This window comes from Drancourtella sp. An57 (assembly GCF_002161525.1).
In the GTDB taxonomy this organism is placed as follows: Bacteria; Bacillota; Clostridia; order Lachnospirales; family Lachnospiraceae; genus Sellimonas; species Sellimonas catena.
In genome coordinates this window covers 1-57671 of record NZ_NFHY01000017.1, presented here as the reverse complement: position 1 = coordinate 57671, position 57671 = coordinate 1, and the positions used below count along the sequence as shown (strand labels likewise).

Genomic DNA, 57671 nt, shown 5'->3' with positions numbered 1-57671 from the left:
CCACTGCGTCTCTGATTACAAGAAGCACCAATGATATTCAGCAGATTCAGATGGTGATTGTCATGATGCTCCGCATGGTGCTCTATGCGCCGATTATCGCAGTCGGCGGTATTTACAAGGTAATTAATACCAATGTATCCATGACCTGGATCATCGCTCTTGGAGTAGTATTGATACTTGGAGTTGTGCTGCTTCTATTTCTCTGTGTGATGCCAAAATTCCGGATCCTTCAGAAAATGGTGGACCGTGTCAATCTGGTGACAAGAGAAATTCTGACAGGACTTTCTGTAATTCGCGCGTTCCATACAGAAAAACATGAGGAAGAACGCTTTGACAAGGCCAATACGGATCTGACAAAAACGAACCTGTTTGTCAACCGTGCCATGACCTTGATGATGCCGGCGATGATGTTGATCATGAACGGAATCAGCATTTTGATTATGTGGGTAGGAGCACACGGCGTGGACAACGGACAAATGCAGGTTGGAGATATGATGGCATTTATCCAGTACACGATGCAGATTATTATGGCCTTCCTGATGATCTGTATGATTTCAATTATGCTTCCAAGAGCAGCGGTGGCGGCAGGACGTGTCGATGAAATCCTGACAAGCGAGACAGCAATCAAAGATAAGGAAGAACCGGAACATATTCCGGAAGCAGGAAAAGGGCTTGTGGAATTTGATCATGTATCTTTCCGTTATCCGGGAGCCGGAAAAGATGTACTTCATGATATTCATTTTACCGCAAAACCGGGTGAAACAACCGCAATCATTGGAAGTACAGGAAGCGGTAAGTCGACCCTGGTCAATCTGATTCCACGTTTCTACGATGTGACAGAAGGCGCGATCCGGATAGACGGCAGGGATATCCGGAATGTGACACAGCATGAACTCCGGGAGAAACTAGGATATGTGCCGCAGAAAGGAATGTTGTTTTCAGGAACGATCGCGTCCAATATTGCATACAGTGATGAGAATATGCCGATGGAACGCATAGAAGAAGCAGCTGAGATTGCGCAGGCGAAAGATTTTATCGAAGAGAAACCGGACGATTATAACAGCCCGATTTCCCAGGGAGGCGGCAATGTCTCCGGAGGACAGAAACAGCGTCTTTCTATTGCGAGAGCTGTAGCCAAACATCCGGATATCTTTATCTTTGACGACAGCTTTTCAGCTCTGGACTATAAAACAGATACGGTTCTGCGTCAGGCATTAAAAGAAAAGACGAAGGACAGCACCGTGATTATCGTGGCTCAGAGAATCAGTACCATTCTTCACGCGGAACAGATTATTGTTCTGGATGAAGGAGAGATCGCCGGCATTGGAACCCATGAGGAGCTTCTGAAAAACTGTGAAGCTTACTATCAGATTGCTTCGTCCCAGCTTTCCAGGGAGGAACTGGAACAGGCGGTAAAAGGAAACGGAAAGGGGGAGGCAGCATATGAGTAATCAAAGAAGAGGTCCGATGGGCGGACATGGACATATGGGAGCCGGTGAAAAGGCAAAAGACTTTAAAGGGACATTGAAAAGAGTGCTGAAATACATTGGCCCGTATAAGATCCCGATTCTATTCGTCATGCTGTTTGCCATCGGAAGTACCATATTTAATATTATCGGTCCGAAAGTACTTGGAAAAGCGACGACGGAGATCTTCACCGGACTGGTCAGCAAAGTAACAGGAGGAGAGGGAATAGATTTTGGTAAAATCGGAAGAATTCTGGTTACCCTTCTCTGCCTGTATGTAATCAGTGCGCTTTTCTCCTTTATTCAGGGATATATCATGACGGGAGTTACACAGAAACTGACATATCGAATGAGAAAAGAAATCTCCGAAAAGATCAATCGTCTCCCGATGAATTATTTTGATACTAAGACACACGGAGAGGTGCTCTCCCGTGTCACAAACGATGTAGATACATTCAGTCAGAGCCTGAACCAGACGGCAACGCAGATGATTACATCCGTGACAACACTGATCGGAGTGCTTATCATGATGCTCAGTATCAGTCCGCTGATGACGGTGGTGGCACTTTTGATCCTGCCGATTTCTCTGATTCTTATATCATTTATTGTGAAGCATTCACAGAAATACTTCAAAAACCAGCAGGAATATCTGGGCCATGTTAATGGACAGGTGGAAGAGATTTACGGCGGACACAGTATTGTGAAAGCATTTAATAAGGAAGAGGATGTCCTGAAAGAATTCAACGAGATGAATGATGTGCTGTATCAAACCGCATGGAAATCTCAGTTCTTTTCCGGCATGATGATGCCGATCATGCAGTTTGTCGGCAATCTGGGATATGTCGGCGTTACTATTCTTGGAGGATATCTGGCAATTAAACAGACGATTGAAGTCGGTGACATCCAGTCTTTCATCCAGTATGTAAGAAACTTTACTCAGCCGATTCAGCAGGTGGCACAGGTGGCAAACATGCTGCAGTCCATGGCGGCTGCCTCCGAGCGAGTATTTGAATTTCTGGAGGAAAAAGAAGAGGATCAGTTTGCAAAAGATCCGGTATCGACAGAGGGGCTTCAGGGCAATGTGGAGTTTGACCATGTAAAATTCGGATATAATCCGAACAATATCATCATCAAAGATTTCTCCACACAAGTAAAAGAAGGACAAAAGATCGCGATAGTCGGTCCGACCGGAGCCGGAAAGACAACGCTGATTAAACTTCTGATGCGCTTTTACGATGTCAATGAGGGTGCGATTCTTGTTGACGGGCACAATGTCAAAGACTTCAACCGTGGAGAACTGCGGCAGATGTTCGGCATGGTGCTTCAGGACACATGGCTTTTCAACGGTTCTATTCGCGATAATATCCGTTACGGAAAACTGGATGCGACTGATGAGGAAATTGTGGAAGCTGCAAAGGCGGCACATGCACATCACTTCATCCAGACTCTTCCGGACGGCTATGACATGGAGCTGAATGAGGAGGCAAGCAATGTTTCACAGGGTCAGAAGCAGCTCCTGACGATTGCAAGAGCCATTCTGGCAGATCCGAAGATTCTTATTCTTGACGAAGCGACAAGTTCTGTTGATACAAGGACAGAAATTCAGATCCAGAAAGCGATGGATAATCTGATGAAAGGAAGAACAAGTTTTATCATTGCCCACCGGCTTTCCACGATCCGTGATGCGGACCGGATTCTCGTTCTGAAGGACGGAGATATTGTTGAACAGGGAAAACACGAGGAACTCCTTGCGAAAGGCGGATTCTACGCAGAACTTTACAATTCTCAGTTTGAGGACGGAAGCGGAGCAATGGCTTCCTGAAAAAGTAAAAAGCAGATACAGAAAAACCCGGACCAGATGTCCGGGTTTTGTATATTTCTGAAACTAATAGATCGGATCGTGTTCATATTTTGGCTCGCATGTCAGTTGAATGCCAAGCTTTTTGAAAAGCTTAATATCTACAGAAGAAAGCATGACAGAGGTGTGTACCTGACATCCTTTCAGTTTCGGGAGCTGCTCCATCGCATGCTGTGCAGCCGGATTGGCAGCAGACGAAATGGAAAGGGCGATCAGAATCTCGTCAATGTGAAGACGAGGGTTCTTGCTTCCAAGATACTGTGTTTTCACTTTCTGAATCGGTTCAATGGCAGTCGGAGAGATCACATGGAGGTCGTGATCAATACCGGCAAGCTCCTTGAGGGCATTCAGGATCAGTGCCGCGGAAGGTCCGAGCAGGTTGGAAGTCTTTCCTGTCATGATCTTTCCGTCCGGAAGCTCGATAGCAGCAGCGGCAGCTCCGGTGCTCTCGGCACGGGAAAGTGCTGCGTCAACAACACGGCGATCATGGATGGTGACATGTGCCTGTTTCATCAGAAGCTCCAGTTTGAAGACCTCGGAGTCCGGGATATCTCCCTGCAGAAGATCACATTTTGCCTGATAGTATCGGCGGATGATTTCCTGGCGGGATGCTTCCTGGCAGACTTCGTCATCACAGATACAGTTTCCAGCCATATTGACACCCATGTCGGTCGGTGACTTGTACGGGCTCTCTCCAAAGATCTGCTCGAACATGGCATTCAGAACCGGGAAGATCTCCACGTCACGGTTATAGTTGACAGTAGTCTTTCCGTATGCTTCCAGATGGAACGGGTCAATCATATTGACATCATTTAAGTCAGCTGTAGCTGCTTCATACGCGAGGTTCACCGGATGTTTCAGCGGAATGTTCCAGATCGGGAATGTCTCGAATTTTGCGTAGCCGGCCCGGATTCCGCGTTTGTTCTCGTGATAGAGCTGGGAAAGGCAGGTCGCCATTTTTCCGCTTCCAGGTCCAGGGGCAGTGATGACTACCAGCGGTCTGGATGTCTCAATATAATCATTTCTTCCATATCCCTCATCGCTCACGATCAAAGGAATATTGGACGGATATCCTTCAATAATATAATGAGTGTAGACACGGATTCCCATGTTTTCAAGACGGTGGCGGAAGAGATCCGCGCTCTTCTGGCCGCTGTACTGCGTGATGACAACGCTGCCGACATAGAGACCGTTTTCTTCAAAGGCGCTTTTCAGGCGGAGTACATCATCATCGTAGGTGATACCAAGATCTCCGCGGACCTTGTTTTTTTCAATGTCACCGGCACTGATGACGATGACGATCTCAGCCGTATCGGAAAGCTGTTTTAAGAGCCTTAACTTGCTGTCCGGCTGAAATCCCGGAAGAACACGGGAAGCATGGAAATCATCAAAGAGTTTTCCACCAAACTCCAGATACAGCTTGTTGTCAAAATGACTGATCCGTTCACGGATATGCTCAGACTGCATATGGAGATATTTGTCATTATCAAATCCTATTTTCATACACAAACCATTCCTTCGCAAAAATTTATTTCTTGTCCTATATTTTGAAAATACTACCTGAATAGTATACTACAATTTACGGGAATTTTACAATATTTAATATGTAGAAAAGGAAGCTGGATCCTCACTAAAATTTCACAATGTTTTTATTGATTTGTATGAAGATCAAACTTATAATAAAATAGATAGCATGTAGGAGGAAAAGAATGGACAATCAGAATAATAAAAAGAACGATAACAATAATCGGCAGAATTATGGGATTATTATTATAACCACAATAATTGCTGCTGTTTTTGTCATGTTTCTCTATCAGCTCATGCAGGACACGCCATCTCAGGAGATTTCCTATACGAAATTTATGGATATGGTGGAACAGGGCGAAGTCAGGGAAGTCACTATTGACTCGGAAAAGATTACGATCATACCGAAAACGGAAGCGGAAAAGCAGCAGGAATCCCAGTCGGGAAGCAGTGACGGACAGGATACACTCACTCAGGGCAGTAACTGGTTTACACAGTTTAATACCGGATCTCAGGTAGAGTATTATACCGGGATTGTAGATGATCCGGAAATGTACAATAAGCTGGAGGAAGCGGGAGTTGAGGTCAGCAGGACGATTCCGGATTCGACATCCATGATGATTTTAAATCTTGTATTCAGTGTCATTCTTCCGTTTGCGCTAGTATTTATTCTGCTCAGTTTCCTGATGCGGCGAGTATCCAAAAGCAGCGGGGGCATGATGGGGATTGGAAAGAGCAATGCCAAGATGTATGTGGAAAAGACCACGGGCGTAACATTTCGTGATGTAGCCGGTCAGGATGAGGCGAAAGAGTCTCTGCAGGAAGTGGTAGATTTCCTTCACAATCCGGGCAAATACACGGGAGTCGGAGCGAAGCTTCCGAAAGGAGCGCTTCTGGTAGGCCCTCCGGGAACAGGTAAGACGCTGCTTGCAAAGGCAGTGGCAGGAGAGGCGAATGTGCCGTTTTTCTCTCTGTCGGGTTCTGCGTTTGTGGAAATGTATGTCGGAGTCGGAGCATCCCGTGTAAGGGATCTGTTTAAACAGGCACAGCAGATGGCGCCGTGTATTATTTTTATCGATGAGATCGATGCCATCGGAAAAAGCAGGGATTCGCAGCTCGGGGGAAACGATGAGCGTGAACAGACACTGAATCAGCTGCTGGCGGAGATGGATGGATTTGATACAAACAAAGGTCTTCTTCTACTGGCAGCAACGAACCGTCCGGAGATTCTGGACCCGGCTCTGTTAAGACCGGGACGGTTTGACCGCCGGATTATTGTGGAAAGACCGGATCTGAAAGGCCGTGTTGATATCCTGAAAGTACATGCAAAGGATGTGCGGATGGACGAGAGCGTTAATCTGGAGGAGATCGCACTTGCGACGAGCGGCGCGGTAGGATCAGATCTTGCGAATATGATCAATGAAGCGGCGATTAATGCAGTAAAGCATGGACGTCACGCGGTGAGTCAGTCCGACCTTTTTGAGGCCGTGGAAGTGGTTCTTGTAGGAAAGGAAAAGAAAGACCGGATCATGAGCCAGGAAGAGCGCAGGATTGTTTCCTACCATGAGGTGGGACATGCACTTGTGAGTGCGCTTCAGAAGGATTCCGAGCCGGTTCAGAAGATCACGATTGTTCCGCGTACGATGGGTGCGCTTGGATATGTCATGCAGACACCGGAGGAAGAGAAATTCCTCAACACCAAGAAGGAACTTGAGGCGATGCTGGTAGGGCTTCTTGCCGGACGTGCTGCGGAGGAGATCGTATTTGATACGGTTACGACAGGAGCTTCCAATGATATCGAGAAGGCGACCAAGGTTGCCAGAGCGATGATTACCCAGTATGGTATGTCCGAGAAGTTCGGCCTGATCGGACTGGAATCCATCCAGAACCGGTACCTTGACGGAAGGGCAGTCATGAACTGCGGTGAGGCGACAGCGGCTGAGATTGACTCTGAGGTCATGCAGATGCTGAAGGTTGCCTACGATGAAGCAAAACGTCTTCTGATGGAGAACAGGGAAGCACTTGACAAGATTGCAGCGTTCCTGATCGAGAAAGAGACGATTACCGGAAAAGAGTTTATGAAGATCTTCCACGAGGTCAAAGGAGTGTCCGAAGGGGAAGTCAAAAAAGAGGAACGGATCGCAATGAAGCCGGTAGAATTTCCGGATCATCCGGAGATCGAAGAAGCTGTTCAGGCACCGGAGGAGACTGCAAACGAGGAAGAAAGCACAGGCTTTGGACCGACAGAAGAATAAAGACAGGAATTCAGCGTATGGGGATTGTCCATACGCTGTTCTTTTGCTAAAATAGATGGGGTTAAAGAGGTGAAGCGATGTTTGTAATTGAAGAAGAACTGAAAAAACTGCCGGCAAAGCCTGGAGTTTATCTGATGCATGATGAGAAGGACGAGATCATCTACGTGGGAAAAGCCATCAGCCTGAAAAACCGGGTGAGGCAGTATTTTCAGAGCAGCAGAAATAAGGGCGTCAAGATCGAGCAGATGGTCACGCACATCCGGCGGTTTGAATACATTGTCACAGATTCGGAACTGGAAGCTCTGGTACTGGAATGTAATCTGATCAAGGAACACAGGCCGAAGTACAATACCATGCTGATGGACGATAAGACATATCCCTTTATCAAGGTGACCGTCCAGGAACCGTTCCCGCGGATTATGATGGTGCGCAGGCAGGCAAAGGATAAGGCAAAGTATTTTGGACCGTTTACGAGTTCTCAGGCGGTGAAGGATATCATTGATATGGTAAGAAAGCTGTATCATTTAAGAAGCTGCAGCAGAAATCTGCCGAGAGATATCGGGAAAGAACGTCCGTGTCTGTACTACCACATCAAACAGTGTGATGCTCCGTGCCAGGGATATATTTCCAGCGAACAGTACAGGGAGTCCATTGACGAGGTCGTGAAATTTTTATCCGGGCATTATGACGGGATTCTGAAAGAACTGGAAGAAAAGATGATGGAAGCATCCGGGCAGATGGAATTTGAAAAGGCAATCGAGTACCGGGAGCTGATCGGAAGTGTCAAGAAGATTTCGGAAAAGCAGAAGATCACCGATGCGGGAAAACCGGGAGAAGACCGGGATGTTCTGGCGGTTGCAAGGGAAGAGGGGGATGCTGTGGTACAGGTCTTCTTCATACGTGGAGGCCGCCTGATCGGACGGGATCATTTTTATCTGCGGACCGATCCGGACGAAACAAAGGCGGAGATCCTGACGAGCTTTATCAAGCAGTTTTATGCCGGGACACCGTATATTCCAAGAGAACTGCTGCTTCCGTACGAACTGGATGAAGCAGATATACTGATGGAATGGATGACTCGCAGAAGAGGACACAAAGTAACCTTTACAGTGCCGAAAAAGGGCGAGAAGGAAAAACTTTGTGAACTGGCGCAGAAAAATGCGGCGATGGTACTTGCAAAAGATAAAGAACACCTGATCCGGGAAGCCAACAGAACTACAGGAGCAGTCCGGGAACTGGAGGGAATTATCGGTGTTACAGGAATCCGCAGGATGGAGGCGTTTGACATCTCCAATACGAACGGGTTTGCATCGGTTGGTTCCATGGTAGTCTACGAGGATGGAAAACCGAAGAGAAGCGACTACCGGAAGTTCCGTATCAAGGGCGTAGTGGGAGCGGACGATTACGCAAGTATGCGGGAAGTGCTGACAAGGCGGTTCACACATGGACTGCAGGAAAAAGAAGAAGGAAAAGAGTTCGGAAGTTTTACTGTCTTTCCTGATCTGATTCTGATGGACGGCGGCAAGGGACAGGTGCATATCGCGGAGGAAGTGCTGGAGGAGCTGCATATCAGCATACCGGTCTGCGGCATGGTGAAGGATGACAGGCACCGCACGAGAGGACTTTATTACCACGATGAAGAACTCCCAATCCGGGCAGATTCAGAGGCGTTTAAACTGATTACACGTGTACAGGATGAGGCTCACCGGTTTGCCATCGAATTTCACCGGAAACTGCGGGGACAGGGGCAGGTTCACTCGATTCTGGATGATATTCCGGGAGTGGGACCGAAGCGGAGAAAAGATCTGATGAAACATTTTCAGAGTCTGGATGCGATCCGGCAGGCGGAAATCGAAGATCTGAAAAAACTTCCTACCATGAATGAAAAATCTGCCAGAGACGTGTACAATTTTTTCCACTGATATGATATACTATTCACAAAATGATTTTAACTGAGAAAATAAAGGAGAACAAATATGGGTGTGAAGCTTGAAAAACTAATTGAGAAGATGAACCTGAAGAATCTGACTCCGGATCTGGACCTGACCCAGTCGGAAATTCAGGTTCCGGATATCAACCGTCCGGCATTGCAGCTGACGGGATATTTTGACCATTTTGATTCTGAGCGTGTCCAGATTATCGGATATGTGGAGTATACGTATCTGGAAACACTGTCAGATGAGAAGAAGAAAGAGATGTATGCGCAGCTTCTCTCCTATGGAATTCCATGTATTGTATACTGCCGGAATATGGAGCCGGATGCGATGTTTCTTGAGATGGCCAATGAAATGAAAGTGCCGATTTTTCAGTCCTGTAAACAGACCTCTGCCTTTACTGCGGAAGTGATCCGTTGGCTGAATGTGGAACTGGCTCCATGCATTTCTATTCACGGGGTACTGGTTGATGTATATGGAGTTGGTGTTCTGATGATGGGTGAGAGCGGTATCGGAAAGAGTGAAGCAGCACTGGAACTGATTAACCGCGGCCATCGTCTTGTGACAGACGATGTTGTTGAAATCCGGAAAGTCAGCGATGATACTCTGGTTGGAAAAGCTCCCGATATCACCAGACATTTTATCGAGCTTCGCGGAATCGGTATTGTCGATGTCAAGAGTCTGTTTGGTGTACAGAGCGTCAGAGAGACACAGACGATCGATCTCGTGATCAATATGGAAGAGTGGGACAAGAACCGGGAGTACGACCGTCTTGGACTGAAAGAGGAATATACAGAATTTCTCGGAAATAAAGTCGTATGCCATTCGATTCCGATCCGTCCGGGAAGAAATCTGGCGATCATTGTGGAATCAGCGGCTGTCAACCACAGACAGAAACAGATGGGGTATAATGCGGCAGAAGAGTTATACAGACGTGTACAGGAAAGTCTGGCAAAATAAGAGGAAGGAAAGAACAGAGATGAATTATTGTTTTGGAGTTGATATAGGAGGTACCACCGTCAAGATCGGATTATTTCAGGAAGACGGAAACATTCGGGAAAAATGGGAGATAAAAACCAGAACGGAAGAGAAAGGCTGCAGGATTCTTCCGGATATTGCCAAATCTCTTTTGAACAGTCTGGAAAAGAATGGAATTCCGAAAGAGAATGTGGCCGGAATCGGAATCGGGGTCCCGGCTCCGATTACAGAAGACGGAGTTGTAAAGGCAACGGCAAATCTTGGATGGGAATATAAAAATGTGAAAGAAGAGATGGAGGAGCTGACAGGAATCCGTACTGCTACAGGCAATGACGCCAATGTGGCAGCACTTGGAGAAATGTGGCTCGGCGGCGGACGAGGCTGTAAAAATATGATTATGGTCACGCTGGGAACCGGTGTCGGAGGAGGAATCCTGATTAATGGAAAGATCCTGACAGGGGAACATGGAGCCGGCGGTGAGATCGGTCATCTCTGTGTCAACTACGAGGAAACGGACAGCTGTGGATGCGGAAATCATGGATGTCTGGAGCAGTACGCATCTGCGACAGGAATTACACGTCTTGCAAAGAAAAAGCTGGATTCCACTGACAGGGAGACTTTGTTGAGAAAAGGACCGGTCAACGCAAAGACCGTCTTTGATGCGGTAAAAGCAGGAGATGAAGTTGCCGATGAGATTGCTGTGGAGTTTGGAACATATCTGGGATATGCGCTCGCAAATCTTGCGGCTGCAGTAGATCCGGCTGCCATCGTGATCGGAGGCGGGGTATCCAAGGCAGGAGAAGTGCTTCTCCCGTACATCAAAAAGCCATATCAGGAGAGAGCGTTTTTTGCTGACCGCGACGTGAAATTTACACTTGCGGAGCTTGAAAATGATGCGGGGATCTGCGGAGCGGCAAAACTCGTTTTAGATTAATCATCTGAATAACAGAACATAAAGAAGGCCTCTGCGGCAGATCATATCTGCTGCAGGGGCCTTAATGCTGCGTTTTTTGTCCGGAACTATCTACTCGGAAGCGCTGTCTCCGCTGTCGGAAGAGGATTCACTGTCCGAAGAATTACTGCTGTCGGAACTTTCGGAAGACTGGCTGTCTTCTGACTGATCAGAACTGTCTGAGCTTTCAGAATTACTGCTCGTAGAACGCCGTGTGGTTCTGTGTCCGGAACAGCTTTCGGTAGGTGCGGTATCTTTGTCAAAATATTCTGTCACAGAAGGACATCCGGATACAGCAAGTTTACCGGTGCTTGTGCAGACAGTCCGCTCAACAACAGAGTCCGGTGTTTCGAAGTCTGTGTAGGAAAGACCTTTTGTTGTATTGATCTGATCCATGATCTTTTTCCACATTCTTAGATGGTAATTCCACTCCTGATCTGCGAGCGGTGTATTGTCATCATAACCGGTCCAGATCGTACAGGTATAATATGGAGTGTAACCTGCAAACCAGAGATCAACGTTGTTGGATGTTGTACCGGTCTTACCGGCAGCTGCCATATTGGAAAGACGGGCCGGAGTACCGGTTCCTTCTGTCAGAACGCCTTCCATTGCGCTTGTCAGAAGATATGCGGTGGATTCTTTCAGGACAGTACGCTTTTCCTGTGTTTGAGTACGGTCGAGCAGGACATTGCCGTCATGATCCAGAATCTTGGTGTACATGATCGGCTCCTGGTAAACACCGCCGTTTGCGATTGCGGCGTATGCCGCACACATTTCGTAGTTATACACACCGTCTGTGATACCGCCAAGGGCAAGAGACTGGTGAATATCTGTAAATACCTGACCCTCATCTGTAGTCCGGCTTTCAACCAGAGTGGAGAGTCCAAAGTTCTGACAGTAGGTAAAGCCAAGCTGCGGCGTAATCTCTGTCAGTGTCTTGACAGCGCAGATATTGGCGGACTGCTCAATCGCCTCCCGCATGGTCATATCACCGCGGTAATAATCGCCCCACCAGTTGGATACCGGAGTACCATCCGCGTATTCATAAGGTTCATCCTTGATGATTGTTGCCAGTGTTTCACCGGCGCTGTCAAGGGCAGGAGCGTAGGTAGACAGAATCTTAAAGCAGGAACCAGGCTGTCTTGTAGATCCGGTGTATGCACGGTTCAGACTCATGCTGGAGGACTTGGTTCCACGGCCGCCGACCATGGCCTTGATCTGTCCGGTAGCCTGATCAATGACGGTCACTGATGCCTGAGGCTGCGGTGACAGATCGATTACTTCATCATATGTGTCCCCCTCCTGAGCAATAGAAGCCTTAAATTCTTCGATCACCTGGTACGCTTCTTCCTCCGAATCAAAAGTCAGTCCGTATTTCATATTCCGGAACTGCTTGATATGTCCGGAACTGTAGTTTTCCTGTGTCCCATCGGCACGGGTAACAGTCAGAGCATAGGACAGTCCATACTCTATGTTGGAAGGATAATTGCTGTCATCGTTGACGATCTGGTCACAGATTCCCTGGATTTCCAGATCCTGTGTGGAATAAATACTCAATCCGCCTTTATATAATGTATTGTAGGCCTGAGTTTCGCTGTAGCCAAGTCCGATATCCGGATCTTCCAGATCATTCAGAATCTGTTCTGTCAAAGCGTCCACAAAATAGCTCTGCGGAGTGGTGCTCTGTGTGATGTTCGTATTGACATTCTGAATACGGGAATATACATCATCCGCCAGTGCTTCATCATGCGCCTCCTGGGAAATATATCCCTGATCAAGCATGTTGTCGAGAACCTGCTCGCGGCGTTTCGCATTGTTGTCAGGATGTGTAATAGGATTGTAATAACTTGGACTCTGGGTAATCGCAGCGATGACCGCGCATTCCGAAAGAGTCAGCTGAGACACATCCTTGTTAAAGTACCGCTGGGAAGCAGCCTGTACCCCGAGTGTATTCTGGCCAAGGTTGATGGTATTCAGATAGTTTTCCATGATTTCGCTTTTTGACATCTGCTTTTCAAGCTTGAGTGCAAGATACTGTTCCTGAATTTTACGTTCCAGTCTGTCAAAGAACGTATCTTCCGACATGAAGTCAAAAATATTATTTTTGATCAGCTGCTGTGTCAGGGTCGATGCGCCTTGAGAAAAATCTCCGGTGGTGATACCGATGATTCCTGCACGGATGATACCTTTTGGATCGATACCGTTATGCTCATAAAAACGCTCGTCCTCGATTGCAACAAAAGCATGCTGAAGATCCTTTGGAATCTCGTCGATTGTCTTATAAACACGGTTGGAACCGGCTGAGGTCAGCCGCTCGGTTTCGGTCTTATTATCCGACGCGTAAATAACGGAAGTATATCCTGTCGGCTTTACGTCTTCCGGGGTGACATCCGGGGCATCATTGATGACTTTTTTGATAAAAATTCCGCCGCCCACACATCCGGCTACGACAAGAAGCAGGAGCGTCAGAAGAACTCCTTTGAAGATCCGTACGCCGAGACGTTTCTTTTTCAGTTTTGATTTTGAGGTAATGTCTTTTCGTTTCTTAGCAGCCTTTTTTCTACCATAGTTCATGAGCATATGCCTCCTTTTATACCAAACCATTATAGCAAATTTCAATATTGAAATAAAGAAAAAAATGCAATCTTCAGTATTCGCTGATAAAAATTTAAGAAAAAGTTTTGAAAATGTTGAAATTCCTGTTATAGTAGAAAAGAAGATACAGGAGGAACGAACATGGTCGAAGAATACAGGACAGTGCTTGAAAACGGGGAAGCGGAAATTGTTGAAAAGAGATCTCGTTTTTTGGCGGCGGTTTCCCATATTGACACGGAGGAAGAGGCACTGGAATTTATAGAGAGCATCCGGAAAAAGCATTACAATGCTACGCACAACTGCTATGCCTATGTTCTGGGAGAGCGGTTTGAACTGCAGCGTTTCAGTGATGATGGAGAGCCGGGAGGAACCGCCGGGAAGCCGATTCTCGATGTATTGACAGGAGAGGACATCCATGACTCCGTGATTGTCGTGACCCGTTATTTTGGAGGAACGCTTCTTGGAACCGGCGGGCTTGTCAGGGCCTACTCCGGAGCAGCAAAAGAGGGACTTCTTGCAAGTGCTATTATTACCAGAAAACGAGGGATTAAACTGAAAATCCGGACTGAATATACCGGACTGGGGAAGATCCAGTACATCCTTGCCCAGAATGGGATTCATGTTCTGGACACCCGGTATACGGAAGCTGTCAGCATGGAGTGTCTGATTCCTTACAGAGAAAAGGGAAAAATGGAAAAAGAGCTGACAGAAGGGACAAACGGACAGGCGAAACTGGAGTGGGGCGAAGAGTGCTTTTTCGCAGTGCATAAGGGAGAAACGATGCTGTTTGAGAAATAGGGAAGGGGCTGTGTTTTACAGCCCCTTGCTTTTATAATACTACTGGAATTCCGGTTCGATCAAACCGTAAGTATTATTCTTTCTCTTGTATACAACATTGACTTCATCTGTCTCAGCGTTGGTAAATACATAGAAATTATGACCGAGAAGTTCCATCTGAATGCATGCGTCTTCCGGAAACATTGGTTTGATACCAAAGCGTTTTGTACGGATAATCTGAATAGAATCGTCTTCCACGCTGTCGTGATCATGATCTTCCACAAATGATTTGCTGAAATCCACACCAGCCTGATGTTTTTCAACCAGCTTGTTTTTATATTTGCGGAGCTGACGTTCGATGATCTCTTCGACAAGGTCGATAGAAACATACATATCGTTGCTGGACTGTTCGGAGCGGATAATATTTCCCTTGAGAGGGATAGTGACTTCAATTTTCTGCTCTTCCCTTTCCACACTGAGTGTAACGTGTATCTCGGTTTCAGGAGTGAAATATCTTTCCAACTTTCCAAGTTTGTGTTCGATTGTTTCCTTTAAAGCAGGCGTCACATCGATATTTTTTCCTCTGATAATAAATTTCATAAGCCCAACTCCTTTTTCCTGTATTTTCTGCCCGGCTGCGAAAGCAGTTCAATCTGGCAGAAGATCTGTTTTCAAATCATAGATTTGAATTCCTGCCCTTATTATACTACGAAGACTTTGGACATGCAATTATAAATAACTAAAAAAAATATTAAAAGTAATAAGTTTACTGACAAAATCTGAGAAGCACAAACAATAGAATGAAAAAACTATGCTTTTTTCTGGACGAATACAAAGAGGGCAGGATATAAAAACAGAATCCAGAAAACGAGGAAAGCGTAAACAAATGCTTTCCAGAGCAGGGCGGAGCCAAGGCCCGAGAGGAACAGCTTGAACAGGAGTGTGGAAAAAAGACCTGCAAGCAGTTTTATGGCCTGTGCGGTACGGGTGCGTGCCGCGGTGGAAAACCGGAGTCGTGTCTGTTCCAGATAAAGTCCTGCGGCGAAACCAAGTCCGGCTCCGGCGGCTTTGATACAGTCTGCGGCATATCTGACAGCCAGCCGGTCAAGGTGCATTAGAAGACAGGCGTAAAGAAGCACTGCAAAAGCACAGATGGCCAGGACGATACACAGTGTCCGGATATGGTCAAAAAGCCTGGAAGAAAATCTGGAGAAAAACCAGGAAAAGGCAAGGGAAACTGTCAGGGCAGCAAGCACATCCTTGGGTGTATGGACGCCCAGGTACATTCTTGAAAAACCGATCAGAAGAAATGCTGCGGTAAATAACACTTTCAGAATCCTGTTTCCGGCTTTCATTGCAAGGGGAGCAAACAGACAGGTGCCGCCTTGCGTGTGACCGCTTGGAAACGAATAACCGGTGGCATGGGAAACGGCACTCTTTACCGGCGGAAAATCCGGGTCCAAAACCCAGGGACGCGGAATCCGAAACGTAATCTTCATACTCTGTACGAAAAGCCCGGATGAAAAATAGGTCAGGCCCAGCTGACAGGCGAATGTTTTATTAACGCACCAGTAAAAGCAGCAGATCAATGCAAGAAGAAAGGTTTCCTGACCAAAACAGGTAACGAACTGAAAGAATTCGTTACCTGCAGGAGTCCGGATGCCTTCTAAAAACCATAAAAAATCCATATAGACACCTCAGAATAATTCACTTTTATTTTTTCGCGCTGTCACGTCTGCGCATTCTGGAATCCAGAATCTTTTTACGGATCCGGAGACTCTTCGGAGTCACTTCCAGAAGTTCATCTGTATCAATGAAATCCAGCGCCTCCTCCAGACTCAGGATACGCGGAGGAGAGAGTTTTAATGCGTCATCAGAACCGGAAGCACGAGTGTTGGTCAGGTGCTTCGCCCGGCAGACATTGATTTCGATATCATCGGTCTTTGCATTCTGGCCGACTACCATTCCGGCATAGACACGTTCCCCCGGAGTGATAAATAATGTTCCGCGTTCCTGGGCATTGAAAAGACCGTAGGTCAGAGCCTCGCCTGTCTCGAAAGCGATCAGAGAACCGTTTTTACGATACTGAATTTCGCCTTTGTACGGAGCGTAGCCGTCAAAGGCAGTGTTCATGATTCCGTTCCCCTTTGTATCGGTCAGAAAGTCGCCGCGGTATCCGATCAGGCCCCGGGACGGGATGGAAAATTCCAGTCTGGTGTAGGCACCGTTTGACATTCCCATATTCCGGAGTTCGCCCTTTCTCTGGCTCAGCTTGTCAATGACGGTTCCGGTAAACTCGTCCGGAACATCGATGTAGACAAGCTCCATCGGCTCTAACAGTTTTCCGTTTTCGTCTTCTTTATAAAGAACCTCTGCCTTGCTGACAGCAAATTCGTAGCCTTCGCGTCGCATGTTCTCGATCAGGACGGAAAGATGGAGCTCGCCTCGTCCGGACACTTTGAAGCTGTCCATGTCATCGGTATCTTCCACGCGGAGACTGACATCCGTATTCAGTTCACGGAACAGACGGTCGCGGAGATGACGGGAAGTTACGAATTTTCCTTCCTGCCCTGCAAACGGGCTGTCGTTAACCTTGAACTGCATGGAGATCGTAGGCTCGGAAATTTTCTGGAACGGGATCGGATCCGGATGTTCCGGGGAGCAGATCGTATCTCCGATGGAAATATCAGCGATACCGGAAATGGCAACAATAGAACCGATTCCGGCCTCTTTGACCTCGATTTTGTTCAAACCGTCAAACTCATAGAGCTTGCTGATTTTTACCCGTTTCTGCTTGTCCGGCTCGTGATGGTTGACAACGATGACATCCTGATTTACCCGGATTGTTCCATTGTCAACTTTTCCTACACCGATACGTCCCACATATTCATTATAATCGATTGTACTGATGAGCACCTGGGTGGCGGCGTCCGGATCTCCTTCCGGGGCAGGGATGTATTCCAGAATCGTCTCGAAAAGCGGGATCATATTTTCCGGTTTGTCATCCAGCTCCAGAATCGCGTACCCGCCTTTGGCAGAAGCGTACACAAACGGGCAGTCCAGCTGGCTGTCATCTGCGTCCAGATCCATAAAGAGCTCCAGTGTCTCGTCAATCACTGCATCCGGACGTGCTTCCGGACGGTCGATTTTGTTGATGCAGACAATGACCGGCAGCTTTAATTCCAGCGCTTTTTTCAGAACGAATTTGGTCTGCGGCATCGGCCCTTCAAAGGCGTCTACAACAAGGACAACACCGTTTACCATTTTGAGGACACGTTCTACCTCGCCGCCAAAATCGGCATGTCCCGGTGTATCAATAATATTGATTTTCGTATTTTTGTAGTGTACGGCTGTATTTTTTGAAAGAATGGTGATGCCGCGCTCACGCTCGATGTCATTGGAGTCCATGACACGCTCTTCAACTTCCTGATTCTCACGGAAGACGCCGCTCTGTTTTAAAAGCTCGTCAACCAGAGTTGTTTTCCCGTGGTCTACATGGGCGATAATGGCAATATTACGAATATCTTCACGTTTTATTTTCATATCGTTATATCCTTCTTTCTACTTATATAATGTAGCAACTTATATAGTCTACCATATTTTTTGGATTTTACAAGCATTTCTATCCATATTTATCGGAATATGTCGATCGAAATTTATGGAAAATCTTCCGGAATGGTCATATCCTTTCAAGGAGGGGCATAAAGTATTAAAGATAAAAAACTACGTATCAGAGGAAGGGAGAATTACATTTCATGTCAGATAAGATCATTGAAAACAACCAGGTAACGATTATGGGACAGGTGGCGACAACATTCGAATTCAGCCACGAAGTATTTGGAGAGGGCTTCTACACGATGGAAGTGCTTGTGAAGCGCCTGAGCAACTCGGAGGACCGGATCCCGGTCATGATCTCTGAGCGTCTGATCGATGTGACCCAGGATTATGTGGGAGAGTATATTATCGTTCAGGGACAGTTCCGGTCCTATAATCGGCATGAGGAACAGAAAAACAGACTTGTGCTGTCCGTCTTCGCAAGGGAAGTGTCCTTTGTGGAGAGCGATGAGGATATGGACGGTGTCAAGACAAACAGCATTTTTCTGGACGGCTATATCTGTAAAGCACCGGTATACAGAAAGACTCCGCTTGGAAGGGAAATTGCGGACCTTCTGCTGGCCGTCAACCGACCGTACGGGAAATCAGACTATATTCCATGTATCTGCTGGGGACGTAACGCAAGGTTTGCCTCCTCGTTTGAAGTCGGCGCGCATGTACATATTCTCGGACGGGTACAGAGCCGGGAATATATAAAAAAATTATCGGAGACGGAGACAGAGAAAAGAACCGCTTATGAAGTGTCGGTAAGCAAGCTGGAATGCCAGGAAGAATAAGGACCCAATGCTGGCAGGACTCGTTGAATTGATGTTTGACACATGTTGGGAATAGTGATAAACTTTCAGTAATGACGATTTAATGTTCTAAAGTGTGAAAAGGAAACAAACGAGTTGGAGGTAATATTATGTCGATATTTACAGGGTCAGGTGTAGCGATTGTGACACCATTTTTACCGGATGGTTCCGTAAACTATGATAAGCTCGATGAACTGATTGAGTATCATATTGATCATAAGACGGATGCGATTATTATCTGTGGTACGACCGGTGAGTCATCCACGTTGACAGAAGAAGAGCATATGGAGTGCATCAAATTTACGATTCAGCAGGTGAAAAAGAGAGTCCCGGTCATTGCAGGAACGGGGTCAAATGCGACATTTACGACAATCGAAATGTCAAGAGAAGCGGTTGAGTACGGCGCGGATGCGCTGCTTCTTGTAACGCCTTACTATAACAAGGCGACACAGAAAGGACTGGTTGCCCATTACAAGGCGGTAGCCGATGAGGCGAAGGCGCCGATTATTCTCTACAGCGTAGCAAGCCGGACCGGTCTGAATATTGCACCGGAGACGGCAGCAGAGCTTGCCAAAATCGATAACATCGTGGCAATCAAAGAAGCATCAGGAAATATTTCCCAGATTGCGAAAATCATGCAGCTGACGGACGGAAAGCTGGATCTGTATTCGGGCAATGACGATCAGATCGTCCCGCTTCTGTCTCTTGGAGGCAAGGGAGTCATCTCCGTTCTTGCCAATATTGCACCGGAGTACACCCATGACATCTGCCGGAAGTTCTTTGACGGCGATCTGAAAGGAAGTCTGAAGATGCAGCTGGATGCGTTGCCGCTGATCGACAAACTGTTCTGCGAGGTCAATCCGATTCCGGTAAAGACGGCGATGAATCTGCTTGGAAAAGAAGTTGGAGGTCTGAGAATGCCGCTTTCCCCGATGGAAGAGGCTCACAAACAGGCTCTTGCAGAAGAGATGAAAAAGTTTGGAATGAAACTGGCTTAACAGAATCAGGAAAAGAAAAGAGGGAGCCGAAAGGCGCCCTCTTTGGATATGCGAAAGGAGAAGAGCGAAGATGGTAAGAATAATTATGCATGGCTGTAATGGGAAAATGGGACAGGTGATCACCCGGCTCGCGGCAGAAGACGGCAATTGTCAGATTGTGGCAGGAATTGATACATTCCGCGGGATTGAAAATACCTATCCGGTATTTGACAACCTGAAAGACTGTGATGTGGAAGCTGATGTTGTGATCGATTTTTCAAACGCAAAAGCGGTGGAAGGGCTTTTGGAAGCCTGCTGCGAAAAGAAACTTCCGGTAGTGCTTTGTACGACCGGTCTTTCCGAAGAGCAGCTTCAGAAAGTGGAAGACGCGGCAAAAGAGACGGCTGTTCTTAAATCTGCCAATATGTCTCTCGGCATCAATCTGCTGATGCGTCTTTTGAAGGATGCTGCCAAAGTCCTTGCCCCGGCAGGATATGATATTGAAATTGTTGAAAAGCATCATAATAAAAAGGTAGACGCGCCAAGCGGAACAGCGCTTGCACTTGCCGATGCCATCAATGAGACCCAGGATCCACAGTACGCATACTGTTTTGACAGAAGTCAGGAGAGAAAGCCAAGGGAAAAAAGAGAGATCGGAATCTCGGCTGTCCGCGGCGGAACGATCGTCGGGGAACACGAGGTGCTCTTTGCGGGAGAGGATGAAGTGATTGAGTTTAAGCATACCGCTTATTCCAAAGCCGTGTTCGGAAAAGGAGCACTGGAAGCGGCAAAATTCCTGGCAGGGAAGCCGGCAGGAAGATATGAAATGAGCGATGTGATTTCATTTTAATTCTCACATGAATAAAATCTGATTTTCTGCAGATAGTAAGTAGTGCAAATTCTATTTGCAGGAGGGAAAAAGATGAAATCTTGGAAACGAGCCGCTCTTGTTCTGCTGAGTGTGTTCATGCTTGGCTGTATGACTGCATGTTCAGGAGAAAACCGTGTCAATGATGCGACAAACGGAAGCAATACCGGGAACACGCTGGAGGAAGATATCAATAATGGAGCTGACGCCCTGGAAGACGGAGCCGAGGACTTGAAAAATGGTATCGAAGACGGAGCCCGGGATATCAAAGATGGCGTGGAAGATGCGCTGGATGGAAACAGCAGAACAGATATGGACAGATAAGAGAGCCTTTTTGGCTCTCTTATCTGCGATTATGGAGGAGATATTTGGCTTGACGGAAGAGAGGAACCTGTGTTAATGTAAGAAAATAAATTGACGTGGTAAAGTAAAAAAGTGTTGGGAGGTAAAAAGATGCGGTTCCGTCCTTGTATTGATATACATAATGGCAAAGTAAAACAGATTGTAGGAGGAAGCCTCACCGACCGGGGGGACAGGGCCAGCACCAATTTTGTGGCGGATAAACCGGCAGACTGGTTTGCGGGCAGATATCAGGAGGACGGCCTTTATGGAGGTCATGTTATTCTTCTGAATCCGGCATCGTCTCCGTATTTTGAGGAGACAAAAAAGCAGGCACTTCGGGCCCTTCAGGCATTCCCCGGAGGACTTCAGATCGGAGGCGGTATCCGGGCGGATAATGCCGGAGATTATTTAGATGAGGGAGCGAGTCATGTCATTGTTACATCTTATGTTTTTTCCGACGGCCGGATCCGGTGGGATCATCTGGAACAGCTGAAAGATGCCGTGGGAAAGGAGCGGATTGTTCTGGATTTAAGCTGCAGAAAACGAGATGGAAAATATCTGGTTGTCACAGACCGGTGGCAGAAATTTACGGACACTGAAGTGACCCGGGAACTTTTGAATATGCTGGCCGGTTTCTGTGCCGAGTTTCTGATTCACGGTGTTGACGTGGAGGGACGCTCTGCGGGAATCGATCAGGAGCTTGCCGGAATCCTTGGAACATGGGAGAAAGCCGGCGAAATACCTGTGACGTACGCCGGCGGAATTGCATCCATGGAGGATATAAGGATATTGCAGAAAGCAGGAAAAGACAGGGTGGATTTTACCGTGGGAAGTGCTCTGGATCTTTTCGGAGGAGAGCTAAGCTACGATGAAATCAGACAGAAGTATCATGGCTGACGTTTGTGAACACGGTGGAAAGAGTTTGTGAACACTTTAGAAACAGGTTGAACAAGCCCGTGGATAGTGTTAAAATGAGGAATGGATTAATTTTTTAGAACGATAAGGAGCAGTAAAAAATGGGACTGATACAGAAAGTGTTTGGTACACACAGCCAGCATGAGTTAAAGAGAATCTATCCGATCGTAGATCATATCGAAGCTTTGGAACCTGAGATGCAGAAGCTTTCTGATGAAGAATTAAGAGATAAAACGAGAGAATATAAGGAACGGTACGCAAAGGGAGAAACTCTGGATGACCTGCTTCCTGAGGCATTTGCCACAGTAAGAGAGGCAGCAGTAAGATCCATCGGAATGAAACATTACCGTGTACAGCTGATCGGCGGTATTGTCCTTCATCAGGGACGTATTTCCGAGATGAAGACCGGTGAAGGAAAGACACTTGTATCCACACTGCCGGCTTACTTGAATGCCCTCACGGGAGAAGGTGTTCATATCGTTACTGTCAACGACTATCTGGCAAAGCGTGACGCCGAGTGGATGGGAAAAGTACATGAATTTCTGGGACTGAAAGTCGGAGTCGTATTAAACGATATGGACAATGACCAGAGAAGAGCGGCCTATGCCTGTGATATTACATACGTCACCAACAATGAACTTGGATTTGATTATCTGAGAGATAACATGGTGATCTATAAAGAGCAGCTTGTACAAAGGGGACTGAAATACGCCATCATCGATGAGGTCGACTCCGTTCTGATCGACGAGGCAAGAACCCCTCTGATTATTTCCGGCCAGAGCAGTAAGTCCACAAAGCTCTACGAGGCGTGTGATATTCTTGCGCAACAGATGGAGCGTGGAGAAGCAAGCGGTGAATTCTCTAAGATGAATGCAATTCTTGGTGAAGAGATTGAAGAAACCGGAGACTTCATCGTCAACGAAAAAGAGAAGGCCATCAACCTGACGGAAGACGGTGTAAAGAAGGTTGAAAACTTCTTCCATATTGAAAATCTGGCAGATCCGGAAAATCTGGAGATCCAGCATAATATCATCCTGGCCCTGAGAGCACACAACCTGATGTTCCGTGACAAGGATTATGTAGTAAAAGACAACGAAGTGCTGATCGTCGATGAGTTTACAGGACGTATCATGCCGGGAAGAAGGTATTCCGACGGACTTCATCAGGCAATCGAGGCAAAAGAGCATGTAAAAGTCAACCGGGAGAGTAAAACACTTGCAACGGTTACCTTCCAGAACTTCTTTAATAAGTATGAAAAGAAATGTGGTATGACAGGTACCGCCCTGACAGAAGAAAAAGAGTTCCGCGATATCTACGGAATGGATGTTGTGGAAATTCCGACCAACAAACCGGTTATCCGGAAGGATCTGGACGATGCTGTTTACAAGACCAAGAAAGAGAAGTTTAACGCAGTATGCGATGCTATTGAGGAAGCACATGCAAAGGGGCAGCCGGTTCTGGTTGGTACGATTACCATTGAGACCAGTGAGCTTTTAAGCAAAATGCTCAGAAAACGCGGTATCCGCCATAATGTCCTGAATGCCAAGTTCCATGAGCTGGAAGCACAGATCGTAGCTGAGGCCGGACAGCACGGCGCGGTTACGATTGCGACCAATATGGCGGGCCGTGGTACCGATATCAAGCTGGATGAAAAGGCAAGAGAAGCCGGCGGCTTAAAGATCATCGGTACAGAGCGTCATGAATCCAGACGAATTGACAACCAGCTCCGCGGACGTTCCGGACGTCAGGGCGATCCGGGTGAATCCCGTTTTTACCTTTCTCTGGAAGACGACCTGCTCCGCCTGTTCGGCTCTGAAAAGCTGATGTCCGTATTCAATGCGCTGGGCGTGGAAGACGGAGAACAGATTGAACACAAAATGCTTTCAGGAGCGATTGAAAAGGCGCAGAAGAAGATCGAGTTCAACAACTATGGTATCCGTAAGAATCTGCTGGAATATGACCAGGTTATGAATGAACAAAGAGAGATTATCTACGAAGAACGCCGCCGTGTGCTTGACGGGGAAAGCATGAGAGATTCCATCTATCATATGATTACAGAATATGTGGAAGATCTTGTTGACAGATATGCTCCGGCTGACAGATCCGGTGATGAGTGGGATCTGGAAGGCATGGATGTGGCGCTTCATGAGACCATTCCGATGATTCAGGCTGTGACCGGGGAAGATGTGAAGAAAAAGCAGCAGAAAGAGCTGAAGCATCTTCTGAAAGAACGTGCTGTCAAAGCATACGAGGCAAAGGAAGCAGAATTCCCGGAACCGGAACATTTAAGAGAAGTAGAGCGTGTCGTACTGCTCAGAGCGATTGATGGCAGATGGATGGATCATATCGACGATATGGACCAGCTTCGTCAGGGAATCGGTCTTCAGGCATATGGGCAGAAAGATCCGCTCGTGGAATACAAGATGCTTGGATACGACATGTTCGGTGAGATGACAAAGGCTATTGAGGCGGATACGATCCGTGTGCTCTTCCATGTCAAGATGGAACAGAAAGTGGAAAGAGAACAGGTTGTAAAAGTAACAGGAACAAACAAGGACGACTCGGCATCCCATGCGCCGAAAGTCCGCACAGAAAAGAAAGTTTACCCGAATGATCCGTGTCCATGCGGAAGCGGCCTGAAATACAAACAGTGCTGCGGGAAAAAGAAATAATAAAAATAAAAGAGGTGAGAACAGTGGTTGAACTTGAACAGCTGAGACTGGAACTGCAGGCATTCGAGGAACCTCTTAAGGAAGTAAGGGATTCACTTTGACCTGCCGGGCAAAGAAAAAAGAGTAGAAGAACTGGAACGTAAAATGGAAGAACCGGATTTCTGGGAGGATACGGAAGGCTCCCAGAAAGTCATGAAAGAACTCAAAATGCTGAAAGATACACTGAAAACGGCGGAAGAGCTGAATCAGCAGTATGAAGATACCGGAGTCCTTCTGGAAATGGCAGAAGAAGAACAGGATGAAAGTCTTATCGGAGAGATCCGTGACGGAGTCAAAAGGCTGGATGAGCACCTGGAGGAGGTACGGATCAGCACGCTCCTCGGGGGAGAGTATGATAATTGTGATGCGATCGTGACACTCCATGCCGGAGCAGGAGGCACGGAGGCCTGTGACTGGAACCAGATGCTTTACCGGATGTATTCCCGGTTTGTGGAGCGTCATGGATTTTCGATGGAGGTTCTGGATTATATTGACGGTGACATTGCGGGAATCAAAAACGTGACCTTTGAAGTTCACGGGGAAAATGCGTATGGATTTCTGAAATCCGAGAAAGGGATACATCGTCTGGTACGGATTTCACCGTTCAATTCGGCGGGAAAACGTCAGACATCTTTTGCGTCCTGTGATGTGATTCCGGATATTGACAAAGAGATCGATATCGAGATCAATGAAGATGATCTGAAGATCGATACCTACCGGTCAAGCGGGGCAGGAGGACAGCACATTAACAAGACGTCCTCCGCAGTCCGGATCACGCATCTTCCGACCGGGATTGTCGTACAGTGCCAGAATGAGCGCTCGCAGCATCATAATAAGGATAAAGCGATGCAGATGTTAAAGGCAAAGCTGTATTTGATGAAAGAACAGGAACAGGCGGAGAAGATGTCCGGTATCCGCGGAGAGGTCAAGGATATCGGATTTGGAAATCAGATCCGCTCTTATGTTATGCATCCATACAGTCTTGTCAAGGATCACAGGACAAACGAAGAATCCAGTAATGTAGGAGCAGTGATGGACGGCGAGATTGACAGATTCATCAATGCATATCTGAAACAGGAGAGTGTACATGGATAAGACGAAATACTATGTGCTGAACAGAAAAGCGGTTCCGGAAGTCCTGTTGAAAGTTGTGGAGGTCAAGCATCTGCTTGCGACACAGAAGGGGCTTACGATCGGCGAAGCGGCAGAACAGGCAGGAATCAGCAGAAGTTCCTTTTATAAATACAAAGATGATATTTTCCCGTTTCATGAAAATGAAAAGGGACAGACTATTACCATGGTCCTGCAGATGGAAGATATTCCAGGGCTTTTGGCAGAGATTTTGGGTGAAGTTGCACAGTGCAGGGCAAACATTCTGACTATTCACCAAAGTATTCCGCTCAATGGAGTGGCAACGCTTACCATGAGTGTGGAAGTCCTTTCCACAACAGGAAATCTCTCGGAAATGGTTGCGAAAATCGAAGAAAAAAACGGAGTTCATTATCTGAAAATAGTAGGGAGGGAATAAAAATGATAAGTGTTGCGGTACTGGGCTATGGTACAGTCGGATCCGGAGTAGTGGAAGTGTTCCGGCAAAATCAGGAGAAGATTGACCGGTGCGCAGGAGATCAGGTGCGGATCAAATATGTTCTGGATCTGCGTGATTTCCCGGAGGATCCGGTGCAGGAACTGATTGTGCATGATTTTGAAAAAATTGTCAGTGATGAAAGTGTGGATATTGTCGTAGAGGTAATGGGCGGTCTGGAACCTGCTTACACCTTTGTGAAGAGAAGTCTGGAAGCCGGGAAAAATGTGGTAACCTCCAATAAGGCGCTTGTGGCTGCGCATGGAGCGGAGCTGTTGAAGACCGCAAAAGAGAACCATGTCAACTACCTCTTTGAGGCGAGTGTGGGAGGCGGTATTCCGATTATCCGTCCGCTTGTCTCTTCGCTTACGGCGGATGAGATTGAAGAGATTACGGGAATCCTGAATGGGACAACGAACTATATGATGACGAAGATGTTTTATGAGGGAGCCGATTACGATGAAGTATTGAAAGAAGCACAGGCAAATGGATTTGCAGAACGGAATCCGGAGGCGGACGTGGAAGGTATGGATGCCTGCAGGAAAATAGCGATTCTGTCTTCCATTGTGTCCGGAAAGCAGGTGGATTTCCGCGATATTTATACAGAAGGCATCACGAAGATTACTGTCCAGGATATGCGCTACGCAAAACAGATGAATGCGGTAATCAAACTGCTTGCTACGATGAAGCGGGACGAAGAGAAGCTTGAGGCGGTTGTAGCCCCGTTCATACTTCCGGCAGAGCATCCGCTTGCAAGTGTGAATGGAGTGTTCAATGCGATTTTCGTGCAGGGCAACGCTTTGGGGGATGCAATGTTCTATGGAAGCGGCGCAGGAAAGATGCCGACGGCCAGCGCAGTAGCGGCAGATATCGTGGAAGCTGCGAAATACAGAAACGAGACAATCTGCGAATACTGGTCCGGAGAGCGTCTGGAACTTGAAAGCCGCCTGGATGTAAAAAGAAAGTTTTTTGTCCGGATGTCCGGAAGCAGGGCAGCATATGAAGAACGGATCAGAGATACTTTTGGCAAGGTTGAATTCGTGGAGGCTGATGGCTGCGAAGGAGAATTCGGATTTATTACAGATGTCATGAAAGAAGGGGAATACGAAGACGCGGCTGCAAGGTTTGACAATGTCATTCACATGATCCGTGCAGCATCATAAGATAGATTATAAGACGAAAACAGAAGGGAATGATTGCGGATGAAATATATTATCATTCTTGGGGACGGTATGGCAGGAGAGCCGCTGGAGTGTATTGGGGGAAAGACGACGCTGGAACAGGCTTTGACGCCTGAGATGGATCGCCTTGCAAAGATGAGCGAAATCGGGCTCGTCTCAATGGTGCCGGAGGGGATGGCACCTGGAAGTGATACGGCCAACCTGTCGGTCCTTGGGTATAATCCCGAAGTATATTATACCGGAAGGTCGCCTCTTGAGGCGCTCAGTATCGGAGTAGGGATGGAAGAGGATGATGTATCGTTCCGCTGCAATCTGGTCACGCTGACCGAGGATGCATCACTCCCTTATGAAGATCAGAGAATTGTGGACCACAGCTCGGATGAAATTAATACCAGAGATGCAGGTGTCCTTCTGGAGGTTCTGAAGGAGGAAGTGTTAAAACCGGGATTTGAGCTGTACCGCGGGACATCCTACCGCCATCTTCTGCTTTGGAAGAATGGACACGAAATGGAACTGACGCCGCCCCATGATATTCTGACAAATCAGATCCGGGAATATCTTCCGGGGGATCCGATGCTTTTGGCAATGATGAAAGAAAGCTATCGAGTTTTAAAAGAGCATCCGGTTAATCTAAAACGGAAAGCCCAGGGGCTTCGACCGGCCAATTCCGCCTGGTTCTGGGGAGCGGGAAAAAGGCCAAAACTGCCGGATTTTCAGGAAAAGACCGGAAAAAGAGGCGTGATGATTTCGGCGGTGGATCTCCTGAAAGGGATTGCCGCCGGAAGCGGAATGAAAATTGTTCATGTAGAAGGAGCGGACGGCGGCCTTCATACGAATTATGAAGGAAAGGCACAGGCGGCAGTCCGTGCGCTGCTTGATGAAGGCTACGATTTCGCCTATATCCATGTGGAAGCGCCGGATGAAATGGGACATCAGGGCAGCGTGGAAAAGAAGGTCCGGGCAATCGAATTTCTGGATCAGAGGCTGATCCGGATTGTCAGGGAGGCGATGGATGCATCGGGAGAACCGTACAGACTGCTGATTCTGCCGGATCATCCGACACCGATTGCTGCCAGAACACATACCGCGGATCCGGTTCCCTATCTTCTCTACGACAGAAAAAGACCTGAAAACGGGGCAGAGAGCTACTGTGAAAGGACGGCTGTGCAGTCAGGAAGATGGGAAAAAAATGGATATCATCTGATCGAACACTTATTTGAATACTAGGAGGAAATTATGCTGATAGTAAAGAAATTCGGGGGAAGCTCTGTCGCAAACAGAGAAAGAATCTTCAATGTGGCAAGGCGCTGCATTGAGGATTATAAAAAAGGGAATGATGTAATTGTAGTACTTTCAGCTATGGGAGATACAACAGACGAACTTCTGGAACTGGCGCAGAGCATCAATCCAAACGCGCCGAAAAGGGAGCTGGATATGCTCCTGACTACGGGAGAGCAGGTATCCGTTGCGCTGATGGCGATGGCATTTCACTCATATGATGTCCCGGCAATCTCTCTGAACGCTTTTCAGGTGCGGATGCACTGTACGGCAAGATATGGAAATGCAAGATTCAAACGGATCGATACTGAGCGGATCCAGCATGAACTGGAAGCGAGAAAGATTGTAATTGTGACCGGATTCCAGGGAATTAACAAATACGATGATTACTCTACCCTGGGACGAGGCGGTTCCGATACTACTGCGGTTGCGCTTGCGGCAGCACTTCATGCTGACAAGTGCGAAATCTATACCGATGTGGACGGTGTCTACACGGCAGATCCGAGAATTGTAAAAAATGCAAGAAAAATTGACGAGATTATTTACGATGAAATGCTGGAACTTGCGACTTCAGGAGCAAAGGTGCTTCATAACCGGTCCGTTGAGATGGCGAAGAAGTATGGCGTCGAGCTGGTTGTACGCTCCAGTCTTACATCAGAAGAGGGAACCGTAGTCAAGGAGGTAGTAAAAATGGAAAAAATGTTAATCACCGGTGTGGCGGCTGACAGAAATACAGTAAGAATTTCTGCGATTGGAGTAAAAGATGAGCCGGGAATCGCGTTCAAAATCTTTAATACACTTGCGAAAAACAACATCAATGTGGATATCATCCTGCAGTCTGTAGGAAGAAACGGAACAAAGGATATTTCTTTTACCGTATCCGAGGAAGATCTGAAAGAAGCACTTGCTATTCTTGAAGAGAAAAAAGAAGTTCTTACGATCAAAGAGCTTACATACAGCACCGATGTGGCAAAGGTATCCATTGTAGGAGCTGGTATGCTCAGCAATCCGGGAGTTGCGGCAAAGATGTTTGAATCTCTGTTTAACTCCAACATCAATATCAACATGATTTCCACATCTGAAATCCGTATCACTGTTCTGATCGATGAAAAAGATACAGAAAAAGCAATGATTGCAATCCATGACGGATTTGGACTGAATGATTAAAAAACAGAAAAATAAGAAATCCCCTTTCCGTTAGTACGGTTAGGGGATTATTTGTCTTTCAGAAATCCACGAACAATCTGACGGTCATTTTCAGAGGAGTACCGGTATTTCATAATAAGGTCGATTTCCGGATCCGTTAAGCAGATTGAGTGTTTCTGATCTTCTGTTTCGCAAAGATGATACTGATAGACCGGAAAGGATTCTTGAATCTGATCGGCATCAATGACACCGGCGACCAGTTCATCAAGCGTGATTTTATAAAAATCAGAAAAACGGATCAAAGTAGACAGGTCCGGTTCTCTGAGCGCCTGTTCGTAGTGAGAGTACGCCTGTCTGGTAATGTTCAGGATAGAGCTGAGTTGTTTCTGTGTGTAGTTGTATTTTTTGCGAAGAGTTCTGAGATTCTTTGCAAGCTGTACATTTGCCATGGCATACCTCCATTTTTAGAAACAGTATATCAGTTTCTATGTAAAAATTCAGATAATGCCACAAAATGTATCTATGGAAAGAAAAGCAACAAAACGTTGCTATTTATAATTTGCTTAATGTGCTGTTGTGATAAAGAACAGAAAACGTTACATCTTCTGAAAACCAGGAGGGCGGAGTAAAGGAATCGGCCATCTCTACAGAAGGAAATTCTACTTCTGCCAGCATAAGCGGGGCCAGGTCTCCCTTAAAACAGTCGAGTTCGATTGTCAGTCCGCCTTCGAGAGGAATCAGATAACGTCTTTTCTGAATCAGTCTTCCGTCAATTTTGGTAAGAAGATGTTCATAGGCCTCCTTTGTAAGAGGAAGGTTATATTCTTCGCGGACCATCAGGCCTTTGGATTTATAGGTCAATGTATAATCCTCGTCCGACCGGCGGATACGAACAACGGGACTGGTATTCAGATATCCCTGCTCCATCTCATGATATGGAAAATCTTCCAGAGGCAGAGGGCAGGATTCGATGAGGTATTTACGTTCAATTTCCACAAATGTTTCCTCCTTGTAATAGTATGATCTGTTCTTTCAGTATAAATGTACTGCGGAAGGAAAACAAGGGAAAACGGACTTAGGTTGCTTTTTTTTATAGAGTCTGATAGAATCAAAAACGAACAAGGAGGAGAAAATCATGAGAAAAAAAGCCTGTGCTTTGGCGGCTGCGGTCCTTGCCGGCATGATGGCCTTTGCCGGATGCGGTGGAGACTTTGATGCAGCAGGGTATGTACAAGCCGTACTCGATGAGAGACTCCAGGGGGAATTTACGGAGGCGTCCAGAATCATGGATACATCCGAATATGAACTGAAACAGGATTATGAGGCGGCTGTCGATCAGTTTGTCTATGATTATCTGACATCCGGTTATGATGAACTCAGTGATTATACATTGTATGAGTACGAAACACTTGTAAAAGAGATTTTCAGTGTGATGAAATATGATGTGCAGAAAGCGGAGAAGACAGATTCAAAAGAGTACGAAGTATCTGTGGAGATTCAGCCGGTAGATCTGTTTGTCAATTACGTACCTGCGCTGCAGGAGGCATCAAAGGAAATTGAACAGTCCGCGCAGAACGGAGGATATGAAGGAACAGAAGAAGAAATTCAGGAGATGATGCAGTATGATTATTTATTCAGAGCATATGATCTTCTGGAAGAAGCGTACCTGAATATGCAGTACTCCGATCCGGAGACCGTGATTGTGAAAGTGGAGGCAGATGACGGAAACACCTATTCGGTCAGTGAGGAAGAATACCAGACACTTCTGGAACAGTTTTTCCGAATGGACGAAGTCGGCAGCACGGACTAAGAGTCAAAATGCGGCTTCCGGCAGAAAACGGCGAAAATATGAGGAAAAGTAAAGGTAAGACTGGAAATTCGAATAAGAATATGGTATACTCATACAATCAGTGTAATGTAGATAAGTCTGCCGACTTTTCGCATATACGATAAGATTTAGGAGGAAATGTAAATGAGTTTACAAGTAGAGAAACTGGAACACAACATGGCGAAACTGACGATCGAAGTTTCTGCCGAAGAACTGGAAAAAGCACTCCAGGGAGCTTACAACAAGCAGAAGAAAAACATCAGCATCCCAGGATTCCGTAAAGGAAAAGTGCCGCGCCAGATGATCGAAAAAATGTACGGACCGGAAGTTTTCTATGATGACGCTGCAAACCAGCTGATTCCGGAAGCATACGGAAAAGTATATGATGAAGAGGATCTTGAGATCGTATCACAGCCGAAGATTGATATCGTACAGATTGAAAAAGGCAAACCATTTATTTTTACAGCTGAGGTGGCTTTAAAGCCGGAAGTTACATTAGGAGAATACAAAGGATTAAAGGTTGAAAAGATTTCCAACCGTGTGACACAGAAAGAGATCGAAGCAAAACTTGTTGAAGAACAGGAAAAGAACGCAAGAACAGTTTCTGTGACAGACCGTCCGGTTCAGGATAAAGACGAAGTTGTACTTGACTTTGAAGGATTTGTAGACGGTGTTGCTTTTGAAGGCGGAAAAGGAGAAAACTACCCGCTGACAATCGGCTCCGGAGCATTCATCCCGGGATTTGAAGAGCAGCTGATCGGCGCAAACCTGGAAGAAGAAAAAGAAGTGAATGTAAAATTCCCGGAAGAGTATCATGCAAAAGACCTGGCAGGAAAAGAAGCAGTCTTCAAATGTACAGTGCATGAGATCAAAGTAAAAGAACTTCCGGAACTGGATGACGAGTTCGCATCCGAAGTTTCCGAGTTTGAAACTCTGGACGCTTACAAAGCAGACATCAAGGCAAAGATCAAAGAGCAGAAGATCGCAGAAGGCAAGAGAAAACAGGAAGACAAAGCAGTAGAAGAAGCTGTTGCAAACGCGCAGATGGATATTCCGGATGCCATGGTTGACACAGAAGTAAGACAGATGGCAAATGATTTTGCTCAGAGATTACAGCAGCAGGGGCTGACTCTTGATCAGTACTTCCAGTTTACAGGAATGACAGCTGAGAAGATGACAGATGAGCTGAAACCGCAGGCATTAAAGAGAATTCAGACAAGACTTGTTCTGGAAGCGATCGTAAAAGCGGAAAACATCGAAATCAGCGATGAGAAAATCGACGAGGAAATCCAGAAGATGGCTGATGCTTACAAGATGGAAGCAGACAAGCTGAAAGAATTCATGGGAGAAAAAGAAAAAGAACAGATGAAACTGGACATGGCTGTTCAGGAAGCTGTTACATTCCTTGTTGATAATGCGGTAGAAGAATAAGAGACATAAATAATAAGGAGGCATATTGCATGAGTTTAGTACCTTATGTCATTGAGCAGACAAGCCGTGGAGAGCGTTCATACGACATCTACTCAAGACTTTTAAAAGACAGAATCATTTTTCTGGACGGTGAGGTAAATGATGCTTCAGCGAGTGTGATTGTTGCACAGCTCCTGTTCCTGGAAGCAGAGGATCCGGGAAAGGATATCAATTTATACATCAACAGTCCGGGCGGTTCTGTGACGGCAGGTCTGGCAATTTATGATACGATGCAGTACATCAAGTGTGATGTGTCTACGATCTGTATTGGAATGGCTGCAAGTATGGGATCTTTCCTTCTCTCCGGAGGGAAAAAAGGGAAGCGTCTTGCGCTTCCGAACGCTGAGATCATGATTCATCAGCCATCAGGTGGTGCACAGGGTCAGGCATCAGAGATACAGATTGCTGCAGAGCATATTCTGAAAACCCGCCGGAAATTGAATGAAATTCTGGCAGCGAATACCGGGCAGACACTGGAAACGATCAGCCGTGATACGGATCGTGACAATTTCATGTCTGCTGAGGAAGCAAAAGAATACGGTTTAATTGATGAGGTCATCACGAGCCGGTAAAGGGGAAACAAGGGGCTGTCCCATGTGCTTGGGGCATCCCCTTTCCGTGTTTCATAATACAATGCGGAAAGTATATAAATGAGGTGTGAGAATGGCTTTAAAAGAAGATGTGGTAAGATGTTCCTTCTGTAATAAGACACAGTCACAGGTGCGCAAGCTGATTGCGGGACCAAACGGTGCTTACATCTGTGATGAATGTATCGAGATCTGTGCCGAAATTATAGAGGAAGAATTCGAATATGAGAACGAAGACAACGGGCTTGGAGAGATTAATCTCTTGAAGCCGGAGGAAATAAAAAGCTTTCTGGATGACTATGTCATTGGTCAGGAGGAAGCAAAAAAGGTTCTTTCCGTTGCTGTTTATAATCATTATAAACGGATTAAGGCGGAAAAGGATCTGGGAGTGGAACTGCAGAAAAGCAATATTCTTATGCTTGGACCGACCGGAAGCGGAAAGACGCTTCTTGCACAGACGCTTGCAAAAGTGCTGAATGTGCCGTTTGCGATTGCGGATGCCACGACGCTGACAGAAGCGGGATATGTCGGAGAAGATGTGGAAAACATTCTTTTGAAGATTATTCAGGCTGCTGACGGTGATATAGAAAGAGCAGAATACGGAATTATTTATATCGATGAGATTGACAAGATTACAAGAAAATCCGAAAATCCATCCATTACAAGAGATGTATCAGGAGAAGGGGTACAGCAGGCGCTTCTGAAAATCATTGAAGGTACGATTGCATCCGTGCCTCCGCAGGGCGGAAGAAAACATCCGCATCAGGAGCTGTATCAGATTGATACGTCCAATATCCTTTTCATTTGCGGCGGAGCGTTTGAGGGGATTGACAAGATCATCGAAAAGAGAATCGACCAGAAATCCATAGGATTTAATGCGGAAATTGCAACCAATCATGAAGACAATCTGGACAGACTGTTAAATCAGGTACTGCCGCAGGATCTTGTTAAATTCGGCCTTATTCCGGAATTCGTCGGACGTGTTCCGGTGATTGTCGCACTGGAATCTCTTGACAGAGAGGCACTGATTCAGATTTTGACAGAGCCAAAGAGCTCGATTGTGAAGCAGTATCAGAAACTGATGGAACTCGACGGAGTCAGCCTGCAGTTTGATAAAGATGCGCTTGAGGCGATTGCGGACCGTTCGATTGCAAGAAATACCGGAGCCAGAGGATTAAGAGCGATAATGGAAAACGTCATGATGGACATCATGTACAGGGCTCCATCGGATGAGACGCTGAAAACATGCATCATTACCAAAGATGCTGTTGAGGGAAAGAGCCTGCCAAAGACCGAGCATGAAGAACGTGAATCTGAAAGTGCATAATAGACAGAATGAGAGAGGTGCAGGTAATTATACCTGCACCTTTTGTAAAATACGGAGGAATTAATGACAGAACAGATCAATCATATACCAATGGTGCCGATCCGGGGCCTGACCGTCTTCCCGGGTATGGCAGTACATTTTGATGTTGTCAGGATCAAATCCATGGAAAGTGTTCAGCAGGCAATGCTTGCAGGACAGAAGGTGTTCCTGATCAGACAGAAAGAAGATAAAACTGAAGAGCCGCAGAAAGAGGAACTATGCCGTACCGGTGTGCTGGCGGAAGTCCGGCAGGTTGTGCGGGTGCCTCAAAAGGGTCTCAGAGTGATGGTTTACGGTGAAAAGAGGGCAGTGTTAAGAGAGATGCGTGAGGTGGAAGGATACTGGGAGGCAGATATTTCCATTTGTCAGGAAAAGCGTCCGGACCTTCCGGAAGGGGTATCTCTGGAGGGAATGAAAAAAATTCTGACAGATGCCCTGAAGATTTATGTAAAAAAGACACGGCGTGTTCCGGAAGGAGTGATCCGGGATATCCTGAAGCTTGATGATGTCTATGAAATGGCAGGAGAAGCGGCGGCAGGGATCGGACTGGATTCCGTTGTACTTCAGAAACTGCTGGATGAAGATGATCTTCTGGAACGCTACTATACGCTTGTAGCCAGGATCGAGGAAGATACACGGGCGGCAGATATTACCGCAGAAATTGAAAAGAAAGTCAGAGAGCGGATCGACAAAGGCCAGCGGGAATACATTCTGAGAGAACAGTTAAAATATATCCGTGAAGAGCTGGGAGAGGACGGAACATTGTCCGACGCGGAAGAATTCGAAAAAGCAGAAAAGAAAATGCAGGCTCCGGAGGAAGTACACGAGAAAGTGGCAAAAGAAATACGCCGGTTTAAAAATACAGTAAACAACCCGACCGAGGCAGGAGTCATCCGTACCTATCTTGAGACAATGCTGGAGATGCCCTGGGATAAAAGGGCGGAGGAATATACCGATATGAAACATGCCAAGGAGATTCTTGAGGCAGAGCATTATGGTCTGAAAGAAGTCAAAGAACGGGTGCTTGAATATCTGGCGGTCAGAGAACTGACAAAACGCAGCGGATCTTCTATTTTGTGTCTTGTGGGACCTCCGGGAACTGGAAAAACATCCATTGCGAAATCCCTTGCGGAGTCCATGAAAAAGCCTTATGTAAGAATCTCTCTCGGAGGTGTCAGAGATGAGGCGGAGATCCGGGGACACAGAAAGACCTATGTAGGAGCGATGCCGGGAAGAATCGCGGATGGGCTTCGGAAAGCGGGGGTCAAAAATCCCGTGATGCTTTTGGACGAGATTGACAAGGTGAGCACTGATTATAATAAAGGGGATACCTTTTCCGCGCTTCTGGAGGTTCTGGATTCGGAACAGAATAAAAAATTCCGGGATCATTATCTGGAAGTACCGCTGGATCTCTCGGAAGTTGTCTTTGTAACAACCGCCAACACCCTTCAGACGATTCCAAGGCCGCTTCTTGACAGAATGGAAGTGATTTCGGTCTCCAGCTATACGGAAAATGAAAAGATGCACATTGCGAAAGAGCATCTGATGAAGAAACAGCTGGAGCGTCACGGGCTGGAAGGTGGACTTCTCAGTATTTCGGATGGAGCATTGTGGAAAATCATCCGCAATTACACGAAAGAGGCCGGTGTCCGTACCTTGGAGCGAACCATTGGGGAGCTTTGCAGAAAGGCGGCCAAGGAGATTCTGGAGTCGGGAAAAAAGCGGGTACGTATCACGGAACGGAATCTGGGACAGTATCTTGGAAAAGAAAAATACCACTATCATATGGCAAACAGCCAGGATGAAGTGGGAATTGTGACAGGTCTTGCATGGACAAGCGTTGGAGGGGATACACTTCAGATTGAGGTCAATGTTCTTTCCGGAAAGGGAAATCTCCTGCTGACAGGACAGATGGGTGACGTCATGAAAGAGTCTGCGCAGGCCGGAATCAGTTATATCCGTTCCATCAGCGGCCGTTGTGGAATCGAAGAAGACTTTTTTGAAAAGCATGACATTCATGTACATATTCCGGAAGGGGCAGTGCCGAAGGATGGACCATCTGCGGGCATTACGATGGCCACGGCGATCCTTTCCGCAGTGACCGGGAAAAAAGTCCGGGCGGATGTGGCCATGACCGGAGAGATTACGCTCCGCGGAAGAGTGCTTCCGATCGGAGGACTAAAAGAAAAGCTGTTGGCAGCGAAAAACGCAGGCGTGCGTTGTGTGCTTGTACCGGCTGAAAATCAGGCGGATGTGGAAGAAATTTCCAGGGAAATCACAAAAGGACTGGAGATCCGGTTCGTTTCACGGATGGAAGAAGTACTAAATACGGCACTTGCAGAAAAAATAGAACAGGAGGGAGAACAATGGTAATTAAAGAGGTTGCTCTGGAGACAGTGTGTGGAATTACCAGTAAACTTCCGGTCAATGACAAGCCGGAGATTGCATTTGCAGGCAAATCCAATGTAGGGAAATCCTCCCTGATCAATGCTTTGATGAACCGGAAGTCTCTGGCCCGGATTTCGGCTACGCCCGGAAAAACACAGACGATTAATTTTTATAATATCAATGGGGAAATGTATCTGGTTGACCTTCCGGGATATGGATACGCCAAGGTTTCCGAGAAAGAAAAGGAAGCGTGGGGAAAGATGATTGAGCGCTATCTGCATCAGTCTGCCATGCTTAAGGCGGTGTTCCTTCTGATTGATATCCGGCACGAACCGTCAAAAAATGATAAAATGATGTATGACTGGATTTTACATCAGGGATATGAACCGGTAATTATTGCTACGAAGCTTGATAAAATCAAGAAAAGTCAGCTGTCAAAACAGCTCAAGGTGATCAGAGAAGGGCTGAATCTGGTAAGCGGCACAAAGGTGATTCCATTTTCCGCAAAAACAAAGCAGGGGAGAGAGGAAATCTGGGAGTTTGCCGAGACCAGAATGTTCGGGGCTGACAGTAAGGAGGAGTAGGATGCAGGAAGACGCAGATGGAATGAAAACAGATAAAAGGCCGTACTGGAAAGTTGCCGCAAGTCTTTTTTTCAGTCTTCTGGGGACGATCTTGTTTATTGTGATCGGTGTACGGGCAATCGGATTTTTCATGCCATTTGTTATCGGGTGGTTTATTGCGTATCTGGCGTATCCGCTTGTGGGGTGGCTGGAGAGCAGAGTGAAGATCAAGAAAAAACTGGGATCTGCCCTGATTATCATTCTGGTGATCGCTATTGTGGCAGGACTCGGATATCTGGGAATCGTAAAGCTGGCCCGGGAAATACAGATGGCGCTTAACAATGCTCCGGATCTTTATCAAGATCTGGAAGCGGGATTTCGGGAGATTGGAGAACGGTTTCAGGGAGTTTACAGGATGCTGCCCGAGAATATTCAAAACGGCTGGAACAGTCTGATTCAGAATATGGATGAAAGAGTAGGCGGTGTGATCGCAGGGATAGGAAACCCGGCGGTGGAAGCGACGGGAAATGTAGTCAAACGGATTCCGGGGATTCTTGTGTCTGTTATTGTAGCACTTGTATCGGCTTACTTTTTTACAGCCCAGAGGGAGGAAATCATACAGTGGAGTAAAAAAGTGGCACCCAAAGCGATTGAAGCAAGAATGTCAATGGTTATGTACAATCTGAAGTATGCGGTCGGAGGTTATTTTAAAGCGCAGTTTAAAATTATGGCGGTTGTAGGACTGATTCTATTGTGCGGCTTTCTGATTCTTGGTGTGGATTATGCTTTCTTACTTGCGATTTTAATCGCCTTTCTGGATTTCCTTCCGTTTTTCGGAACCGGAACCGCTCTGATCCCGTGGGCTGTATATAAGTTTTTTGTAATGGATATTAAAATAGCGATAGCACTTTTGATCATTTATGGAATTACACAGCTGGTGAGACAGATCATACAGCCAAAACTGGTCGGTGACAGCATCGGACTCAGTCCGCTTCTTACGTTGATTCTTTTATATGTCGGATACCGGGTAGGGAGTCTGCTTGGCATGATTCTGGCAGTTCCGATCGGAATGATTATTCTAAATCTGTACAAAGCAGGAGCCTTTGATTATATTCTGGATGATGTTAGAATTCTGATGCGGGGAATTGCATCACTGAAAGAACCGTAGTCCGGCAGAAATAGACGAAAGAGTAAGACAGGAGTTTTTCAGTACAACTTGAAAAACTCCTGTCTCTTTTTTCGGCATTTATCCGAATTTGGGCAGGGTGCACAAGTTTCATTGATGGGGAGAATTCGGAATGATATAATAGTACAAAATGGAAATGATTCTTGAAGGAGGAAAGGCATATGGCATTCGATGCTCAAAATACAAAACAGATGATTGAAGAAGGGAAGGCGGTGCTTGGAATCGAATTTGGATCGACACGGATCAAGGCGGTTCTGATTAATGAAAAAAATGAACCGGTGGCATCCGGGAGTCACGACTGGGAAAACCGTTATGATCATGGGATCTGGACCTATACGCTGGAGGATATCTGGGCAGGACTGCAGGACAGTTACCGGAGCATGACGCAGGACGTATCAGAAAAATACGGAACAAAGATCACGAATCTTGCTGCAATCGGATTCAGCGGTATGATGCATGGATATATGGCATTTGATAAAGAAGGGGAACTTCTCGTGCCGTTCCGCACCTGGAGAAACACAATCACAGCGGATGCATCGGAAAAGCTGACGGAGCTGTTCCGGTACCACATTCCTCAAAGATGGAGCATCGCCCACCTTTACCAGGCTGTTTTAAACGGGGAAGAACATGTAAAAGACGTAGCGTTTTTTACAACGCTTGCAGGATATGTTCACTGGAAACTGACCGGTAAAAAAGTACTTGGAGTCGGGGAAGCGTCTGGCATGTTCCCGATTGATGTCAAAGAAAAGCAGTTTCATAAAGGAATGATCGACACATTTGATGCCCTTGTTGCGGAAAAAGGATATCCGTGGAAATTAAGCGGAATTCTTCCGGATGTACTGCTGGCAGGCGAGGATGCAGGCGCTCTGACAGAAGAGGGGGCAAAGCTGCTGGATCCGTCGGGGAACCTGAAGGCAGGAGTACCGCTCTGCCCGCCGGAAGGAGATGCCGGCACGGGAATGGTGGCAACAAACAGTGTAGCGCCAAGGACAGGAAATGTATCGGCAGGAACCTCCGTTTTTGCCATGGTAGTACTGGAAAAAGAACTTTCCAAAGTATATCCGGAGATTGATCTTGTGACCACCCCGTCCGGAGATCCGGTGGGAATGGTACACTGCAACAACTGTACTTCCGACCTGAATGCATGGGTATCTGTATTTAAAGAGTTCGCAGAGACTTTTGGAATGGAAATTGGCATGGATGATCTCTATGGAACCCTGTACCGCAAAGCACTGGAAGGGAACAAAGACTGCGGAGGACTTCTCGCATACAATTATTTCTCAGGAGAACATATTACAAACTTTGAAGAAGGGCGCCCGCTATTTGTCCGGACACCTCAGAGCAGCTTTAATCTCGCAAACTTCATGAGAGTACATCTTTACACCTCTCTTGGAGCATTGAAAGTCGGAATGGACATCATGCTTAAAGAAGAACATGTAGAACTTGACCGGATTCTGGGACATGGCGGACTTTTCAAGACAAAAGGAGTCGGTCAGAGTATTCTGGCCGGAGCAATTGACACACCGGTTTCCGTTATGGAAACCGCGGGAGAAGGCGGAGCCTGGGGAATTGCCCTGCTCGCATCCTATATGGTGCATCGTGAGGAAGATGAAAATCTGGCAGATTTCCTGGCAGAAAAAGTATTTGCAGGAGAAACAGGAATTGAGATGCAGGCGGATCCGGAAGATGTGGCAGGTTTTAATACCTTTATTGAGCGGTACAAAGAAGGGTTCCCGATTGAACGAGCGGCAGTAGACCATCTGAAATAGACGTGCTATACTATCGGTAAAAAAGAAAGAAGGACAAAAAGAACGACATGCCGAAAGTACAGATGACAACACTGGGATATATCGAAAAAGAGGATGCCTATCTCATGCTTCACCGCGTAAAAAAGGAGCAGGACGTAAATGAAGGCAAATGGATCGGGATAGGAGGAAAATTCGAATACGGAGAAAGCCCGGAAGACTGTATGAAGAGGGAGACAGAAGAAGAGACCGGCCTGACCGTGACATCCATGAAATTCCGGGGAATTTTAACCTTTATCTGTGATAAACAGGATCCGGAATACATCTGTCTTTACACGATAGACGGATTTAGAGGGCAGATCCGGGATTGTGACGAAGGCGTACTGAAGTGGGTTCCAAAAGACGAGATTTCCCGCCTGAATCTCTGGGAAGGAGATAGGATTTTCTTTGACCTGATTCAAAAAGATGCACCGTTTTTCTCTCTGAAACTTCGTTATGAAGGGGATCAGCTCATGGAAGCAGTCCTGAATGGCGAAAAAGATCTTGTACATATTTTTGGGGACGTGTTCCGATGATCCGGAACACGTCCCCTTTGACAAATTTGTACTGAAAACAGGAGATTTCAATAGTACAAATATTGGATTTTGTATAAATTGTGCGTGACATGTTTGGATAATACTCCAACTTGTATTGTACAGGTGAATGGGTTATAGTGGTAGTATAATGAAAGAGAGGCTTTGGAATGCAGAAGAAGTACGAAGAAGTGGTTGCGTGGATCAGAGGAGAGCTGCGTGAGGGCAGGCTGAAGCAGGGGGATAAGCTTCCGTCCGAGAATACGCTGCAGGTGAGGTTTGGTGTGAGTCGTCAGACGATCAGGAAGGCGCTTTCAGTGCTGGAGGAGGAACAGATTGTGCGGAGTGTCCGAGGAAGCGGGACATATATTGAGATTGGAAAGCAGAAAAGACAGCGTTCCATGAGAATTGCGGTGATGACGACCTATGTGGATGTCTATATTTTTCCGTTGATTGTAAAGGAGATTGAACGGGTATTGTCGGATGAGGGATATTTTCTTCAGCTTGCCGTGTCTAATAATGCGATTGAGAAGGAGCGGATGATTCTGAAGGATTTTATTCGGGAGAGATCAATCGACGGGCTGATTGCGGAGACAACAAAGAGCGGGATTCCGAATCCGAATCTGAAGCTATACAAGGAGCTGGAGCGGATGGGTGTTCCGATTCTGTTTATTAACAGTTTTTATCCGGAGCTTGATATTGCGCATGTGAGCCTGAATGACAGAGCGGCCGGGCGGATGGTGACGCAGCATCTTCTTGACTGCGGGCATATCAATATAGCGGGGATTTTCAAGGCGGACGATGGTCAGGGGCACCAGAGGTATGCGGGATATGTGGATGCGCTGATGGATGCGGATATCAAGGTCAAAGGAAAGCAGGTTGTATGGATCGACTCGGATGAGATCGCGGAGATGCGGGATGACTGCAGTAGAATTCTGAAGCGGATCAAGGGCTGCACGGCCTGTGTCTGCTATAACGATGAGGTCGCAAACAAGCTGGTTGGTATCTGTATGGATCAGGGAATCCGGATACCGGATGATCTTTCCATTGTGGGAATTGACAATTCCGATCTTTCGAGATTCTGTGAGATCCCGTTTACGTCGGCCGATAATCCGGTGCAGGAGCTTGGAAAGATTGCGGCTGAGATGATGCTTGATAAGATACAGGGAATCGGAGACATTGAGACGGTGGAGCTTATGCCGGATCTGGTTATGCGAAATTCCGTGAAAGTGATTACACATATATAATAAATCAATATAACAGGAGGGGAAAACAATGTTAAAGCAGAAAAACTACAAGTTCTGGTTCTGTACAGGATCGCAGGATCTTTACGGAGACGAGTGTCTGGCTCATGTGGCAGAGCATGCGCAGAAGATCGTGGAGGCGCTGAATGCATCCGGAGTTCTTCCGTATGAGATTGTCTGGAAACCGACGCTGATCACAAACGAGCTGATCAGAAAGACCTTTAATGAGGCAAACACAGATGAGGAATGTGCAGGTGTCATCACGTGGATGCATACGTTCTCACCGGCAAAATCCTGGATTCTCGGACTTCAGGAATACAGGAAGCCGCTTCTTCACCTGCACACTCAGTTCAATCAGGAAATTCCATATGATACCATTGATATGGATTTCATGAACGAAAACCAGTCTGCACATGGAGGCCGTGAGTTCGGCCATATCTTTACCAGGATGGGAATCGAGAGAAAAATTGTTGTGGGACACTGGTCTGACAGACAGGTACAGGAAAAAATTGCATCCTGGATGCGTACAGCTGTGGGTGTGATCGAAAGCAGCCATGTACGTGTCATGAGGGTGGCCGATAATATGAGAAATGTAGCCGTAACGGATGGAGACAAGGTAGAGGCACAGATTAAATTTGGATGGGAAGTGGATGCTTATCCGGTTAACGAAATCGCGGAAGCGGTCGAAGATGTAAAAGAAGGAGAAGTAAGTTCTCTGGTAGAGGAATATTATGATAAATATGATATTCTTCTGGAAGGAAGAGATCCGGAAGAATTCCGGAAACATGTTGCCGTACAGGCACAGATCGAAATTGGATTTGAACGGTTCCTGGAAGAGAAGAACTATCAGGCAATTGTGACTCATTTTGGTGATCTTGGAAGTTTAAAGCAGCTTCCGGGGCTTGCAATCCAGAGACTGATGGAAAAAGGTTACGGATTTGGCGCAGAAGGAGACTGGAAGACTGCAGCCATGCTTCGGATTATGAAAATCATGACGGAAGGAATGAAAGACGCAAAGGGAACTTCCTTTATGGAAGATTATACCTACAATCTGGTTCCTGGAAAAGAAGGCATTCTTCAGGCTCATATGCTGGAGGTCTGCCCGACTATTGCGGACGGTCCGATCAGTATCAAAGTGCAGCCGCTCAGCATGGGTGACAGAGAAGATCCGGCACGTCTTGTATTCACGGCAAAGGAAGGTCCGGCGATTGCAACTTCTCTCATTGATCTTGGAGACAGGTTCCGCCTGATTATCAACAATGTCAATTGTAAAAAAACGGAAAAACCGATGCCGAAACTTCCGGTTGCAACCGCTTTCTGGACACCGGAACCAAATCTTCAGACCGGCGCAGAGGCATGGATCCTCTGTGGAGGAGCGCACCACACGGCATTCTCCTATGACATTACCGCGGAACAGATGGGAGACTGGGCGGATGCAATGGGTATTGAGGCGGTTTATATCGATAAAGACACCAATATCCGGAATCTGAAAAATGAACTCAGATGGAATGCAGCAGCATATCGTAAATAAGGAAGAATAGAAAATACAGGCCGTATCTTTGTATTCTGCCTCAACAGCTGTGCCGGGTTCGTGGAACAGGCAAAAGGACTGGAAATGGATGCGATCTCGGCGGCGGTTATCGGAGGTACGCTTCTGAGCGGAGGTGTCGGAACACCGATCGGTACGCTGTTCGGAGTCCTGATTAAAGGTACGATTACAAGTCTGATTACTACTCAGGGGACCTTGTCGAGCTGGTGGGTAAGAATTGTTCTTTCCGCATTGTTATGCTTCTTTATTGTCCTTCAGTCCATACTTGGAAAAGTCAAAGAGAAGAAATAGCGGATCAGTCAGGAAGCATTACAAAGAAAATGAAACAGTCTTTGTAATGCTTCTTTTCATGCAGAGAAATTAGGTGTAAAATAAAAGGCAGAAATGTTTGAAAGAAAGGAAGCCGAAAGGCGTATGGTAGATGAATGAAAAAGGAAAATTTTGGACAGACCAGGGCAGGTGTGCAGGCATCGCTTTACACAATGGAAAATGAAAATGGAATGGAGCTGAAAGTAACCGACTATGGTGCAACCCTTGTAAACATTATGGTAGTGGACAAAAACAGCCGGAAAAGGGATGTAGTACTCGGATACGACGATGTGTCCGGATATGAGACAGGAGCAAGTTTCTTTGGCGCAACTGTCGGCAGAAACGCAAACAGAATTGCGGGGGCTTCTTTTGAACTTGGTGGAAAGACATTCCGCCTGGACGCAAATGAAAATGGAAACAACCTGCACAGCGGACTGAACTTTTATAACAAGAGACTGTGGGAAGTAAAGCAGTCGGATGCGCAGAGTATTACTTTTGCCCTGTTCAGTCCGGACGGGGATCAGGGCTATCCGGGAGATGTCAGAATTGAAGTTACTTATACTTTGACAGAGAACAATGAAGTGAAAATTTCCTACAGGGCAATTCCGGGTGAAGACACAATTCTGAACCTGACCAACCACAGTTATTTTAATTTAAACGGAGAAGGGGAAAATACGATTCTGAACCATGTCGTACGTCTTGACGCAGATGCGTTTACAGAGACAGACGATAAACTGATTCCGACCGGAAAGCTGATCGATGTGACAGGAACACCGATGGATTTCCGTCAGGCAAAAGCGATCGGGCAGGATATCGGGGCAGACTATGAGCCGTTGAAGCTTGCAGGCGGATATGATCATAATTGGGCTCTTGGCAATCAGGGAAATTGTGAGAAAGCAGCAGAGGTGTATTCACCGGAAACCGGTATTTCGATGGAAGTCCTGACGGACCTTCCGGGAATCCAGATGTATACGGGAAACGGTATTGAAAATGAAACAGGAAAAGGCGGAAAGCATTACGGAAAACATGCGGCAGTCTGCTTTGAGACACAGTACTTCCCGGATGCGGTACATCACGAAAACTTTGAGGCACCGGTGTGCAAGGCAGGGGAGACTTATCAGACAACAACAGTATATAAATTCAGGATTCATGAATAAAATGCTCTTTTCTTGCATTTTGAAAAATTTGTGCTATAATAATGGACAGCTGGCGTAGTAAGGCAGAAAAGAATGACAACAGGTGACAGTTTTCATTAGGAGGATTTATTATGGCAAGAAAACGCACATTGGCAAAGGTAACTGCAAAGACAGAAGCTGCAGCGGCGGAAACTGCAAAAGCGGCAGCAGAGAAAACAGAGGCTGTGAAAGAAGCGGCTGTGGAAAAGACAGAAGCTGTAAAAGAAGCAGTAGCTGAAAAAACAGAAGAAGTAAAAGAGGCTGTGAAAGAAGCAGCAGAAAAGACAGTAAAGACTGCAAAGAAGACAGCTGCAAAAAAAACTGCAAAGAAAGAAATCAAAGTAAGGACATTTGTTCAGTACTTCGGAAAAGAAGTAGAGGAAAAAGATATGATCGCTGCAGTCAAAAAAGACTGGACAAAGGAAAATGGAAAAAAAGTGGGCGATATCAAAGATATCACACTTTATGTAAAGCCGGAGGAAGCTGCAGTTTACTATGTGGTAAACGGGACAGATTCCGGAAAAGTTGCATACTAATGTACGGAAAAAGGCAGAGAAGATACCATATGGTCAGAGGACGGTATGGTATCTTTTTTTGTGTGCCGGAGTGCCTGAATCAACAGATAATTTAAAAGGAAATAATGTAAAGAAAGAAAAAACAGATAGAAACAGAAAAATATATTGACAAAAATAAGAAGGGATGGTAATATTAGGACAAGAAAAAGAAATAGAAATCAGAAAGGATTTCAGAAAGGAAGGTACGGACCACCGAAAACACATTTATAACTCATATAATCTGAGAAAGGGAAGGTTAACGAATGACTGAAGAACCAACAAAGTGAGGATGGGCGTTGATGATCAGATAAGCATCGGCGTCCATCTTTCGTGTTGCGGGAATATCAGTTTTGTATTAAAATACAAGTAGGAGGGAAACGAAAAGAGTATCAAATAATATACAAAGGAGAGACAAAGATGGAAAGAGTATTTGAAGCAGCAGATCAGATAAGCCGGCTGCTCTTTGAAGATGGACTGAAGAACATGGATTTCTCGTGGATCTTTTCGGAAGGAGGAACAGTGGCAGCTGTTGTGGCTGGTGTGATCGCGCTGCTGATGGTTTTCTTTGGAGCGAAGTGTAAATATGTTCTGTTTGCTCTGCAGGGGCTTCTGCTTGGTGTGACTGCTGGACTGGCGGCGTCCTGGTATTTGAATCTGGACGGTTGGATCATGATCGGCGTATGCGCAGCAGCGGGAGTGCTTCTTGCAGCATTCGAGGCGGTATTCCGCAAATTCGGGGCATTCGTATTTTCGTTTGTGGCCATTTTTGTAAGTGCCCTGGCACTTGCGGGCGGCAGAGGCTACATTGCACTTGGCATCGCGGCAGCGGCAGCACTGTTATTTGCGATTCTGGCAGCCGTTTTCGGTGATCCGATGATTATACCGGTCATGGGAATCGGCGGAGGTGTTCTCGGCGGTATTGTAGCATCCCGCTACCTGCCGTTTGACAGTACAATTGCATTCTACGGAGTGAGCATTGCTCTGGCAGTTCTTGGAATCTGCATCCAGTATGCTCTGAAGTCAAGTAAGATTGCAAAGATCGAGCGCAGTAAAGCAAAAGAAATTCGGGAAAAGAAATCGGTAGAATCCGAAATTGAAATGGCGAGAAACATTCTGGATTCTGATGAGAACGAATAAACGAAAATGAATAAGGGAGAAAATCTGACTGTGGGAATCAGAAAATGCGGACAGTATTACTGCCTTTCTGAAAAAAGGGTATAATAAGCCTGTAAGCAAAAGGGGGCTTGTGTATGAAGCTGGATATGCATTGTCATGTAAAAGAAGGATCGATTGACAGCAAAGTAGGCATTGAAGAATATATCGAAAAGCTGATCGATAATGGATATGATGGAATGGTTGTTACCGACCACGATACTTATAATGGATACCGATACTGGAAAAATGAGTTGAAAGGGAAAAAGTACCAGGATTTTATGGTATTTAAGGGGATTGAATACGACACGAGAGATGCGGGGCATTTTCTTGTCATTATGCCGGAGGGGCGGAAAATGCGTCTTCTGGAGATGCGCGGGCTGCCGCTTACCATGTTGATTGATCTGGTACACAAAAATGGAGGTGTGCTTGGACCGGCCCATCCGTGTGGTGAAAAATATCTGAGTTTTACAAATACAAAGCGGTTTTATAAATCCCCGGAGCTGATTAAGCGGTTTGATTTTATTGAGGTATTTAATGCGTGCGAGTCTGAGGAGTCAAATGAAGGCGCGGCCAGACTCGCAAAGAAATATAATAAACCGGGAACCGGAGGCAGCGATGCCCATAAGATCGAATGTGTAAGTACCGCGTATACAGAATTTGCGGGAACAGCCACATGTGAAACCGAACTGATCAATTTGATCCGTCAGAATCAGATTGTAAAAGCCGGCGGAAGATTTTATAACAAAACGGTGAAAGATAAGATGGGGAAGGCAAATAAGCTTCTCGCATACAGTTTCTGGTTCTACAACAAAGGTGGAGAGCTTTTGAAACGCAGGAGCAGACAGAAAAAGATGAAGGTAGAAAGTCCGGTAGATCCGATTGATCCGATCGAGATTCCTTACCTGCGGGAGGCAAAAAAAGAAAAAATGCAGAAATTAAGAGACTAGCTGGAAAGGAGAAGGAATGGAGTACAAAGGATTGGTAAGACGGCAGAAAGAGTTTTTTAAGACAGGGAAAACGAAGAAAACGGGATTCAGGGTATTTTATCTTGGCAGACTTCTGAAATGGATGGATGAGAATGAGGCACGGATTCTGGATGCCCTCAATAAGGATCTCGGAAAATCCGGCACGGAAGGATATATGACTGAGATCGGAATGGTAAAAGAGGAAATCAGGTTTGCCATGAAACATCTGACACTTTGGGCGAAGCCAAGAAGAGTCAGGACGCCGGTATCTCAGTTCCCGTCTGCCTCTTTTATTTACAGAGAGCCTTATGGTGTCGTACTTATTATGGCTCCGTGGAATTATCCTTTTCAGCTTACGGTGGCACCTCTGATTGGCGCGGTCAGTGCAGGAAACTGTGCAGTCCTTAAGCCGTCTTCCTACTCGGTGCATACATCTGCGATGATTCAGGAGATGATTCGGGAAGTGTTTCCATCCTGCTATGTCACAGTTGTGACAGGCGGCCGGGAGGAGAACGAGGCGCTCCTCAATGAAAAGTTTGACTATATTTTCTTTACGGGAAGTCCGAAAGTAGGAAAATCCGTGATGGAGAAGGCAGCCAGACATCTGACTCCTGTCAGCCTGGAGCTTGGGGGAAAGAGCCCTTGCATTGTTGATGAGACAGCGGATTTAAGAACCGCGGCAAAACGGATTGTCTGGGGGAAGTTTTTGAATGCCGGACAGACCTGTGTGGCACCGGATTATGTACTGGTGCAGCACAGTGTAAAGAAAAGGCTGATTCATTATATTATCAGACAGATTCAGAAGATGTACGGCCAGAAACCGCTGGAAAATGAGGAGTATCCGGCGATTATCAACCAGAGGCACTTCAAACGTATCAGTGGACTGATCAATGAAAATAAAGTCATTTACGGCGGCAAGACCGACAGTACCACGCTTCGGATTGAGCCGACAGTGATGGATGGCATCACCTGGGATGACGCTGTGATGAAAGAAGAGATATTCGGGCCGGTTCTGCCGATCATGTCCTACTATGATCTGCGGGAAGCGGCAGCTGCCATTGAAGCGCAGTCAAGCCCGCTGGCGCTGTATCTGTTTACGAGGGACAAAAAAAGGGAGTCCTACATTCTTGAAAAGCTATCCTACGGAGGAGGTTGTATCAATGATACGGTAGTCCATCTGGCAACACCATATCTGCCGTTTGGAGGAGTAGGGCAGTCCGGAATGGGGAAATATCATGGGAAGGCAAGTTTTGATACCTTTACGCATGAGAAAAGTATCCTCAAAAAATCGGTTCTTGTAGACATTCCTTTCCGGTACCCGCCGTTTCGGGATCATCTTAATTTGATAAAAAAGTTTATGTAAAAAGACCCTTTCCGGGCGGCCTGTAATCAGCCGGAGACCGGAAAGGGTCTTTGTTTTCTCTCTTATTTAAAACAGCAGTCCGATATGGTAGAAAATCACTGCGAAAATCCATGCAATGACAAGCTGGAAGCAGGCGAACGCGACAGTGATACTTGTCTTTCCCACTTCTCTGTGGATCGTTCCGATCGTTGCCATACATGGAACGTAGAGAAGACAGAAAACCATCATTGCGTAGGCGTTGGCTGCGCCAAATCCCATGGAAGCAAGGACAGATACCATGCTGTCCATACCTGCGGAAGTCGTAATATTGGCGATGCCAAAAAGAACGCTGCAGCTGGAAACAACGACTTCTTTTGCAGCAATACCGGAGATCAGAGCAACGGCGATCTGCCAGTACCCAAGTCCCGCCGGAGCAAGTAAAGGGACAAGGGCCTTTCCGATGATTGCCCCGAAACTCTCGGAAATATCGGATACAAAGCCATGCGGTCCAAGGTTCATGACACCCCACATTATAATGGAGGCGATGAAGATGACGGTACCTGCTTTGGAGAGATAGTCCTTTACCTTTTCCCATACATAGATGGCAATCGTGTGAGCATTTGGAGTCTTGTACTCCGGAAGTTCAATGAGCAGTGCGTGTTCCGCTTTACTACCGTCAAATTTTGAAATGACGAAAGTCGCCGTGATGGCCACCACAATACCAAGCAGATACATGGAGTAGCATACGAGCATGCTGTATTTTCCAAAAAACATGGAAGAGAACAGGACATAAATTGGAAGCCTTGCACTGCAGGACATAAACGGTGTAACAAGAATGGTCTTCAGCCGGTCTTTCCGGTGTTCCAGAGCACGGGATGCCATGACAGCGGGAACCGAACATCCGAATCCAAGAAGGAGCGGGATGAAAGCACGGCCGGAGAGTCCGAGACGGCTCATCAGATCATCCATGACGTATGCGACACGTGACATATACCCACTGTCTTCCAGAAAGGCAAGTGCCAGAAACAGGATGAAAATATTCGGCAGGAAAGTCAGGATGCCGCCTACACCGGAGATAATTCCATCCACGACAAGAGACTGAATCAGTGGATTCGTATGGACTGCGGAAAGTCCGCCGGTCACCAGATCCGAGAACCAGACAAGAGCCAGCTCAAAATATCCTTTCAGCCAGTCACCGACTGTAAACGTTACAAAAAATACAAAAGCCATAATCAGAAGAAAAATCGGAAGGCCAAGATAGCGGCTTGTCAGATAACGATCAATTTTTTCTGTCATTTCTGCTTTTGCGCTTTTGTTGACGAGAACCTCCTGAATAATTTCTTCTATAAAATCATATTTCTGATTGATGATATCTTTTTCCAGACTTTCAGAAGCTACATCATCCAGCATGACAGGATGATTTTTCATGACGACCGGGTCATGCTCCAAAAGCTTGATGGCATGCCATCTTTTATTTGAAAGATCAGGATCCTGTGCGGAGAGCCGTTCGATAAGTATATCGATTTTATCTTCGATTTCATCGCTGTATACCATGGCATATTCCGCATGATGGTTGTGGCGGTGGGAAGAACTTGCCTCTTTTTCCTGGTGGTGGTGGATCAGCGGATCCTGGCCGGTCAGCCCTTCGTGGTGTTTGACCGCATGCATCAGGATGGAAAGACCGGTCCGTTTTCTCGCGGAAACCGGTATCGCAGGGATACCAAGCATTTCCGGAAGACGGTGAAGGTCGATTTCCATGCCCCGTTCTTCTACGATGTCCATCATATTCAGTGCAAGAACGACAGGTTTTCCAAGCTCGATCAGCTGGAGAGTCAGATAAAGGTTGCGCTCCAGAGACGAGGCGTCCACAACGTCAACGATGACATCGACGTCATCACTCATAATACATTCTCTTGATACGGTTTCTTCCATTGTATAAGAAGTCAGACTGTAGATTCCAGGAAGGTCGATCAATTTGAAACGATCCCCTTCGTACTCGGTCATTCCCTCTTTTTTTTCGACTGTTACGCCCGGCCAGTTTGCCACTTTCAGATTAGCCCCTGTATAGGCGTTAAACAGAGTTGTTTTTCCACAGTTTGGATTACCTATGAATCCCACATTGATGATATCACCCATTATTCTGCCTCCTCCACTTCAATATGGTCAGCAATCCGCTTACCGAGGGCAAATCTTGTCCCACGGAACCGAACAGTCATAGCTCCCTTTTTATCATTATTCAAAATGGTAATCAAAGCCCCCTCGGTAAGACCGAGAGATTCGAGCCTGCGTTCCAGCGAAAGCTCCAGCTGAATGGATCTGACAATATAGGTGTGCTGGTTTTTCCCCATTTTTAATGTCATATTCATTCTCCTTTAATCGACAAATTATACACGCATTCTATATTATATAATAAATTTCGCAAGGCGTAAATAAAAAAGACCGGATGTGTTTCTTTCAAAAGGAAATTTCCTGCATTTAACTGTCGGTGATCAGCAAGGTAAAACTCAAAAAACAGATCGCACTCTGATTTTTTCTTGCACATCTGTAGATATCTATGATAGAATATGAGGAAAGGCAGAAGCCAGAAAAAGAGGAGGCGCAAAAGACATGGGAATGACAATGACGCAGAAGATCCTTGCAGCGCATGCAGGATTGGACAGGGTGGCGGCAGGACAGCTGATTGAGGCGAAGCTTGACGTTGTAATGGCAAATGATATTACCGGTCCGATGGCTGTGCCGGTATTCAGGCAGATGGCGGACAAGGTATTTGATAAGGACAAAGTTGTACTGGTACCGGATCATTTTACTCCAAATAAAGACATCAAATCAGCGGAAAATTCCAAATCAATCCGGGAATTTGCAAAAGAGCAGGGACTGACGCACTATTATGAGATTGGACAGATGGGGATTGAGCACGCGCTCCTCCCGGAAAAAGGAATCGCGGTAGCAGGGGAGTGTATCATCGGAGCGGATTCCCACACCTGTACATACGGCGCGCTGGGAGCATTTTCCACCGGTGTTGGAACAACGGATATCGCGACAGGAATGGCGACCGGAGTGCTCTGGTTCAAGGTGCCATCCGCAATTCAGTTCGTACTGAAGGGAAAACCTGGAAAATATGTTAGTGGAAAAGACATTATTCTCCATATCATCGGAAAGATCGGTGTGGATGGAGCATTGTATAAATCCATGGAGTTCGTAGGAGAAGGACTTTCCGAACTTTCCATGGATGACCGTTTCACCATGGCAAATATGGCCATCGAAGCAGGGGCGAAGAACGGAATCTTCCTTGTGGATGAGAAGGCAGAAGCGTATATGAAAGAGCATTCGGACAAAGAATATAAGATCTACACTCCGGATGAGGATGCAGTGTACGATGAAGTGATCGAGATTGATCTTTCCGAAGTAAGACCGACGGTTGCATTTCCGCATCTTCCGGGCAATGCGCACACAATTGATGAGATCGAGACTATGGAGCCGATCAAGATCGACCAGGTTGTAATCGGATCCTGTACGAACGGAAGAATGGAAGACATGAGAAGAGCGGCGGCGATCCTCAAAGGTCATAAAGTACATCCGGGTGTGCGTGTGATTGTAATTCCGGGTACGCAGGCGATCTATAAGGAATGTCTGAAAGAAGGCATAGCGGAGATTTTCGTGGATGCAGGATGCGCATTTTCCACGCCGAGCTGCGGACCGTGCATGGGAGGACACATGGGCGTTCTGGCAGCAGGTGAAAAGTGTGTTTCCACAACAAACAGAAATTTTGTGGGACGTATGGGACATGTGGACTCTTTGATTTACCTTGCTTCTCCGGAGACGGCTGCGGCAAGTGCCATCAAAGGTTATATCGCAAATCCAGAGAAAGCAGGTGAATAGAACATGGAAGCAAAAGGACATGTATTTAAATACGGAGACAATGTGGATACGGATGTTATCATTCCTGCAAGATATCTGAATTCGTTTGACCCGCAGGAACTGGCATCCCACGCGATGGTAGATATTGATCCGGAGTTTGCAGGCAAGGTTCAGCCGGGAGATATCATTGTTGCAAGAAAGAATTTCGGATGTGGTTCTTCAAGAGAACATGCTCCGCTCTGTCTGAAAACAGCGGGAGTCAGCTGCATTATTGCAGAAACATTCGCACGGATTTTTTTCCGGAATTCCATTAATATCGGACTTCCGATTATTGAGTGCAAAGAAGCGGCCGAGGAGATTGAAGCGGGGGATGAAGTGGAGATCGACTTTGACAGTGGGAAAATTTTTGACCGGACAAAAGGGACTGAATATCAGGGACAGCCGTTCCCGGAATTCATGCAGAAAATCATTTCAGCCGGAGGCCTTGTAAATTACACAAATCAGAAGCTGAATGGATAAATCCGGTTTAACATATGGAAAATGGATGGTGAAAAGGGCGGCAGCACTTTTGGAAGGCATGCCGCCCTTTTCCCGTCAGACTCTGTAACGAACAAAATCTAAAGTAGAGAGGGAAACGAATGACAGAAAGAACAGAAAAGGGGAGTGCGCTGGCACTTCTTCCAATTGGGGTATTTCTGATACTATTTCTTGGGTCCGGTTTTATCAGCGGTGATTTTTATGCAATGCCTGCTGTGCTTGCATTTCTGCTGGCGCTGTTTGTAGCTTTTGTGCAGGACCGGAAACATGATTTTAACGAAAAAATTCATATTATCGCAAAGGGAGTGGGGGAGGACAACATTATCACCATGAGTCTGATTTTCCTTTGCGCAGGCGGATTTTCCGGTGCGGTAACAGCTGCCGGAGGGGCGGACAGCGCGGTAAATTTTGGACTGTCCATCCTGCCGTCCCAGGTGGCGGTTGCAGGACTGTTCGTGATCGGATGCTTTATTTCGGTTTCCATGGGAACATCCATGGGAACGATTGCGGCTCTTGCTCCGATCGCAGCGGGTATCAGCGAAAAGACCGGATATGATGCAGCCATCTGTATCGGTGCGGTCGTATGCGGAGCCATGTTTGGAGATAACCTTTCCATGATTTCCGACACAACGATCGCGGCTGTCAAGACACAGGGATGTGAGATGAAAGATAAATTCCGTGAGAATTTTCTGATTGTACTGCCGGCGGCAGTAGTCACGATCGGGATATTCTTCGTTTTGACATCCGGGCAGGATTTTCAGATGGAGGAGGAACTGATATACAGTATCTGGAAGATTATTCCGTATCTGGTAGTTCTGGTAGGCGCCTTGATCGGCGTGAATGTGTTTCTTGTGCTGATGACGGGAACTGTACTATCTCTTGCTGTGGGAGTATTATCCGGAGAGATTGCGGTCTCCGAGATGTTCCAGGTTGTAGCGCAGGGACCGGATGGAAGCGGCGGAATCATGGGGATGTATGACATAACGGTGATTTCCATTGTCGTGGCCTGCATTGTTTCCCTTGTACGGGAGATGGGAGGAATTACCTTTCTGCTGCAGATGATTAAAAGCAGAATCAAGAAAAAACGTGGCGCAGAGCTTGGTATTGCAGGTCTTGCCTTTCTGGTGGACCTGTGCACGGCAAACAATACGGTTGCTATTGTCATGACCGGCCCGATCGCAAAGGATATCAGTGATGAGTACGGCATTGAGCCAAGACGTTCCGCCTCACTTCTTGATATTTTTACTTCCGTTGGACAGGGGATCATCCCATACGGCGCCCAGCTTTTGTCAGCGGCAAGTCTTACGAAGCTGACTCCGTTTGAGATTATGCCGTATCTGTACTATCCGGTTCTGATGGCACTGAGCGCAGTGCTCTTTATCCTGTTCCGGAAAAGGAAAATCGATTGAATGTTCCAATAGTTTATGGTATAATTTCTGAAAATTGCAGATCAGAAAAGGACAAGGAGGAAACGCCATGGAGTTGTTTTATAGAAGTACGAGAAACGAAAATGTCATGCTGACTGCTTCGGAGGCAATCTTAAAAGGACTCTCCGATGAAGGAGGGCTCTTTGTGCCGGAATATATTCCGAAGCTTCCTGTTCCGCTTGCGGATCTTGCCGGGATGGACTATCAGGAAACTGCCTATGTCGTGATGAAGCAGTTTCTTACCGACTTTACGGAAGAGGAACTTAGAGGATGTATCCGTGCAGCCTACGATGACAAGTTTGATAACGAAGAGATTGCACCGATTGCGAAGGTGGACGGAGTCTATTATCTGGAACTGTTCCACGGTCCGACGATCGCGTTCAAAGATATGGCGCTTTCCATTTTGCCGCACCTGATGACAACAGCTGCCAGAAAGCATCACGTCACTGACGAAATCGTGATTCTGACTGCCACGTCCGGAGATACAGGAAAGGCAGCCCTTGCCGGATTTGCAGATGTGGAGGGAACGAGAATCATCGTCTTTTATCCAAAGGGAGGAGTCAGTGATGTGCAGCGGCTCCAGATGGTGACACAGAAAGGAAACAATACGGCGGTCGTTGCCATTCACGGAAATTTTGATGAAGCACAAAGCGGTGTGAAAAAGATGTTTGAAGATGAGAAACTCAAAGAAGAGCTTCAGAAAGCAGGCTTCCGGTTCTCGTCTGCAAATTCCATCAATATCGGACGGCTTGTCCCGCAGATTGTCTACTATGTCCATGCTTACGGGTGTCTCCTGAAACATGAAGAGATTCAGGAAGGAGAAGCGGTCAATGTCGTTGTTCCGACTGGAAATTTCGGAAATATTCTTGCCGCTTATTTTGCAAAACAGATGGGCGTTCCGATTGCGAAGCTGATCTGCGCCTCCAATGAAAATAAAGTGCTCTTTGACTTTTTCGAGACCGGAACCTATGATAAAAACCGGGAATTTATCCTGACAGAATCTCCATCTATGGATATTTTGATTTCCAGTAATCTGGAACGGCTGATTTACCTGATTTCCGGAAGAAATGAGGCGAAAAACCGTGAGCTGATGAAGGAATTAAACGAAAACGGACGTTACGGAATTACCGGAAAGATGAAAGCAGAGCTGTCCGATTTTGCTGCCGGGTATGCATCGGCGGACGAGATGAAGAAAGCCATCCGCGACACCTACGAGAATACAGGATATGTGATGGATACTCATACAGCGGTTGCTGCCGCGGTGTACGAAGCGTATCGCAGAGACAGCAACGATCCGGCAAAGACGATCATCGCATCAACGGCAAGTCCATACAAGTTTGCGGAAAGCGTTCTTAACGCCATACGGCCAGGCGAATATGAAGGTCAGGAAGGCATTGCCCTTGCCGATGAACTGAGCCGGCTTTCCGGGACAGAGATCCCGAAGGCGGTAGAGGAGATCAGAAATGCCGAAATCCGCCATACGAGAGAGTGCGATGCACAGGAGATGGAAGCGGCAGTGAAAGAAATTTTAGGACTGAGGTGACAGGGATGGATTCGATCTGGGGACTGATTGCCCTGGCCTGCGGACTGTATTGTATGGCCGGGTATTGGAAAATGATAAAAAAAGGAGAGATTTTTCAAAGTGTTCTGCTTCCGAAGGAAGTGAACCTGAAAAAATGTAAAGACACCAAGGCATACATAAAAGAGGCGGCACCGAAAGTGATGATTTTGGGGATCGTAGTGACCCTCTGGGGGATCTGTGATCTGGCCTGCACCAGTCTTGGTGTCGACAATATGGCCATTTTCTGGGGCACCTTTGTAATTGTGATGGTTGTGCTTGTGTGGTTTGGAATTACAACAGGAAAACTACGGAAAAAATATTTTTCCTAAATAGATTATGTGAAAGACTTTGTGGAAACATTCTGCAGAGTCTTTTTTGTTAAATCTGTATGGGAGATAGTGTGATGGACCACGGATATGATATAATTCATCAGGAAAGTATCAGATTCAGAGCGGAAAAAGAGCAGTCCTGAGTAAAGCGGAACTGCTCTGAATGTGATTCTTTCCAATTGTACCAATTCGCGGACGGTCAGCCAGATC

At 46.5% G+C, this 57671-nt stretch carries 48 protein-coding genes and 1 pseudogene (1 of these 49 running past the window's edge); 40 read left to right on the top strand and 9 right to left on the bottom strand.

Annotated features, from left to right (window positions below; translation table 11 throughout):
* Both B5G11_RS13260 and B5G11_RS13255 read left to right on the top strand, forming a co-directional pair.
* Positions 1–1451 carry the 3' portion of an ABC transporter ATP-binding protein gene (locus tag B5G11_RS13260; protein WP_087254580.1) on the top strand. 805 nt of this gene lie to the left of the window's left edge, so the window shows 1451 of its 2256 coding nt (coding positions 806–2256); its start codon lies beyond the left edge, outside the window; the stop codon is at positions 1449–1451.
* Positions 1444–3288: an ABC transporter ATP-binding protein gene (locus B5G11_RS13255; RefSeq protein ID WP_087254577.1), complete on the top strand. Its 1845-nt coding sequence runs from the start codon at positions 1444–1446 to the stop codon at positions 3286–3288. The genes B5G11_RS13260 and B5G11_RS13255 overlap by 8 nt, the downstream gene beginning before the upstream one ends.
* A gap of 63 nt (positions 3289–3351) precedes the next feature.
* On the opposite strand, the gene B5G11_RS13250 is transcribed toward B5G11_RS13255, so the two are convergent.
* The gene (locus B5G11_RS13250) at positions 3352–4827 is read right to left on the bottom strand and encodes a DUF1846 domain-containing protein (protein WP_087167501.1); all 1476 of its coding nucleotides are present in this window, start codon (positions 4825–4827) and stop codon (positions 3352–3354) included.
* A gap of 206 nt (positions 4828–5033) precedes the next feature.
* On the opposite strand from B5G11_RS13250, the gene ftsH reads away from it, so the two are divergent.
* The 4 genes from ftsH to B5G11_RS13230 all read left to right on the top strand — a co-directional run bounded on the left by ftsH (position 5034) and on the right by B5G11_RS13230 (position 10949).
* Complete coding sequence (gene ftsH / locus B5G11_RS13245; protein WP_087254574.1) at positions 5034–7103, top strand: ATP-dependent zinc metalloprotease FtsH; 2070 nt, start codon at positions 5034–5036, stop codon at positions 7101–7103.
* A 77-nt stretch (positions 7104–7180) separates the two neighbouring features.
* Positions 7181–9025 (top strand): excinuclease ABC subunit UvrC, encoded by a 1845-nt coding sequence (gene uvrC / locus B5G11_RS13240; RefSeq protein ID WP_087167499.1) that lies wholly within the window; start codon positions 7181–7183, stop codon positions 9023–9025.
* Positions 9026–9079: 54 nt separating this feature from the next.
* Entirely contained in the window at positions 9080–9997 is a 918-nt protein-coding gene (hprK, locus tag B5G11_RS13235; protein ID WP_087167498.1) for an HPr(Ser) kinase/phosphatase, read from the top strand.
* Between the two features lie 19 nt (positions 9998–10016).
* Positions 10017–10949: an ROK family glucokinase gene (locus B5G11_RS13230; RefSeq protein ID WP_087167497.1), complete on the top strand. Its 933-nt coding sequence runs from the start codon at positions 10017–10019 to the stop codon at positions 10947–10949.
* A 90-nt stretch (positions 10950–11039) separates the two neighbouring features.
* Here the strand turns inward: B5G11_RS13230 and B5G11_RS13225 are convergent, their stop codons facing one another.
* Positions 11040–13541, bottom strand: a complete 2502-nt coding sequence (locus B5G11_RS13225) for a PBP1A family penicillin-binding protein (protein ID WP_087254571.1) — start codon at positions 13539–13541, stop codon at positions 11040–11042.
* 162 nt (positions 13542–13703) lie between these two features.
* On the opposite strand from B5G11_RS13225, the gene B5G11_RS13220 reads away from it, so the two are divergent.
* A complete protein-coding gene (locus B5G11_RS13220) occupies positions 13704–14360 on the top strand; it encodes a YigZ family protein (protein ID WP_087254568.1) in 657 nt (218 codons plus the stop codon).
* Between the two features lie 39 nt (positions 14361–14399).
* Here B5G11_RS13220 and raiA read toward each other — a convergent pair whose 3' ends face one another.
* The 3 genes from raiA to typA form a co-directional block, all read right to left on the bottom strand.
* Complete coding sequence (gene raiA, locus B5G11_RS13215) at positions 14400–14939, bottom strand: ribosome-associated translation inhibitor RaiA (RefSeq protein ID WP_087167494.1); 540 nt, start codon at positions 14937–14939, stop codon at positions 14400–14402.
* Between the two features lie 209 nt (positions 14940–15148).
* Positions 15149–16027 carry a phosphatase PAP2 family protein gene (locus B5G11_RS13210; protein ID WP_087254565.1) on the bottom strand — a complete coding sequence of 293 codons (879 nt, stop codon included), beginning with the start codon at positions 16025–16027 and terminating at the stop codon, positions 15149–15151.
* 25 nt (positions 16028–16052) lie between these two features.
* Entirely contained in the window at positions 16053–17882 is a 1830-nt protein-coding gene (gene typA, locus B5G11_RS13205; protein ID WP_087254562.1) for a translational GTPase TypA, read from the bottom strand.
* Positions 17883–18094: 212 nt separating this feature from the next.
* Between typA and B5G11_RS13200 the strand changes: the two genes are divergently transcribed.
* The 11 genes from B5G11_RS13200 (at position 18095) to B5G11_RS13150 (ending at position 29772) form a co-directional block, all read left to right on the top strand.
* The gene (locus B5G11_RS13200; protein WP_087167491.1) at positions 18095–18730 is read left to right on the top strand and encodes a single-stranded DNA-binding protein; all 636 of its coding nucleotides are present in this window, start codon (positions 18095–18097) and stop codon (positions 18728–18730) included.
* A 128-nt stretch (positions 18731–18858) separates the two neighbouring features.
* Positions 18859–19746, top strand: coding sequence for a 4-hydroxy-tetrahydrodipicolinate synthase (dapA, locus tag B5G11_RS13195; RefSeq protein ID WP_087167490.1), 888 nt, complete (start codon positions 18859–18861; stop codon positions 19744–19746).
* A 70-nt stretch (positions 19747–19816) separates the two neighbouring features.
* A complete protein-coding gene (dapB, locus tag B5G11_RS13190; protein ID WP_087254559.1) occupies positions 19817–20575 on the top strand; it encodes a 4-hydroxy-tetrahydrodipicolinate reductase in 759 nt (252 codons plus the stop codon).
* Positions 20576–20647: 72 nt separating this feature from the next.
* The gene (locus B5G11_RS13185) at positions 20648–20917 is read left to right on the top strand and encodes a hypothetical protein (RefSeq protein WP_087254556.1); all 270 of its coding nucleotides are present in this window, start codon (positions 20648–20650) and stop codon (positions 20915–20917) included.
* A 129-nt stretch (positions 20918–21046) separates the two neighbouring features.
* Positions 21047–21832: a phosphoribosylformimino-5-aminoimidazole carboxamide ribotide isomerase gene (gene hisA / locus B5G11_RS13180; protein WP_087254553.1), complete on the top strand. Its 786-nt coding sequence runs from the start codon at positions 21047–21049 to the stop codon at positions 21830–21832.
* 119 nt (positions 21833–21951) lie between these two features.
* Positions 21952–24522, top strand: a complete 2571-nt coding sequence (secA, locus tag B5G11_RS13175) for a preprotein translocase subunit SecA (RefSeq protein ID WP_087167486.1) — start codon at positions 21952–21954, stop codon at positions 24520–24522.
* A 23-nt stretch (positions 24523–24545) separates the two neighbouring features.
* A protein-coding gene (gene prfB, locus B5G11_RS13170) for a peptide chain release factor 2 (RefSeq protein WP_118637721.1) occupies positions 24546–25656 on the top strand; the annotation gives its coding sequence in 2 pieces (ribosomal slippage) (positions 24546–24620 and positions 24622–25656; 1110 coding nt in all).
* Entirely contained in the window at positions 25649–26089 is a 441-nt protein-coding gene (locus B5G11_RS13165; RefSeq protein ID WP_087167484.1) for an ACT domain-containing protein, read from the top strand. The genes prfB and B5G11_RS13165 overlap by 8 nt, the downstream gene beginning before the upstream one ends.
* 2 nt (positions 26090–26091) lie before the next feature.
* A complete protein-coding gene (locus B5G11_RS13160) occupies positions 26092–27309 on the top strand; it encodes a homoserine dehydrogenase (protein ID WP_087254550.1) in 1218 nt (405 codons plus the stop codon).
* A 39-nt stretch (positions 27310–27348) separates the two neighbouring features.
* On the top strand, positions 27349–28554 hold the full coding sequence (locus tag B5G11_RS13155) for a cofactor-independent phosphoglycerate mutase (protein ID WP_087254547.1): 1206 nt from the start codon (positions 27349–27351) through the stop codon (positions 28552–28554).
* Between the two features lie 9 nt (positions 28555–28563).
* A complete protein-coding gene (locus B5G11_RS13150; RefSeq protein WP_087167481.1) occupies positions 28564–29772 on the top strand; it encodes an aspartate kinase in 1209 nt (402 codons plus the stop codon).
* 47 nt (positions 29773–29819) lie between these two features.
* On the opposite strand, the gene B5G11_RS13145 is transcribed toward B5G11_RS13150, so the two are convergent.
* Together B5G11_RS13145 and B5G11_RS13140 are read right to left on the bottom strand one after the other, a co-directional pair.
* Positions 29820–30200 carry a helix-turn-helix transcriptional regulator gene (locus B5G11_RS13145; RefSeq protein ID WP_087254544.1) on the bottom strand — a complete coding sequence of 127 codons (381 nt, stop codon included), beginning with the start codon at positions 30198–30200 and terminating at the stop codon, positions 29820–29822.
* Between the two features lie 103 nt (positions 30201–30303).
* Positions 30304–30747, bottom strand: a complete 444-nt coding sequence (locus B5G11_RS13140) for a CYTH domain-containing protein (RefSeq protein ID WP_087254542.1) — start codon at positions 30745–30747, stop codon at positions 30304–30306.
* Between the two features lie 139 nt (positions 30748–30886).
* Here B5G11_RS13140 and B5G11_RS13135 point away from each other — a divergent pair, with 139 nt between their 5' ends.
* The 17 genes and pseudogenes from B5G11_RS13135 to B5G11_RS13055 all read left to right on the top strand — a co-directional run bounded on the left by B5G11_RS13135 (position 30887) and on the right by B5G11_RS13055 (position 49770).
* A complete protein-coding gene (locus tag B5G11_RS13135) occupies positions 30887–31561 on the top strand; it encodes a HAMP domain-containing histidine kinase (protein ID WP_087167478.1) in 675 nt (224 codons plus the stop codon).
* A 162-nt stretch (positions 31562–31723) separates the two neighbouring features.
* Positions 31724–33010 carry a trigger factor gene (gene tig / locus B5G11_RS13130; RefSeq protein ID WP_087167477.1) on the top strand — a complete coding sequence of 429 codons (1287 nt, stop codon included), beginning with the start codon at positions 31724–31726 and terminating at the stop codon, positions 33008–33010.
* Between the two features lie 29 nt (positions 33011–33039).
* Complete coding sequence (clpP, locus tag B5G11_RS13125) at positions 33040–33621, top strand: ATP-dependent Clp endopeptidase proteolytic subunit ClpP (protein ID WP_087167476.1); 582 nt, start codon at positions 33040–33042, stop codon at positions 33619–33621.
* Between the two features lie 91 nt (positions 33622–33712).
* Positions 33713–34963 carry an ATP-dependent Clp protease ATP-binding subunit ClpX gene (clpX, locus tag B5G11_RS13120; RefSeq protein ID WP_087167475.1) on the top strand — a complete coding sequence of 417 codons (1251 nt, stop codon included), beginning with the start codon at positions 33713–33715 and terminating at the stop codon, positions 34961–34963.
* Between the two features lie 63 nt (positions 34964–35026).
* Positions 35027–37375 (top strand): endopeptidase La, encoded by a 2349-nt coding sequence (lon, locus tag B5G11_RS13115; RefSeq protein ID WP_087167474.1) that lies wholly within the window; start codon positions 35027–35029, stop codon positions 37373–37375.
* Positions 37369–37974: a ribosome biogenesis GTP-binding protein YihA/YsxC gene (gene yihA / locus B5G11_RS13110; protein ID WP_087167473.1), complete on the top strand. Its 606-nt coding sequence runs from the start codon at positions 37369–37371 to the stop codon at positions 37972–37974. Before lon ends, yihA begins: the two co-directional genes overlap by 7 nt.
* A 1-nt stretch (position 37975) precedes the next feature.
* Positions 37976–39121: a sporulation integral membrane protein YtvI gene (ytvI, locus tag B5G11_RS13105; RefSeq protein WP_242959064.1), complete on the top strand. Its 1146-nt coding sequence runs from the start codon at positions 37976–37978 to the stop codon at positions 39119–39121.
* A gap of 179 nt (positions 39122–39300) precedes the next feature.
* Entirely contained in the window at positions 39301–40908 is a 1608-nt protein-coding gene (locus B5G11_RS13100) for an FGGY-family carbohydrate kinase (RefSeq protein WP_087254539.1), read from the top strand.
* A gap of 47 nt (positions 40909–40955) precedes the next feature.
* Positions 40956–41459 carry an 8-oxo-dGTP diphosphatase gene (locus B5G11_RS13095; protein ID WP_087167471.1) on the top strand — a complete coding sequence of 168 codons (504 nt, stop codon included), beginning with the start codon at positions 40956–40958 and terminating at the stop codon, positions 41457–41459.
* 167 nt (positions 41460–41626) lie between these two features.
* Positions 41627–42703: a GntR family transcriptional regulator gene (locus tag B5G11_RS13090; protein WP_087254536.1), complete on the top strand. Its 1077-nt coding sequence runs from the start codon at positions 41627–41629 to the stop codon at positions 42701–42703.
* A gap of 28 nt (positions 42704–42731) precedes the next feature.
* Positions 42732–44231 carry an L-arabinose isomerase gene (araA, locus tag B5G11_RS13085; protein WP_087254532.1) on the top strand — a complete coding sequence of 500 codons (1500 nt, stop codon included), beginning with the start codon at positions 42732–42734 and terminating at the stop codon, positions 44229–44231.
* Positions 44232–44261: 30 nt separating this feature from the next.
* A pseudogene (locus tag B5G11_RS13080) lies at positions 44262–44540 on the top strand (sugar ABC transporter permease YjfF); the annotation flags it as partial.
* A gap of 134 nt (positions 44541–44674) precedes the next feature.
* On the top strand, positions 44675–45715 hold the full coding sequence (locus tag B5G11_RS13075) for an aldose epimerase family protein (RefSeq protein WP_087167464.1): 1041 nt from the start codon (positions 44675–44677) through the stop codon (positions 45713–45715).
* Between the two features lie 110 nt (positions 45716–45825).
* Positions 45826–46269 carry a DUF6465 family protein gene (locus B5G11_RS13070; protein ID WP_087254528.1) on the top strand — a complete coding sequence of 148 codons (444 nt, stop codon included), beginning with the start codon at positions 45826–45828 and terminating at the stop codon, positions 46267–46269.
* A 435-nt stretch (positions 46270–46704) separates the two neighbouring features.
* Positions 46705–47424: a hypothetical protein gene (locus B5G11_RS13065; protein ID WP_087167462.1), complete on the top strand. Its 720-nt coding sequence runs from the start codon at positions 46705–46707 to the stop codon at positions 47422–47424.
* A gap of 113 nt (positions 47425–47537) precedes the next feature.
* Positions 47538–48389 (top strand): PHP domain-containing protein, encoded by an 852-nt coding sequence (locus tag B5G11_RS13060; protein WP_087254525.1) that lies wholly within the window; start codon positions 47538–47540, stop codon positions 48387–48389.
* Between the two features lie 16 nt (positions 48390–48405).
* Complete coding sequence (locus B5G11_RS13055) at positions 48406–49770, top strand: aldehyde dehydrogenase (RefSeq protein ID WP_087254522.1); 1365 nt, start codon at positions 48406–48408, stop codon at positions 49768–49770.
* A gap of 66 nt (positions 49771–49836) precedes the next feature.
* Here B5G11_RS13055 and feoB read toward each other — a convergent pair whose 3' ends face one another.
* Complete coding sequence (gene feoB / locus B5G11_RS13050) at positions 49837–51885, bottom strand: ferrous iron transport protein B (RefSeq protein WP_087167459.1); 2049 nt, start codon at positions 51883–51885, stop codon at positions 49837–49839.
* Entirely contained in the window at positions 51885–52109 is a 225-nt protein-coding gene (locus tag B5G11_RS13045) for a FeoA family protein (RefSeq protein WP_087254519.1), read from the bottom strand. Before B5G11_RS13045 ends, feoB begins: the two co-directional genes overlap by 1 nt.
* A gap of 247 nt (positions 52110–52356) precedes the next feature.
* Here B5G11_RS13045 and leuC point away from each other — a divergent pair, with 247 nt between their 5' ends.
* The 5 genes from leuC to B5G11_RS13020 all read left to right on the top strand — a co-directional run bounded on the left by leuC (position 52357) and on the right by B5G11_RS13020 (position 57461).
* On the top strand, positions 52357–53628 hold the full coding sequence (gene leuC, locus B5G11_RS13040; RefSeq protein WP_087254515.1) for a 3-isopropylmalate dehydratase large subunit: 1272 nt from the start codon (positions 52357–52359) through the stop codon (positions 53626–53628).
* Between the two features lie 3 nt (positions 53629–53631).
* Entirely contained in the window at positions 53632–54126 is a 495-nt protein-coding gene (gene leuD / locus B5G11_RS13035; RefSeq protein ID WP_087167456.1) for a 3-isopropylmalate dehydratase small subunit, read from the top strand.
* Between the two features lie 119 nt (positions 54127–54245).
* Entirely contained in the window at positions 54246–55553 is a 1308-nt protein-coding gene (locus B5G11_RS13030) for a Na+/H+ antiporter NhaC family protein (protein ID WP_087167455.1), read from the top strand.
* Between the two features lie 67 nt (positions 55554–55620).
* Positions 55621–57114 (top strand): threonine synthase, encoded by a 1494-nt coding sequence (gene thrC, locus B5G11_RS13025; RefSeq protein ID WP_087254512.1) that lies wholly within the window; start codon positions 55621–55623, stop codon positions 57112–57114.
* A 5-nt stretch (positions 57115–57119) separates the two neighbouring features.
* Complete coding sequence (locus B5G11_RS13020; RefSeq protein WP_138372741.1) at positions 57120–57461, top strand: hypothetical protein; 342 nt, start codon at positions 57120–57122, stop codon at positions 57459–57461.
* Positions 57462–57671 lie beyond the last annotated feature (210 nt).

Excerpts from the sequence above, each read along its gene's own strand:
- B5G11_RS13220 (WP_087254568.1), top strand. The coding sequence starts at position 13,704 with ATGGTCGAAGAATACAGGACAGTGCTTGAAAACGGGGAAGCGGAAATT.
- B5G11_RS13095 (WP_087167471.1), top strand. The coding sequence starts at position 40,956 with ATGCCGAAAGTACAGATGACAACACTGGGATATATCGAAAAAGAGGAT.
- yihA (WP_087167473.1), top strand. The coding sequence starts at position 37,369 with ATGGTAATTAAAGAGGTTGCTCTGGAGACAGTGTGTGGAATTACCAGT.
- B5G11_RS13200 (WP_087167491.1), top strand. The coding sequence starts at position 18,095 with ATGTCAGATAAGATCATTGAAAACAACCAGGTAACGATTATGGGACAG.
- lon (WP_087167474.1), top strand. The coding sequence starts at position 35,027 with ATGACAGAACAGATCAATCATATACCAATGGTGCCGATCCGGGGCCTG.
- B5G11_RS13255 (WP_087254577.1), top strand. The coding sequence starts at position 1,444 with ATGAGTAATCAAAGAAGAGGTCCGATGGGCGGACATGGACATATGGGA.
- B5G11_RS13135 (WP_087167478.1), top strand. The coding sequence starts at position 30,887 with ATGAGAAAAAAAGCCTGTGCTTTGGCGGCTGCGGTCCTTGCCGGCATG.
- ftsH (WP_087254574.1), top strand. The coding sequence starts at position 5,034 with ATGGACAATCAGAATAATAAAAAGAACGATAACAATAATCGGCAGAAT.
- B5G11_RS13145 (WP_087254544.1), bottom strand. The coding sequence starts at position 30,200 with ATGGCAAATGTACAGCTTGCAAAGAATCTCAGAACTCTTCGCAAAAAA.
- B5G11_RS13020 (WP_138372741.1), top strand. The coding sequence starts at position 57,120 with ATGGATTCGATCTGGGGACTGATTGCCCTGGCCTGCGGACTGTATTGT.
- B5G11_RS13185 (WP_087254556.1), top strand. The coding sequence starts at position 20,648 with ATGAAATCTTGGAAACGAGCCGCTCTTGTTCTGCTGAGTGTGTTCATG.
- B5G11_RS13060 (WP_087254525.1), top strand. The coding sequence starts at position 47,538 with ATGAAGCTGGATATGCATTGTCATGTAAAAGAAGGATCGATTGACAGC.
- leuC (WP_087254515.1), top strand. The coding sequence starts at position 52,357 with ATGGGAATGACAATGACGCAGAAGATCCTTGCAGCGCATGCAGGATTG.
- B5G11_RS13075 (WP_087167464.1), top strand. The coding sequence starts at position 44,675 with ATGAAAAAGGAAAATTTTGGACAGACCAGGGCAGGTGTGCAGGCATCG.
- secA (WP_087167486.1), top strand. The coding sequence starts at position 21,952 with ATGGGACTGATACAGAAAGTGTTTGGTACACACAGCCAGCATGAGTTA.
- hprK (WP_087167498.1), top strand. The coding sequence starts at position 9,080 with ATGGGTGTGAAGCTTGAAAAACTAATTGAGAAGATGAACCTGAAGAAT.
- B5G11_RS13250 (WP_087167501.1), bottom strand. The coding sequence starts at position 4,827 with ATGAAAATAGGATTTGATAATGACAAATATCTCCATATGCAGTCTGAG.
- B5G11_RS13150 (WP_087167481.1), top strand. The coding sequence starts at position 28,564 with ATGCTGATAGTAAAGAAATTCGGGGGAAGCTCTGTCGCAAACAGAGAA.
- B5G11_RS13030 (WP_087167455.1), top strand. The coding sequence starts at position 54,246 with ATGACAGAAAGAACAGAAAAGGGGAGTGCGCTGGCACTTCTTCCAATT.
- B5G11_RS13165 (WP_087167484.1), top strand. The coding sequence starts at position 25,649 with ATGGATAAGACGAAATACTATGTGCTGAACAGAAAAGCGGTTCCGGAA.
- dapB (WP_087254559.1), top strand. The coding sequence starts at position 19,817 with ATGGTAAGAATAATTATGCATGGCTGTAATGGGAAAATGGGACAGGTG.
- B5G11_RS13160 (WP_087254550.1), top strand. The coding sequence starts at position 26,092 with ATGATAAGTGTTGCGGTACTGGGCTATGGTACAGTCGGATCCGGAGTA.
- tig (WP_087167477.1), top strand. The coding sequence starts at position 31,724 with ATGAGTTTACAAGTAGAGAAACTGGAACACAACATGGCGAAACTGACG.
- uvrC (WP_087167499.1), top strand. The coding sequence starts at position 7,181 with ATGTTTGTAATTGAAGAAGAACTGAAAAAACTGCCGGCAAAGCCTGGA.
- raiA (WP_087167494.1), bottom strand. The coding sequence starts at position 14,939 with ATGAAATTTATTATCAGAGGAAAAAATATCGATGTGACGCCTGCTTTA.
- B5G11_RS13055 (WP_087254522.1), top strand. The coding sequence starts at position 48,406 with ATGGAGTACAAAGGATTGGTAAGACGGCAGAAAGAGTTTTTTAAGACA.
- B5G11_RS13225 (WP_087254571.1), bottom strand. The coding sequence starts at position 13,541 with ATGAACTATGGTAGAAAAAAGGCTGCTAAGAAACGAAAAGACATTACC.
- thrC (WP_087254512.1), top strand. The coding sequence starts at position 55,621 with ATGGAGTTGTTTTATAGAAGTACGAGAAACGAAAATGTCATGCTGACT.
- B5G11_RS13100 (WP_087254539.1), top strand. The coding sequence starts at position 39,301 with ATGGCATTCGATGCTCAAAATACAAAACAGATGATTGAAGAAGGGAAG.
- ytvI (WP_242959064.1), top strand. The coding sequence starts at position 37,976 with ATGCAGGAAGACGCAGATGGAATGAAAACAGATAAAAGGCCGTACTGG.
- B5G11_RS13210 (WP_087254565.1), bottom strand. The coding sequence starts at position 16,027 with ATGGATTTTTTATGGTTTTTAGAAGGCATCCGGACTCCTGCAGGTAAC.
- B5G11_RS13045 (WP_087254519.1), bottom strand. The coding sequence starts at position 52,109 with ATGACATTAAAAATGGGGAAAAACCAGCACACCTATATTGTCAGATCC.
- araA (WP_087254532.1), top strand. The coding sequence starts at position 42,732 with ATGTTAAAGCAGAAAAACTACAAGTTCTGGTTCTGTACAGGATCGCAG.
- dapA (WP_087167490.1), top strand. The coding sequence starts at position 18,859 with ATGTCGATATTTACAGGGTCAGGTGTAGCGATTGTGACACCATTTTTA.
- B5G11_RS13155 (WP_087254547.1), top strand. The coding sequence starts at position 27,349 with ATGAAATATATTATCATTCTTGGGGACGGTATGGCAGGAGAGCCGCTG.
- clpP (WP_087167476.1), top strand. The coding sequence starts at position 33,040 with ATGAGTTTAGTACCTTATGTCATTGAGCAGACAAGCCGTGGAGAGCGT.
- B5G11_RS13230 (WP_087167497.1), top strand. The coding sequence starts at position 10,017 with ATGAATTATTGTTTTGGAGTTGATATAGGAGGTACCACCGTCAAGATC.
- leuD (WP_087167456.1), top strand. The coding sequence starts at position 53,632 with ATGGAAGCAAAAGGACATGTATTTAAATACGGAGACAATGTGGATACG.
- B5G11_RS13065 (WP_087167462.1), top strand. The coding sequence starts at position 46,705 with ATGGAAAGAGTATTTGAAGCAGCAGATCAGATAAGCCGGCTGCTCTTT.
- typA (WP_087254562.1), bottom strand. The coding sequence starts at position 17,882 with ATGAAAATAAAACGTGAAGATATTCGTAATATTGCCATTATCGCCCAT.
- B5G11_RS13070 (WP_087254528.1), top strand. The coding sequence starts at position 45,826 with ATGGCAAGAAAACGCACATTGGCAAAGGTAACTGCAAAGACAGAAGCT.
- feoB (WP_087167459.1), bottom strand. The coding sequence starts at position 51,885 with ATGGGTGATATCATCAATGTGGGATTCATAGGTAATCCAAACTGTGGA.
- B5G11_RS13090 (WP_087254536.1), top strand. The coding sequence starts at position 41,627 with ATGCAGAAGAAGTACGAAGAAGTGGTTGCGTGGATCAGAGGAGAGCTG.
- clpX (WP_087167475.1), top strand. The coding sequence starts at position 33,713 with ATGGCTTTAAAAGAAGATGTGGTAAGATGTTCCTTCTGTAATAAGACA.
- hisA (WP_087254553.1), top strand. The coding sequence starts at position 21,047 with ATGCGGTTCCGTCCTTGTATTGATATACATAATGGCAAAGTAAAACAG.